This is a genomic window from Nostoc sp. UHCC 0252 (assembly GCF_034931145.1).
In the GTDB taxonomy this organism is placed as follows: domain Bacteria; phylum Cyanobacteriota; class Cyanobacteriia; order Cyanobacteriales; family Nostocaceae; genus Nostoc.
This window is the reverse complement of the sequence record NZ_JAYGHE010000014.1, coordinates 68,102-125,772: the sequence shown is the minus strand read 5'-3', so window position 1 is coordinate 125,772 and position 57,671 is coordinate 68,102. Positions and strand designations below refer to the sequence as shown.

The 57,671-nt window shown below is 40.1% G+C and carries 50 protein-coding genes and 1 pseudogene (1 of these 51 cut by a window edge); 32 read left to right on the top strand and 19 right to left on the bottom strand.

The genetic code is table 11. The annotated features are described in order from the left end of the window. Window positions 1-983, bottom strand: the 5' portion of a protein-coding gene (locus VB732_RS11785; RefSeq protein ID WP_323231015.1) for a sensor histidine kinase. 280 nt of this gene lie to the left of the window's left edge; 983 of the gene's 1,263 nt are visible here — the first part of the coding sequence; the start codon lies at window positions 981-983; its stop codon lies off the left edge, out of view. A 30-nt stretch (window positions 984-1,013) separates the two neighbouring features. Continuing rightward, the gene (locus tag VB732_RS11780) at window positions 1,014-2,900 is read right to left on the bottom strand and encodes an ATP-binding protein (protein ID WP_323231025.1); all 1,887 of its coding nucleotides are present in this window, start codon (window positions 2,898-2,900) and stop codon (window positions 1,014-1,016) included. 326 nt (window positions 2,901-3,226) lie between these two features. Between VB732_RS11780 and petN the strand changes: the two genes are divergently transcribed. The 3 genes from petN to VB732_RS11765 all read left to right on the top strand — a co-directional run bounded on the left by petN (window position 3,227) and on the right by VB732_RS11765 (window position 6,769). Further along, window positions 3,227-3,316, top strand: coding sequence for a cytochrome b6-f complex subunit PetN (gene petN / locus VB732_RS11775; RefSeq protein ID WP_012408302.1), 90 nt, complete (start codon window positions 3,227-3,229; stop codon window positions 3,314-3,316). Between the two features lie 22 nt (window positions 3,317-3,338). Next, window positions 3,339-3,485: a hypothetical protein gene (locus tag VB732_RS11770; protein ID WP_322734397.1), complete on the top strand. Its 147-nt coding sequence runs from the start codon at window positions 3,339-3,341 to the stop codon at window positions 3,483-3,485. 152 nt (window positions 3,486-3,637) lie between these two features. Next, entirely contained in the window at window positions 3,638-6,769 is a 3,132-nt protein-coding gene (locus VB732_RS11765) for a GAF domain-containing protein (protein WP_323231014.1), read from the top strand. Window positions 6,770-6,864: 95 nt separating this feature from the next. On the opposite strand, the gene VB732_RS11760 is transcribed toward VB732_RS11765, so the two are convergent. Together VB732_RS11760 and VB732_RS11755 are read right to left on the bottom strand one after the other, a co-directional pair. Next, window positions 6,865-7,164 (bottom strand): type II toxin-antitoxin system RelE/ParE family toxin, encoded by a 300-nt coding sequence (locus tag VB732_RS11760; protein WP_323231013.1) that lies wholly within the window; start codon window positions 7,162-7,164, stop codon window positions 6,865-6,867. Next, entirely contained in the window at window positions 7,161-7,415 is a 255-nt protein-coding gene (locus VB732_RS11755) for a type II toxin-antitoxin system ParD family antitoxin (RefSeq protein WP_323231012.1), read from the bottom strand. Before VB732_RS11755 ends, VB732_RS11760 begins: the two co-directional genes overlap by 4 nt. Window positions 7,416-7,587: 172 nt before the next feature. Between VB732_RS11755 and VB732_RS11750 the strand changes: the two genes are divergently transcribed. Together VB732_RS11750 and VB732_RS11745 are read left to right on the top strand one after the other, a co-directional pair. After that, window positions 7,588-7,851: a hypothetical protein gene (locus VB732_RS11750; RefSeq protein WP_323231011.1), complete on the top strand. Its 264-nt coding sequence runs from the start codon at window positions 7,588-7,590 to the stop codon at window positions 7,849-7,851. 41 nt (window positions 7,852-7,892) lie between these two features. Further along, window positions 7,893-8,096: a hypothetical protein gene (locus tag VB732_RS11745; RefSeq protein ID WP_323231010.1), complete on the top strand. Its 204-nt coding sequence runs from the start codon at window positions 7,893-7,895 to the stop codon at window positions 8,094-8,096. Between the two features lie 354 nt (window positions 8,097-8,450). On the opposite strand, the gene VB732_RS11740 is transcribed toward VB732_RS11745, so the two are convergent. From VB732_RS11740 to VB732_RS11725, 4 genes are all read right to left on the bottom strand, one after another. Further along, the gene (locus VB732_RS11740; RefSeq protein ID WP_323231009.1) at window positions 8,451-10,487 is read right to left on the bottom strand and encodes a DUF262 domain-containing HNH endonuclease family protein; all 2,037 of its coding nucleotides are present in this window, start codon (window positions 10,485-10,487) and stop codon (window positions 8,451-8,453) included. Between the two features lie 325 nt (window positions 10,488-10,812). Next, entirely contained in the window at window positions 10,813-12,219 is a 1,407-nt protein-coding gene (locus VB732_RS11735) for an NAD(P)(+) transhydrogenase (Re/Si-specific) subunit beta (protein WP_323231008.1), read from the bottom strand. Continuing rightward, window positions 12,216-12,509, bottom strand: coding sequence for an NAD(P) transhydrogenase subunit alpha (locus VB732_RS11730; protein ID WP_069071329.1), 294 nt, complete (start codon window positions 12,507-12,509; stop codon window positions 12,216-12,218). Before VB732_RS11730 ends, VB732_RS11735 begins: the two co-directional genes overlap by 4 nt. Window positions 12,510-12,540: 31 nt before the next feature. Continuing rightward, the gene (locus tag VB732_RS11725; RefSeq protein ID WP_323231007.1) at window positions 12,541-13,707 is read right to left on the bottom strand and encodes a Re/Si-specific NAD(P)(+) transhydrogenase subunit alpha; all 1,167 of its coding nucleotides are present in this window, start codon (window positions 13,705-13,707) and stop codon (window positions 12,541-12,543) included. Between the two features lie 360 nt (window positions 13,708-14,067). Here VB732_RS11725 and VB732_RS11720 point away from each other — a divergent pair, with 360 nt between their 5' ends. From VB732_RS11720 to VB732_RS11685, 8 genes are all read left to right on the top strand, one after another. Beyond that, on the top strand, window positions 14,068-14,232 hold the full coding sequence (locus VB732_RS11720) for a hypothetical protein (RefSeq protein WP_323231006.1): 165 nt from the start codon (window positions 14,068-14,070) through the stop codon (window positions 14,230-14,232). A 241-nt stretch (window positions 14,233-14,473) separates the two neighbouring features. Next, window positions 14,474-14,986 (top strand): DUF2808 domain-containing protein, encoded by a 513-nt coding sequence (locus VB732_RS11715; protein ID WP_323231005.1) that lies wholly within the window; start codon window positions 14,474-14,476, stop codon window positions 14,984-14,986. Window positions 14,987-15,083: 97 nt separating this feature from the next. Next, window positions 15,084-15,218, top strand: coding sequence for a 50S ribosomal protein L34 (gene rpmH, locus VB732_RS11710; RefSeq protein WP_099102484.1), 135 nt, complete (start codon window positions 15,084-15,086; stop codon window positions 15,216-15,218). Between the two features lie 26 nt (window positions 15,219-15,244). Next, window positions 15,245-15,664: a ribonuclease P protein component gene (gene rnpA / locus VB732_RS11705; protein ID WP_323231004.1), complete on the top strand. Its 420-nt coding sequence runs from the start codon at window positions 15,245-15,247 to the stop codon at window positions 15,662-15,664. Further along, window positions 15,651-16,043 carry a PH domain-containing protein gene (locus tag VB732_RS11700; protein ID WP_174711260.1) on the top strand — a complete coding sequence of 131 codons (393 nt, stop codon included), beginning with the start codon at window positions 15,651-15,653 and terminating at the stop codon, window positions 16,041-16,043. Before rnpA ends, VB732_RS11700 begins: the two co-directional genes overlap by 14 nt. A 208-nt stretch (window positions 16,044-16,251) precedes the next feature. After that, entirely contained in the window at window positions 16,252-17,403 is a 1,152-nt protein-coding gene (gene yidC / locus VB732_RS11695; RefSeq protein ID WP_323231003.1) for a membrane protein insertase YidC, read from the top strand. Next, on the top strand, window positions 17,400-17,930 hold the full coding sequence (locus VB732_RS11690) for a protein jag (RefSeq protein WP_323231002.1): 531 nt from the start codon (window positions 17,400-17,402) through the stop codon (window positions 17,928-17,930). Before yidC ends, VB732_RS11690 begins: the two co-directional genes overlap by 4 nt. Window positions 17,931-18,077: 147 nt before the next feature. Beyond that, window positions 18,078-18,596, top strand: coding sequence for a DUF177 domain-containing protein (locus tag VB732_RS11685; RefSeq protein WP_323231000.1), 519 nt, complete (start codon window positions 18,078-18,080; stop codon window positions 18,594-18,596). Between the two features lie 268 nt (window positions 18,597-18,864). Here the strand turns inward: VB732_RS11685 and VB732_RS11680 are convergent, their stop codons facing one another. Further along, window positions 18,865-19,293: a putative toxin-antitoxin system toxin component, PIN family gene (locus VB732_RS11680; protein WP_323230999.1), complete on the bottom strand. Its 429-nt coding sequence runs from the start codon at window positions 19,291-19,293 to the stop codon at window positions 18,865-18,867. Beyond that, entirely contained in the window at window positions 19,293-19,514 is a 222-nt protein-coding gene (locus VB732_RS11675) for an AbrB/MazE/SpoVT family DNA-binding domain-containing protein (protein ID WP_094327679.1), read from the bottom strand. The genes VB732_RS11680 and VB732_RS11675 overlap by 1 nt, the downstream gene beginning before the upstream one ends. Before the next feature lie 163 nt (window positions 19,515-19,677). On the opposite strand from VB732_RS11675, the pseudogene VB732_RS11670 reads away from it, so the two are divergent. From VB732_RS11670 to VB732_RS11650, 5 genes and pseudogenes are all read left to right on the top strand, one after another. Further along, window positions 19,678-19,794 (top strand): annotated as a pseudogene (locus tag VB732_RS11670) (DUF177 domain-containing protein); the annotation flags it as partial. Between the two features lie 244 nt (window positions 19,795-20,038). Next, the gene (locus tag VB732_RS11665) at window positions 20,039-21,961 is read left to right on the top strand and encodes an AAA family ATPase (protein WP_416235737.1); all 1,923 of its coding nucleotides are present in this window, start codon (window positions 20,039-20,041) and stop codon (window positions 21,959-21,961) included. A 148-nt stretch (window positions 21,962-22,109) separates the two neighbouring features. Further along, complete coding sequence (locus VB732_RS11660; RefSeq protein ID WP_323230995.1) at window positions 22,110-23,621, top strand: AAA family ATPase; 1,512 nt, start codon at window positions 22,110-22,112, stop codon at window positions 23,619-23,621. Between the two features lie 120 nt (window positions 23,622-23,741). Continuing rightward, window positions 23,742-24,263: an SH3 domain-containing protein gene (locus VB732_RS11655; RefSeq protein ID WP_323231024.1), complete on the top strand. Its 522-nt coding sequence runs from the start codon at window positions 23,742-23,744 to the stop codon at window positions 24,261-24,263. 206 nt (window positions 24,264-24,469) lie between these two features. Continuing rightward, on the top strand, window positions 24,470-25,927 hold the full coding sequence (locus VB732_RS11650; RefSeq protein ID WP_323230994.1) for a peptidoglycan-binding protein: 1,458 nt from the start codon (window positions 24,470-24,472) through the stop codon (window positions 25,925-25,927). Window positions 25,928-26,028: 101 nt separating this feature from the next. Here the strand turns inward: VB732_RS11650 and VB732_RS11645 are convergent, their stop codons facing one another. Further along, entirely contained in the window at window positions 26,029-29,055 is a 3,027-nt protein-coding gene (locus VB732_RS11645) for an SMC family ATPase (RefSeq protein WP_323230993.1), read from the bottom strand. A gap of 422 nt (window positions 29,056-29,477) precedes the next feature. On the opposite strand from VB732_RS11645, the gene VB732_RS11640 reads away from it, so the two are divergent. After that, the gene (locus tag VB732_RS11640; protein WP_323230992.1) at window positions 29,478-30,446 is read left to right on the top strand and encodes a DUF4351 domain-containing protein; all 969 of its coding nucleotides are present in this window, start codon (window positions 29,478-29,480) and stop codon (window positions 30,444-30,446) included. Window positions 30,447-30,508: 62 nt separating this feature from the next. Here the strand turns inward: VB732_RS11640 and VB732_RS11635 are convergent, their stop codons facing one another. After that, a complete protein-coding gene (locus VB732_RS11635; RefSeq protein WP_323230991.1) occupies window positions 30,509-32,590 on the bottom strand; it encodes a cation:proton antiporter in 2,082 nt (693 codons plus the stop codon). A gap of 378 nt (window positions 32,591-32,968) precedes the next feature. Here VB732_RS11635 and bchM point away from each other — a divergent pair, with 378 nt between their 5' ends. The 3 genes from bchM (at window position 32,969) to VB732_RS11620 (ending at window position 34,847) form a co-directional block, all read left to right on the top strand. Further along, a complete protein-coding gene (bchM, locus tag VB732_RS11630) occupies window positions 32,969-33,655 on the top strand; it encodes a magnesium protoporphyrin IX methyltransferase (RefSeq protein ID WP_323230989.1) in 687 nt (228 codons plus the stop codon). A gap of 232 nt (window positions 33,656-33,887) precedes the next feature. Then, the gene (locus VB732_RS11625; RefSeq protein ID WP_323230988.1) at window positions 33,888-34,373 is read left to right on the top strand and encodes a hypothetical protein; all 486 of its coding nucleotides are present in this window, start codon (window positions 33,888-33,890) and stop codon (window positions 34,371-34,373) included. A 93-nt stretch (window positions 34,374-34,466) separates the two neighbouring features. Then, window positions 34,467-34,847, top strand: coding sequence for a DUF423 domain-containing protein (locus VB732_RS11620; protein WP_323230987.1), 381 nt, complete (start codon window positions 34,467-34,469; stop codon window positions 34,845-34,847). Between the two features lie 195 nt (window positions 34,848-35,042). On the opposite strand, the gene VB732_RS11615 is transcribed toward VB732_RS11620, so the two are convergent. After that, window positions 35,043-35,357, bottom strand: a complete 315-nt coding sequence (locus VB732_RS11615; RefSeq protein WP_323230986.1) for a hypothetical protein — start codon at window positions 35,355-35,357, stop codon at window positions 35,043-35,045. Between the two features lie 1,877 nt (window positions 35,358-37,234). On the opposite strand from VB732_RS11615, the gene VB732_RS11610 reads away from it, so the two are divergent. The 3 genes from VB732_RS11610 to argC all read left to right on the top strand — a co-directional run bounded on the left by VB732_RS11610 (window position 37,235) and on the right by argC (window position 41,221). Next, window positions 37,235-38,404: a PAS domain S-box protein gene (locus tag VB732_RS11610; RefSeq protein ID WP_323230985.1), complete on the top strand. Its 1,170-nt coding sequence runs from the start codon at window positions 37,235-37,237 to the stop codon at window positions 38,402-38,404. A gap of 147 nt (window positions 38,405-38,551) precedes the next feature. Further along, window positions 38,552-40,063, top strand: coding sequence for a glycerol kinase GlpK (gene glpK, locus VB732_RS11605; protein WP_323230984.1), 1,512 nt, complete (start codon window positions 38,552-38,554; stop codon window positions 40,061-40,063). 186 nt (window positions 40,064-40,249) lie between these two features. Continuing rightward, window positions 40,250-41,221, top strand: coding sequence for an N-acetyl-gamma-glutamyl-phosphate reductase (gene argC, locus VB732_RS11600; RefSeq protein ID WP_323231023.1), 972 nt, complete (start codon window positions 40,250-40,252; stop codon window positions 41,219-41,221). Window positions 41,222-41,352: 131 nt separating this feature from the next. Here the strand turns inward: argC and VB732_RS11595 are convergent, their stop codons facing one another. Beyond that, window positions 41,353-42,342 (bottom strand): DUF1350 family protein, encoded by a 990-nt coding sequence (locus tag VB732_RS11595; protein WP_323230983.1) that lies wholly within the window; start codon window positions 42,340-42,342, stop codon window positions 41,353-41,355. Between the two features lie 327 nt (window positions 42,343-42,669). Here VB732_RS11595 and VB732_RS11590 point away from each other — a divergent pair, with 327 nt between their 5' ends. The 4 genes from VB732_RS11590 (at window position 42,670) to VB732_RS11575 (ending at window position 47,961) form a co-directional block, all read left to right on the top strand. After that, window positions 42,670-43,311, top strand: a complete 642-nt coding sequence (locus VB732_RS11590) for a hypothetical protein (protein WP_323230982.1) — start codon at window positions 42,670-42,672, stop codon at window positions 43,309-43,311. 10 nt (window positions 43,312-43,321) lie between these two features. Further along, window positions 43,322-44,128, top strand: a complete 807-nt coding sequence (locus VB732_RS11585; RefSeq protein WP_323230981.1) for a pentapeptide repeat-containing protein — start codon at window positions 43,322-43,324, stop codon at window positions 44,126-44,128. 881 nt (window positions 44,129-45,009) lie between these two features. Continuing rightward, a complete protein-coding gene (locus VB732_RS11580) occupies window positions 45,010-46,356 on the top strand; it encodes a DVUA0089 family protein (RefSeq protein WP_323230980.1) in 1,347 nt (448 codons plus the stop codon). A 156-nt stretch (window positions 46,357-46,512) separates the two neighbouring features. Then, a complete protein-coding gene (locus VB732_RS11575; protein ID WP_323230979.1) occupies window positions 46,513-47,961 on the top strand; it encodes a PQQ-dependent sugar dehydrogenase in 1,449 nt (482 codons plus the stop codon). Between the two features lie 137 nt (window positions 47,962-48,098). On the opposite strand, the gene VB732_RS11570 is transcribed toward VB732_RS11575, so the two are convergent. The 3 genes from VB732_RS11570 to VB732_RS11560 all read right to left on the bottom strand — a co-directional run bounded on the left by VB732_RS11570 (window position 48,099) and on the right by VB732_RS11560 (window position 51,397). Beyond that, window positions 48,099-48,563, bottom strand: a complete 465-nt coding sequence (locus VB732_RS11570; protein WP_323231021.1) for a CYTH domain-containing protein — start codon at window positions 48,561-48,563, stop codon at window positions 48,099-48,101. A 66-nt stretch (window positions 48,564-48,629) separates the two neighbouring features. Further along, window positions 48,630-50,276: an alpha/beta hydrolase gene (locus tag VB732_RS11565; RefSeq protein WP_323230978.1), complete on the bottom strand. Its 1,647-nt coding sequence runs from the start codon at window positions 50,274-50,276 to the stop codon at window positions 48,630-48,632. A gap of 488 nt (window positions 50,277-50,764) precedes the next feature. Then, window positions 50,765-51,397, bottom strand: a complete 633-nt coding sequence (locus VB732_RS11560; RefSeq protein WP_323230977.1) for a hypothetical protein — start codon at window positions 51,395-51,397, stop codon at window positions 50,765-50,767. Between the two features lie 927 nt (window positions 51,398-52,324). Between VB732_RS11560 and VB732_RS11555 the strand changes: the two genes are divergently transcribed. Next, window positions 52,325-52,777, top strand: a complete 453-nt coding sequence (locus tag VB732_RS11555) for a hypothetical protein (RefSeq protein WP_323230976.1) — start codon at window positions 52,325-52,327, stop codon at window positions 52,775-52,777. 61 nt (window positions 52,778-52,838) lie between these two features. Here VB732_RS11555 and VB732_RS11550 read toward each other — a convergent pair whose 3' ends face one another. Further along, window positions 52,839-53,165, bottom strand: coding sequence for a YbjQ family protein (locus VB732_RS11550; RefSeq protein ID WP_100900674.1), 327 nt, complete (start codon window positions 53,163-53,165; stop codon window positions 52,839-52,841). A gap of 500 nt (window positions 53,166-53,665) precedes the next feature. Between VB732_RS11550 and VB732_RS11545 the strand changes: the two genes are divergently transcribed. Continuing rightward, on the top strand, window positions 53,666-54,346 hold the full coding sequence (locus tag VB732_RS11545; RefSeq protein ID WP_323230975.1) for a tetratricopeptide repeat protein: 681 nt from the start codon (window positions 53,666-53,668) through the stop codon (window positions 54,344-54,346). A gap of 2 nt (window positions 54,347-54,348) precedes the next feature. Here the strand turns inward: VB732_RS11545 and VB732_RS11540 are convergent, their stop codons facing one another. Beyond that, on the bottom strand, window positions 54,349-55,251 hold the full coding sequence (locus VB732_RS11540; RefSeq protein ID WP_323230974.1) for an ABC transporter ATP-binding protein: 903 nt from the start codon (window positions 55,249-55,251) through the stop codon (window positions 54,349-54,351). 813 nt (window positions 55,252-56,064) lie between these two features. Between VB732_RS11540 and VB732_RS11535 the strand changes: the two genes are divergently transcribed. After that, on the top strand, window positions 56,065-57,624 hold the full coding sequence (locus VB732_RS11535) for an NAD(P)/FAD-dependent oxidoreductase (RefSeq protein ID WP_323230973.1): 1,560 nt from the start codon (window positions 56,065-56,067) through the stop codon (window positions 57,622-57,624). Window positions 57,625-57,671 lie beyond the last annotated feature (47 nt).

Sequence of the window (57,671 nt, the reverse complement as noted above, 5' to 3'; positions counted from 1 at the left end):
TCCAATATCGCTTCATCAAGGGCATCAATCGCATTTGCTAGAATGTTCATAAATACTTGATTCATCTGCCCTAGATAACAGTTTATCTCTGGTAATATTCCATAATTTTTAATAACTTCAACGCCCGGACGTTCGCCATTAGGCTTGAGGCGATGTTGCAAAATCATTAGTGTACTATCTAGCCCTTGGTGCAAGTCAGCAGGTATTTTTGTATCACTATCCGAACGGCAAAAGCTGCGGAGTGAATTAGAAAGGTTCTGAATTCGTTCACTTCCTAGCTGGAGTGAGTCCAAAATTTTTACCATATCTTCGAGAACAAAGTTCAGATCCAATTTTTCTATAAAGGTAGTAATTTTGGCTGTTGGGTTGGGATACTCTTGCTCATACAGTAGAAGCAACTCGGTTACTCCTGCAATATATTCTTCCAAGGGGGGAATATTGCTGGAAATAAAGTTGATGGGGTTGTTGATTTCATGCCCAATACCAGCGATTAACTCTCCGAGTGTTGACAGTTTCTCTTGCTGTACCAGTTTAACCTGGGCTTGTTGCAAAGCCTTGGTGCGATCGCTAACTTGCTGTTCCAAAGATTCAGTTAATTGTTTGAGTTGTAGATGCACGCGCACTCTAGCAATTACTTCCTCTTGTGCAAACGGTTTAGGGATATAATCTACTGCACCTAGTGAAAATCCCTTCGTTTTACTTTCGGTATCTGCTAAGGCAGTGGTGAAAATAATTGGAATATTTTGGGTAACGGGATTGGCTTTGAGACGACGACAAGTTTCAAATCCGTCAATCCCAGGCATTTGCACATCCAGCAAAATCAACTCTGGTTGATTGCGTTCAGCCTGGGCGATCGCAGTTTCTCCATCCACTGCAACACGGAAGCGAAAACCCTCACTATTAAGCGCTGCACACAAGACAGATAAATTTGTCGGATTATCATCCACAATTAAAATAAATCCGTTATTTAGGGGTTTGATCATGATGAATTAAAAATTTGAATTTAACTAAAATTAATTGATGTATTTTTCAATAAAAGTTTCCAAACGTTTGAGTTGGAAATTACTAGCAAGCTGCATGAGTTGCTGAGAAAAAATGTTTAGCTTCTCATCAGATGCAGAAAGTTTTTCAGCCAGTTCTAAAATATTTTGAATGTCGCCGTCTTGTGATAGTTCGAGTAACTCTTGCAAAACATCTTTGCTAGGATGAATCATTTCATTTTGCTGATTAGAAGCATCTTTAGAGATTTTTTTGATAGCGTCTACCTTAGCGTCAAAAATCCATTCTAGTTGCAAAAACTGTCGTAGCATTTCCAGCAGATTTTCAGCTTCTACAGGCTTTGGTAAAAAGGCATCTGCACCTACATCAATACTCTTGTGCTGGTCAACTGCAAATACACTTGCTGAGGACGCGATGACAGGAATCTCTTTAAATGGCCCAGACTGACGCAAACGCCTAATTAACTCAAATCCATCCAATATCGGCATTACTAAATCAGTGATAATTATATCTGGTTCGTGGGCTAGAGACTGTACCCATGCTTCCTGACCATTACCAGCTTCTACAACAGTAAACCCAACTGGCTCTAGTAAATTTACAATTACTGATCGATTTTCCCATTTATCATCCGCAATCAAAATGGTGCGCCTTTGTCCTTGATAACCAATAATAGTTCCCTGCTCAACTACTCTAGAAACCTTTGCCCAGTCTTTAGATTCTGACAATTTTGCCTCAAACCAGAAAGTGCTACCTTTGCCAAATTCACTTTGCACCTGAATTTGTCCACCCATCAACAAAACAATTTTTTGGCTGATTGCTAATCCTAAGCCTGTACCTTCAGATTGTCGTTTCTGGCTCCCTACTTGTTCAAAGGGCTGGAAGATTTTTTCGGCTTGTTCAGGGGTTATGCCAGTGCCAGTATCTACTACCTCAAAGCGAATTTTGTAGTTAGTTTTTCCATTAGCATTTGATTCTTTATTGATGACCTGAGCTTTGAAAGTGACACTGCCTTGATGAGTAAATTTCATGGCATTACTAAGCAAGTTAATCAGTACTTGCCGCAAGCGTTTTTCATCACCATGAATACCCGTTGGTAAATTAGGATCGATTTCAATGTGAAATGCGATGACTTTTTGTTCTGCCCTGATGCGGCAAATTTCAGTCACACTATCTATAAAGGCAGGCAAGTAGAAATCAACAGGATATAATTCCAACTTCCGGGCTTCGATTTTAGAGAGATCCAGAACATCATTAATTAAGGTTAAAAGATGAGAACCACATTGATAAATAACGCTGAGTCCTTTGCGTCCTTTTTCACTTAAAGATTCTGTGCGTTGGAGAATTTGTGTATAGCCCAGGATGCCGTTAAGAGGTGTGCGTAGTTCATGACTCATGTTGGCCAGAAATTCACTCTTAGCTTGGCTGGAGTTTTGAGCAACTTCTTCTGCTTGACGTAGTTCTTTCTCAATACGCTTGCGCTCGACAATTTCTGTTGAAAGAACTTGATTAATAGCCTCTAACTGGGCTGGGCTGGGTAGTGCTAGAGCTTGAGGCATAAGGTAAAATAACGCAAATGCCGTGTATATAGAAATAATGGCAGTTAAAGCTTTTAAACCACCTGCAATCCAATAGTTTGGATGCCAAAGCGTCCAAATATCCATTAGGTGTCCAGTACCGCAGGCAATGATAAAAGCACCAAATAACAAAAAGACTCCATTGAAAGGAACGTCTTTACGTTTGGAAATAAAGTAAATCAGTAGGAAGGGAATAGAATAATAAGCCAGAGCGATCGTGGCATCAGAAATAATGTGGAGCCAAACTAATCCAGTTTGCCAGAGATAACAATGTCCGTGGGGAATAAAACCGTTTGATTGGAAAGGATAGTTGAAAAATGTCTGCATCATACTAGGGGTTGTTGGATTTGAAATATATACCTATAACCCTAGTATTCCCAAACCATCAAGCTAGAAAGCGCGATCGCTATTTTTTTACATTAGTCTTTATTAATGCTTGAAGTACTAGCTTAACCAGAAAGATAGTATGTTATTTGCGTAGGTATAGCCCGCACTTCTCTACGAGACGTTCCGCGTAGCTTGACTTGGCTCAGTGACCATCGTAGACATCGCCCGCCAAAGCTACAATGTCATTTATAAAAAAAATCTCAGCCTGCCCAATCCCTGTATGATAAATATTAGAAACCTTTTGTAATTATTTGAAAAGCGGGACTATGGAGATTTTGACACTAGGTTGGGTATCGCTGTTAGTTGTGTTCACTTGGTCAATTGCAATGGTAGTTTGGGGACGTAACGGACTGTAGAGGCATCGTGGAAAGTCCATTTTTGAGTATTTTAACAATAGTAGCCATAGTGCTGCTTGTAGTAGTTACTGGTGGTATTGGTTATTTAACTGTGGCAGATTGGCGCGATCGCCGTCGCCGAGATGAAGACAAACGCACCAGCCGCAGCGCCACTCCCAAGCGGCGATAATTTTCTCGTGGTTGAAAAATTTTCTTGTAGGGACACGATAATATCGTGTCCCTACATTGTTTTTTGGCATTCCCAGGAAATAACTGTTAACTTTGCGATCGCAACGGGAATTATGAAATAGAAGACTTTCAATATTTAAAGTCCCACTGGGAATGGAAAACTCCTCTACCACTCAACCCATACAACCAAATTCAGAACAGGAAGAATCTCATTCACGTCAGAATGAGCAACAAAAAGCCTTATCTGGAGTTATTGCCCGTATCCGCGAGTCTTTAGATATAGACGTAATCTTTAAAATTACAGTCACTGAAGTCCGCCAACTTCTACAAACCGATCGGGTTGGCGTGTTTCGTTTTTATCCTGATTTGGCATGGGAAGGGGAATTTATCTATGAAGATGTGGCCACAGAATGGGATTCGGCACTAGCAGCCAAACTGCGCGACCACTGCTTTAGTGAAGAGTTCGCAGGACTCTATCAGCAAGGTCGCATTAGAGCAATAGCTGATATTTACCAAGTTAATGCTAGTGATTGCTACATCCAGATTTTAGAAAGATTCCAAGTACGTGCCAATATAACTGCCCCCTTGATCAAAGGTAAAAATTTATGGGGATTGTTGTGTATTCATCAGTGTAGTAGTTCTCGGCAATGGGAAGCATCAGAAATTGAGTTTGTACAATTAATCGCCGAACATCTAGGAGTTGCTTTACAGCAAGCAGACTACCTAGAACAAGTAAAACTCCAATCGGCACAACTAGCACAAGCAACAGCCAGAGAAAAAGCAGCCCAATGGCAGAAAACCATAGCTATAACCATTGAGAAAATTCGTCAGTCTCTAGACTTAAAAAGCATTTTCCATACAACCACCGCAGAACTTAGGCAGTTGCTAAGTGCTGATCGTGTGGCTATTTATCGCTTCAATCCCGATTGGAGTGGTGAATTTGTATTTGAATCAGTAGCAGAAGGTTGGATTTCCCTAATCGATGAACAATGGCAGCGGCCTGAATTGAGTGAAAATGTCAGTGAATGTAGCGCCAAAGATTTAGCTAAACCCCCAGTTGCTGACACCTACTTACAAGATACCGAAGGTGGTAGCTTTAGCAGTTGTGAAGTATACCGAATTTGTAATGATATTTACAATTCAGGCTTTAGCGACTGCTACATTAAAATTTTAGAAATTTATCAGGCAAGAGCTTATGCGATCGTAGCCATTTACCACGGTCAGAAACTCTGGGGCTTGCTAGCAGTTTACCAGAACGCCGAAACCCGCAATTGGCAAAAAGATGAGGTTTACTTGCTTACCCAAGTGGGCACACAACTAGGTGTTGCTTTGCAGCAAGCGGAATTTATTCAACAATTGCAAATCCAAGCCGCAGAGATCAGCAAAGCTGCTGAAAGACAAAGGGCGTTGGCAAACACCGTAGAAAAAATTCGTCAGTCTCTGGAAATTGAAGCCATCTTTAAAACCACAACTCAAGAAGTCCGTCGCTTATTAGAAGTGGAACGAGTCGCAATTTACCGCTTCTATCCTGATTGGAGTGGCGAATTTGTAGCTGATTCTATTGTTGATGGCTGGACACCAGTGGTTAAGCCGCAGCCAGTGACAGAAGGTATTCTTGTGCAAGGAAAGCAAGCGGGTAAGTATGCACGGAATGAAACTTTTGTCCCAATTTCTCAGGGCGAGAAGTTGTGGGGATTGCTAGTAGCTTATCAAAACTCTCAACCCCGTTATTGGCAAGATGAGGAAATCAACTTATTGGCGCAGGTTGGCGTTCAATTGGGAGTAGCATTACAGCAAGCTGAGTCATTGAAACAGATGCAGGTGCAAACTCAAAAACTGGCTAAAGCTGCCGAACGAGAACGGAAAGCGGCCCAAAGGGAAAAGGCGTTAGCCGCAACCGTAGAAAAAATTCGCCAGTCTCTTGATATTGACACCATCTTTGCTACCAGTACAGAAGAAGTCCGGCGGTTATTGGAAGTTGATCGAGTCACAATCTATCGATTCCACGCTGATTGGAGTGGCGAATTTGTTGCTGAGTCATTAGCCAAAGGTTGGACACCAGTAAGGGAAATTGTATCTGCGATATCTACGACGGGCTACGTCTACACAGATGATTATTTACAAGCAACCCAAGGCGGAAGCTTTGCTAATGGTAAAAGTATTGTCATTCAAGATATTTACAGCGCCAATTACTCTATATATCATATTGCCCTACTCGAACTAATGGAGGCTAGGGGATATATGATTGTGCCGATTTTTCAAGGTAAAAAACTTTGGGGATTAATAGCAGCTTATCAAAATATCAAACCCCGTGATTGGCAAGAAGATGAGATAGATTTGCTGATGCAGATTGGTACTCAGTTAGGAGTAGGACTTCAGCAAGCGGAATTACTCGCACAAACTCAACGTCAGAAAGAAGAAATTACCCAGACTCTGAAAGAATTGCAGCACACCCAGAGCCAGTTAATTCAAAGTGAAAAAATGGCAGGCTTAGGGCAGTTAGTTGCTGGTATAGCACATGAAATTAACAACCCGATTAGTTTCATTTACGGCAACATCACTTATGTTACTGAACATACCGAAAATTTACTAAAATTACTGCGCCTATATCAGAAACAGTATCCTAAGACAACAGAGGAAATTAAAAAGCAAGTAGCAGCACTGGATTTAGATTTTATTAGTGATGACTTGCCCAAAATTTTAACTTCAATGAAGATGGGGGCAGAGCGAATCTCTCAACTCGTCTTGTCGTTACGAATTTTTTCTCGACTTGATGAAGCAGGAATAAAGCCCGTTGACATTCATGAAGGCATCGATAGTGCTTTGCTAATTTTACAACATCGACTGCAACCACAGACTAATTATTTTGCGATTGAGGTAGTTAAACAATATGGTGAATTGCCTCCAGTAGTCTGCTATGCAGCCCAGATAAATCAAGTGTTTATGAATATTCTCAACAATGCAATTGATGCACTGGAAAACTCACAAAAAAGTGGAAAAATAATTGACAATCCTAAAATTTTGATTCGCACAGAAGTCCTCGAAGGGAATACTATTCTGATTTGCATTGCTGACAATGGTTGTGGGATTCCAGAGACGATGCGATCGCGCATTTTTGAACCTTTCTTTACCACCAAACAACCTGGACAAGGCACTGGTTTGGGATTATCTATTAGCTACCAAATTATTGTGGAAAAACACGGCGGTAATATCAAGTGTGTTTCTGAACCTGGCAAAGGCTGTGAGTTCTGGATAGAAATCCCGATAAAACGGACAGTTACCTAAGAAAAAGCAATGCCTTCTCTACGAGACGCTACGCAAATAGTGAGATTCGCCTAAGCTCGCCTTTGCTGTGAAAGTGCAATTAGACTATGGCTATTTCACTCTAATTCTAAAAATAGTGATTCCAAATCTCTATATCCACTGATGACACGGGTAATATCGATTCCATCTTCTCTGGGGTAGTAGAAGACGATATATTCCTCAATATTAAATCCCCGTAGATTCGCAGATAATTGCTCATAACTCTTCCCCATGTTAGGAAATCCAGCAACTAATTTGCATTTTTGACGAATGGCATCAAAAAGTTTATTAGCAGCACTGGGACTATTCTGGGCAATATACTTACAAATAGTATTTAAATCTTTGACTGCTTCATCAGAAAAGGAGTAGTTACTCATTTTTGAGACTCAGCAATTTGATTGATTTTTTCTTGTAGTTGAGCAAATACTATCTCACCATCTGTAAGCTCTCCTCTAGCAATTTGTTCTTTTCCAATCGCTATTTTTTGTCGAAGTTCTTCCAAACGTTGTTCTCGTGCTTGTAGCAATTTGAATGCTTCGTTCATCACTTCTTCTGCATTAGCATATCTCCCAGCTTGAATTTGGGATTGAATAAACTGCTCATGCTCAGGTTTGAGGGAAATATTCATTCTAAATAACTTTACTAACTTGACTATATTCAAATTTTATCGCTAATTGACTTGACGAACGAATACGGCTCAGTTTTCAACTGAAAGATTAATGCGTTCAGCAAGTGAATCCGCAGGAGTATCGCGTTTGTTGTGAAGATAAAATTAGGCGATCGCATTTTAAGAAAAAACTGTGATGCCTTCTCTACCAGAGGCTTCTCTTTCAGAGATGCTAACGCCAACGGCGGGCTTTTCTATGAGACGCTACGCGAACGCCTACGCACTGTGGAGATTTTTTAGGCGATCGCTTTTTTTAACGAACCACAGAGGCGCGGAGAACACAGAGGATGAAGAGAGCGATCGCACTTTGGGAGTTTTCGATATCGCTTTTTTCTTTCGCCCAAAGTCGCAGCGAAGCGATCGCCTACTCCAAATCTTCTATACTTGTACTATATAAAGGTAATCAAATTCTCTATGATTACAAACACTAATACCCAAATGAAAACCAATCAATACCCATTTGCTCAAGAATTAATCACAGATGCTCAAGGTAATATTCGTAAAGTAATTATAGATTTTCAAGACTATTTACGCTTATTAGAAGCGATTGAAGATGAAGGATTGATATTAGCAATCAAGGAAGTACAACAAGAAATACCATTAAATATTAATGAAGCATTAGCCAAATTAAAAATAGAGTGAATACCCAGTATCTATCCAGCTTTATTAAAGATTTAAAAGCGCTCAAAAGTACACCTTACTATGAGACGATTAAAGTACTTGCTTTTGAAGAAATACTTACTATATTCAAATTTTATCGCTAATTGACTTGATGAACGAATACGGCTCAGTTTTCAACTGAAAGATTAATGCGATCGCACTGTGGACATTTTGCAGACGATCGCTCTTTTTAACGAACCTTATTAGGCGCAGAGAACGAAGAGGGACGATCGCTTGGTATAATACATATTTTATTGCTGATGTTGCAACAAAGCCACTAAATCAGCTTGCATTGATAAATCTAGTTTTGTATCACGCAAAGGAACGCATATTTGCTTAATTAGATAACCCTTCTTTTTTTAAGACAAATCCTATACCCAAAAATTCTATTTTTTCTTGTTCGTTTCCTATACTAAATTTCCATCTTTCTTCCATAAAATTTAGTAAATCAATACCTCTTTTAAGTATCTCTTTAGCTGTCCAATTTTCATAAGTCGCTACTTCATTTTCAGAAAAAGACCCATATCTATATCCAATAGTATTTATTTCATTACCTTTTTTTGCAAGAAAAGATTTATTGCTAAAGCTAGAGTTTTTAGCTGATGAAAGAGGTAATAAGTTACCAAGAGAATTTTTTAATATGTTTTTTTCCTTAATTGTATACTTTTCAAAAGCATCACGCCAATATTTGTCTTTGGCTGTTTGTGGATATATATGTTCAACAGTCCTGTAATCTTCTGTAAAATCATTCTTAATAAATTCATACCAATTTATCTTTATTTGGCTATGTTTTGATGATGATTGTAGATATAAATCATATTCATAAAGAAAATATTTTATTCCACGCCACCTGTAAAAGCCTCGTGTCTTAAACTCAGATTTGATTCGTTTTAATGCTTCCTTATCACAACAGACTTCATGAAACATTTCTTCCAACTCTTTTATTAATTTTTCTGCTGTAACTTTACTTTTACTTAGGTTTATTGCTTTTTCTAAAGGATTGAATCGTGTGATAGAAAATATTGCGTGAGACGGAAAACCATTTAATAAACTAAAAAACATTAGTAATTCTAAAGCCTTTAAAAATCTGACTCTCTTCTCTGTGTTACTTTCTTTCTTGAAAAAAACCATTATCAAAGAAGGAACAGCAGATATCGATCCAATATTTCCTAATCTGTTTAGTTTATCTAGCCAAATTTTCTCATTCTCTGAAAAATCACTAAAATAAGGATTAGAAATTTTATGCCATAACACAACTGATTGTTGCAAATCTCTGACATAATTATTTATGAATTTAGTGTTTAACTTAATTGCATTATTGCTGCTCTCACCATTATTTTCTTGAACAATATTTTTAGATATAAATATTTTTTCTAACAGAACTTTATAGTATTCAGCACGAATAATATAACGACTTGTATTTATATTGACACCAAAAGTTTCATCAGCAGATATTTCATCCTCAGTGTTTGTATCTTTTCCAAAATACAAAATAAAATGATTAAATAGAAATTTGTCATCATCTAATGGATTATCTTTATTTTTACCTAAATTATGATATACAGTTTTCCATGCTTCATTTATACTATGCCTCAAATCTATTTTTTCATAATCTTCAACATTAAGCTTTATAGAAAGATATATTAATCTATTTTTCAATAATTCAAGCACGGAAAGAGGTTTTCCTCTATTGTTCATCGTCTCAAAAGCAATACAAACGTCTATATCATTAGAAATCGTAAATAAATTAAACAATAAATGCTGTGTTAATTTTTGAAATATATTTTCTCTTTCGGTATGAGACAATTTTTCTAATGCATCTCTAAAAAATATTTTAGCTATTTCGAGGTTATGAGTATAAATCGTCTCTTGCTTGTCAGAAATATTAAAAGAATGCTCGTCAAAAACCTTTGTCTTTAAAAATTCATAACTTGGATTATCTTTTTCATAACCAAAAATATACGATCTAGAAATGCCGCCGTCGTCATCTTTTGAATCAAAAATGTATTTTTTGCGGATCTCCTCAACGGTATTATAATTTAATTTAGTATTCTTATCGGTACACTCAATCAATCCTTGAATGAGAATTATTGAAGTTGTTAATCTCTGTTGACCATCAACAATATAGTAAGCATCATAACCTTTGGACTGTATGATCCATGAATCATTTTGCCACTGATTGATAACCTCGCTAGAAACTTCTTCTAAAGTTAAAACTCCTACATAATGATTTTTTTTATCTCCCAGTTGTTCTAAATCATTCCAAAAATCTTTAAGTTGCTTCAGATTCCAAGCATATCCTCTCTGGTAGTCTGGTATTCTATATAGTTTTTCTGTAAAAATTTTAGATAGTGAATATAATTCTTTGTCCATAAATTATTTATCCTGCACCAAAATAGGTAGTTAAATTAAGTAGCGGTTGTTTTGTGTAACTTTATACATCTAAACTTAGAATTACTATTTTGTCAAAGCCTAAGAGCTAATTTTGACTATAAAATTTTGTAAAATTATACTCAATACATGAATTAGCCTTTGATTAGTACAAAATTAGTACGTTTTTATTAAAGTCTTCTTTTCGTATTTGCGCGAAATAATCTCCAAAAAAACTTGCCTCAGAAGCATCACACTCCCAAAGCAAGCAAACTCTCTACATTCTTTCTTTACTTCGCGCCCTTCGCGCCTTTGCGGTTCGTTTCTCTTAAAGCTGCTTCACTTCCGAAACCAACTTCGCCACCATGTCCTTCGCACTACCAAAAAGCATCGTAGTTTTATCCTTGTAGAACAACTCATTATCTACACCGGCAAAACCCGTACTCATCCCGCGCTTAATCACAATCGTCTGCTTCGCCCGATCTACTTCCAAAATCGGCATACCATAAATCGGGCTATTTGTATCACTCCGCGCCGCCGGATTTACCACATCATTTGCGCCAATTACTAAAGCCACATCCGCTTGATCGAACTGGGGATTAATATCATCCATGTCATACAACTGCGTATAAGGCACATTTGCCTCTGCCAGCAACACATTCATGTGCCCCGGCATTCTCCCAGCAACGGGGTGAATGGCATACTTGACATCAACGCCCATTTTTTCTAACTGATCTGACAATTCCCGGACGCTATGTTGCGCTTGGGCAACTGCCATACCATAACCAGGCACAATTACCACAGAACGGGCATAACCCAACATCATCGCCCCTTCTTCAGGATCGATGCTGCGGACGCTTTGATCGGTTGCACCACCACTAGCAGCACCACCACCCGAACTAGAACCTGTACCAAAAGCGCTGAACAGCACACTAAATAAGGAGCGGTTCATCGCCTTACACATAATCTCGGTGAGGATTAAGCCAGATGCTCCTACCAAAGCACCAGCGATGATTAACATATTGTTCATCACCACGAACCCAGCCGCCGCCGCCGCCACACCTGACAACGAGTTCAACAGCGAAATTACTACTGGCATATCGCCGCCACCAATGGGGATGACGAACATCACACCCAGCACCAATGAAACGCCAACCACTCCCAAGAATATGGGTAAGCTATCGGGTGTGATGATTAAGTAAGCACTACCTACTATATAAGCACCCAAAAGCAAGAGGTTAAATGGTTGCTGGAATGGAAATGTAATCGGGGAACCGCTAATTAAACCTTGCAATTTGGCAAAGGCGAGAAAACTACCGGTGAAGGTAACACCACCGATTAACACGTCCAACAGCATGGAAATGTTCACATCTAGGGGTATCGCCTGAGAACTATCTAATAACCGCCAGAATTCGGCAACGGCTACTAATGCCGAAGCCGCGCCGCCCAAACCGTTGAGTAAACCCACCATTTGGGGCATTTCGGTCATTTGGACTTTGTAGGCAACGATCGCACCAATTCCCGATCCAATCGCCAAGCCTAACAATATCATCTGATAGTTCAACACATGCTGATCGAGCATTGTCGCTGCGATCGCCAGCAGCATCCCCACAGCCGCTACAATATTACCGTTTCTCGCTGTAGCAGGTGATCCCAGCTTTTTTAAGCCCAGAATGAATAACGATGCAGCGACTAAATACGTCAGCTGAATGCCAGTTGGTAAAAAGTCGCTCACGCCTTAATCTCCTTCTTCTTGAACATTTGCAACATTCTGTCTGTCACTAAAAAACCACCCACAACGTTGATTGTCGCCAGTATTACAGCAATCAAACCGAGAATTACTGACACACTTGTGTCTTTTGCACCAGCAGCTACTATTGCTCCCAGTACCGCAATCCCCGAAATCGCGTTTGAGCCTGACATTAACGGCGTGTGTAGAGTCGGTGGGATTTTGTTGATGACTTCAAAGCCGATAAAAGATGCCAACACAAATACAAACAAAGCAGCAAGTAATGCCTCTGTCATGAAATCAAAACTCCTTATAGTAATTTGGCTATTAACCTGCTCCAACGCCGCTCAAAGCTTGTAGTGCATCTCGCACTCGTTGATTGCGAATTTCACCAGCATGGGTAACGCAAGCTGCATCAACGATGTCGTCGCTAAAGTCCACCTGCAAAGCTTTGTCTTTAATTAGCAGTTGCATCAACGAAGTTACGTTCTTGGCATACAATTGGCTGGCGTGAATTGGCATCGATGAGGGGAGATTGATGGGGCCGATAATTGTCACGCCATTCCAGACAATATCTTTACCGGGTTCGGTGCAGGCGCAGTTACCACCCTGTTCAGCAGCCAAATCTACAATCACTGAACCTGGTTTCATCTGTGCCACCATTTCTTCTGTGACGAGCCGTGGTGCTTGTCTTCCAGGAACTTGAGCAGTGGTAATCACCACATCAGAATTTTTGACGTGTTCGGCGACAACTTCTTGGGTGCGTTGTTTGCTAGCCTCAGAAATTTCCTTGGCGTAACCACCTGCGGCGACGGTTTCTTCCTCTAATTTGACTTCAACAAATTTTGCCCCTAAACTTTGCACTTCTTCTTTGACGGCAGGACGGATATCAAAGGCTTCTACCACTGCTCCCAAACGTCTAGCGGTGGCGATCGCTTGCAATCCGGCTACACCAGCGCCCATAATAAATACTTTCGCTGGAGCGATAGTCCCTGCGGCTGTGGTTAACATTGGGAAATATTTCGGTAATGCAGCTGCGGCAATTAATACTGCTTTGTAACCTGCTAATGAAGCTTGTGAGGACAAAGCATCCATACTTTGCGCCCTGGTAGTACGAGGAATCATTTCCATACTCAAGGCTGTGACTTTCCGATTTGCTAGTTGCTGTGCGACAACAGGATTTCCCAAGGGATTGAGGAAACTGAGTAAAACAGCCCCTTCCTTTAACAAATCAACTTCTGAGCGTCCGTCTTCTCGTTCTTGAGGTGGACTGACTTTCAGCAGAATATCTGTTTCGCCCCATAATTTGGCAGTATCGCTGATTATTGCGGCTCCTGCCGCTTCATAATCAGAATCGCTGAAAAATGATCGCTCTCCTGCACCTGTTTCTACCCAAACTTCCAAACCTTGTTTTACCAATCGGGCAACGGTGTCAGGAATTAATGCCACACGACGTTCACAAACTTCAATTTCTTTAGCAACTGCTATTCTCATGAAATCTCCTGAAGATAAATACTTAATCTCTGCCAAGTAAGCGATTGTCTAGATAAGGGATATCCCGTATTCATAGTACTTAGGCAGGAACATCAGCCATGACTTTTACTTGTAGATTGATCCTTGAAACTTTCCTCTCCCACTCTTAACTGTCTAGGCAAAGCCTGACTTTGCCGTTTGCAGATGTCATATTTTCAGATAGTTGCAAACAGGGTTACGTATTGCACATCCTAAATTGATTCCCAAATTTTGCATCTTTATCTTTAACTTGTTTTCGGGATTGAAAATTTTGGTATTCCTTTCTTATAGAGTAATATTGACCCAATTTTGAAGGCTTTATAATTTCCAAATCAAATTTTAATGATTACGACTTTGATTCCAATTCAACTTATTTTAATCAATTTAGCCCAACTTAACTGGCGATCGCTGATGCCACACCTCAATTTTTATCACGAAATTCTCAAATTTAGATACACTTATACATATTTAGAAACACAATCCAATCCCAACTGTGTTTATATTTAGTTCAAAATTTGACCAAACCTAGTCATCGAATCAGCACTCTGTAAGGGCAATCAAGTGAATCGAGTATATGGTAAATTTATAACTAAGTAACTTTGCTGCCACCCATACCTCAGTGAGGATGGCACTTATTTTTGTTATTGAACGTCAATTGTCAGGAAGTCAGTAGTAAAGTTTAGTAACGAATACTAACACACAGTTATTTTAGATAACAGATTTATATTTTGGTAGAGGAAGCCTGATTATGCGACGTTTACTTTCTGCTTTAGCCGTGACTAGCTTTGTGGTTACTGGATTACCAGCCTTGACTTGGGCACAAAGTTTACCTGGATTTACGCTGTTTAGCGGTGTCAAAGCCGAAAATCAACTACCTTTCCGGTTAGATTTTGGTGGACAAGCTAATGGTTGGGATCGATATATATTAAGAATTCCAGCCAAAAGAATGAAATTGGCAGTTGGTCAATTTGCCATTAACTACCCTGAATATTACAAAGGAACTTTTGACCAGAACAAAATTGAAGTCCGAGTCAAAGGTAAAGCAGTTCCACTTTCTGAGGTGAAGTGGGACAAAGAAGGAAAACTGATTAATATTTTTCCTCAAGAGCCGGTGCCAGCAGGTAGCCCAGTTGAGGTAGTCTTATCTAACGTGAAAAATCCATCCTTCGGCGGAGTTTACTATTTTAACTGTCAAGTGCTTTCCCCTGGCGATGTGCCACTATTGCGCTACATGGGAACATGGATTTTGAGCATCAATTAAGAGTGCTAAGTGGGTGTAATCAATTCCCAATTAACCAAATAAGTAATACAATTAGAGATTGTGAGTTTTTATAAAAATCACCTAAGAGGAGAAGAGGATGAAAAGAACGCTAGGCGGTACTAGCCGTAAGAGAAAAAGAACCTCTGGTTTTCGCGCCAGGATGCGGACACCAGATGGCAGAAACGTGATTAGCGCTAGAAGAAAAAAAGGCCGTCACCGTTTGAGCGTTTAGGGCTTATCTAAGCTAAAAGAGCATCTGTGGCTTTGCCTAAAGCAAATCGGCTAAAATCCCGCAAGGATTTTCAGGCAGTTTTCCGGGAAGGAATTCGGCGTAATGGCTCTTACTTAACATTGAGAGCCTTAAAGCCGCTATTGACAAAATCTTCTTTGGGCGCTGCCATTCAGACTACACAAGCAAGCGACTCAGTATATATTGCCAGCACGCGGATTGGTATTTCCATAAGCACAAAAGTTAGCAAAAGGGCAGTGGTTCGCAACCGAATCAAACGGCAAATTACTTCTGCTTTATATAATATACTGCCCAAATTATCACCAGGATGGCGGTTAGTGTTCATTGTCAAACCCACAGCAGCAGAATCTAAGTGCGTAAGCCCACAATTTCTGCAAGAATTAGAGCAGTTGTTGGCACAAGCTGAGGTGTTCGATGGGAATTCGTGAAGATGTTTATTATGAAGGTGGCCCCCATATTGGGGATTTGATTGTCAACCTGCTAATTGGGCTAACCATTGTCGGGATACCATTAACAGTCGGGGCAATTGTTAGAGCATTGTGGCTGCGTTTTCGCATCACCGATCGCCGAGTTACCGTGAGCGGAGGTTGGCAGGGGCGCGATCGCACTGACATAATTTACTCAGAAATTGTAAAAGTTGTCACAATCCCCCGTGGCATTGGCTTGTGGGGAGATATGGTACTAACCCTAAAAAACGGCAGTCGTCTCGAATTGCGTGCAATTCCCAAGTTTCGGGAAGTCTATGACTACATCAACGAAAGAATTGCTGCGAAAAACCCCGAATATAGCGCCACTGCGAACAAGTGATGAGCAGGGGAAGCAGGGGGCAGGGAGCAGGGAGCAGGGGAAGAAAAACGATTGGTTATTTCCCAATACCCAATACCCAATTCGCAATTCCCAATTCCCAATGCCCCATTTGATTGTGCGGCTATCCGTAGCGAAGGGTAGTCGCACATAATTTATGATTTAGACTAGATTCAGTCAGTTTACAGTACCTCAGGTTGAATTCAGAATAATGGATTTTGGTATCGGCTTTCTCTCGAACAACGTGATGCTGCCAATCATAGATTTCTTCTATGGTATATTTCCGAGCTACGGATTAGCGATCGTTGCTTTGACATTGATAGTCCGCTTCGCGCTCTATCCCCTGAGTGCTGGCTCAATTCGCAACATGCGGAAGATGCGAATTGTACAACCTCTGATGCAGAAGCGGATGGCAGAAATTAAAGAGCGCTATAAGGATGAACCGCAAAAGCAGCAGGAGGAAATGGTCAATGTTCAAAAAGAATTTGGCAACCCCTTAGCAGGCTGTTTTCCATTACTAGTGCAAATGCCGGTTTTATTAGCGCTGTTTGCCACTTTGCGAGGTTCGCCTTTTGCAAGTGCGAACTACAGCGTTAACCTGCAAATTCTTCCCGCAGAACAAATCGAACAAATTCAACCGCAAGCCTTTGCCACTGCTCCTCAAAATATTTATATTGCTGATGGAGAACACGTTAAAGTAGCTGCCATCCTTCCCAGTGGTAACAAACTAGCGGTGGGAGAACAAACTAAGATCCAATATCAGACTGTTCAGGGCAAACCATTTCAGGTACTCTTAGCAGAACACCCAGAAAATGAGCTAGTTCCTGAGTGGAAAGTCACCAAAGGGGAAGATCGGATAAAAATTGATGCAGATGGCAATGTAGAAGCCTTGCAACCTGGAGAAGTTAGTATTCAAGGAACAATTCCTGGACTAGCAGCAGAAAAAGGTTTTTTATTCATTGATGCTTTAGGAAGGGTTGGCGCACAAGATCCAGATGGCACAATCCACTGGGATATTGTCGCTATGATCGTCTTCTTTGGAATCAGCCTTTATGTTAGCCAACTGCTTTCTGGGCAAAATTCCAGTGGTGGCAATCCGCAGCAGGATACAGTTAACAAAATCACTCCAGTTATCTTTTCTGGGATGTTTTTGTTCTTCCCCCTACCTGCTGGGGTGCTGATGTATATGGTGATTGGTAACATTTTCCAAACTGCACAAACTTATCTTCTCTCCCGTGAACCTCTACCAGAAGAACTACAAAAAATTGTAGAAACCCAGGAGAAAGAAACAATAGTCACCGAACAAAAAGCATTGCCATTTGAACCGAAAAGCGCCAAAAAGAAGGCTACAGGGGGATCATGAGCAACATTTCGATGCAGCGAGGTCAGCAGTGGTTAAAAACCCTGCTGGAACTCACTGGAGTACCTGCTGAGATTCAGGGTCATTTAGAAACTGCCCAATCTCAAGACAGCGATTCCCCAGAACCAGATAATTACTGGTTGACAATCGATCAAACTAATTTGACGACAGAACAAATCCAGATATTAATTGGTACTGATGGTTCTGTCCTAGATGCGATTCAGTATCTAGCAAATTCGGTTTTAAACCTGAGCCAACCCCCAGAGGAACAAGCCTCTTACACTATTGAGTTGAATGGCTACCGGGTCAAAAGAGAAGCCGAAATTCGCGCATTAGCAGAAGCAGCAGCCGATGAAGTGCGCTTTTCTGGTAGAGAAGTAGAAATTAAATCTCTCAGTTCTGCTGAAAGGCGACAAATCCATACCTTCTTGAAGGAATTTGGAGATTTGGAAACCTTTAGTCGTGGTAAAGAACCGCATCGTCATCTGGTTGTGCGACCAGCTTCGTTGGAAGAAGAGAGACGCGATTAATCGCGTCTGTACAAGAGTTAGGAGTTAATTGAAAGCTCAATATAATTTCAAAATTTCTCTTGTTCCTAAAAGCTAAAATAAAGATGTAGTATCAGTATTATTGCTGGTAATGACCATTAATTTTCGTGAGGATGTCTCACAAATCCTATGGACGCAATTTATATTCCGCAGCTAACCAAAGCCCCGGAGCGGACAGAGGAAGTTCAGGTTAAGGAATTTCTGCCTGGTCTGGAAACGTTGACACCAGTTCGCGGTCATGTGCGCGTACAGCATCATGGCACTTACCTGGAAGTATCCGCTCAGGCAGAAACAATTATTACTTGTACCTGCAATCGCTGCTTGCAGCAATACAATCGCCGCTTAGGGCTTGATACCAAAGAAATCATCTGGTTAGATGAAGCTGCAAATCAAGTCAATGACTTGCCCCTAGAAAGGGAAGTGATTATGGAAGAGTTGCTTGAAACCCTGCCACCCGATGGTCATTTTTATCCCAACGAATGGCTGTATGAGCAAATGTGTTTGGCAGTACCTCTGCGCCAATTGTGCGATCGCAATTGTCCAGGTATTCCTGTAAGTAGTACTGTTGATACTACTGATAGTCCTGAAACTCCAGTTGATAACCGTTGGGCTTCTCTGGAAGCACTGAAAAAGCAACTTCCGGGCTAATAGCTTATTGCTGATGGCTCAAATTCTGTGATTTCCCGCCCGTGCGTAGTTTACCGCCGTAGGCATCGCTTTTGAGAATATTAACTCGATAGAGACAGCATGGGTGGCAAATATATATGAGCCTTGTAAGATGCGATCAGAAAGTTTATGTCTACTATTGTATCTCGGCTCGACATTACACAAATATTCTGTGATGTAGATGACTTCTGTAAGCAGTGGGAAAACTTATGGCAACAAATACCACTTTTATAAGGCATTACCGGAAAAATTAGGGTGACTGACCATCAATAACATTTAGAAAATCTTCAGCCGTGATAATCGGGCAAGAAAAATTATCTTTTAGACTGAGTAAATCGCGATCGCCGGTCACGAGATAATCAGCCTCACTGACCACAGCCAAAAGTAAAAAAGGCACATCAAACGGATCACGACATTCAGGAATTACAGGCAAGCGGTCGGGCATCGCTACAGCTTCACAAAAGAGTATGTAATCCGATAGTAAATCTTCTTGCTCAGTTGGCGTGAGCTTAAACTTTGGATAAGCCAGCACTCGGATTAACTCAGTTGTTGTCGCTTTAGAAACCAGTGGAGTGAAGAGATCGTCCTGCCATGCCAAACGAAGCCTAGATACTCTGCCCCCAAATATCAGCGCCGAGATGATGATATTAGTATCAATTACCACCCGTGGACAAACCATTACGATTGACGCGCCCAAGCCACTGCATCAGCCACATCCTGCTCACTCAGTCCTAAATCCGCCAGCTTAGATCGAACCGCATCAGCCCGATGAATTTTTACAGGAGTCAGAATAATTTGCCCTCCCTCCACCTTTACCTCAAAATACTCAGCCTCACCGATTTCACGAGTAATACTTTTAGGCAGCGTTAGTTGATTTTTAGAAGTTAACTTGGCGAGCATGACTTGCCTCCTAGTCTTTGCTATCAAATGTAAGGATTCCTTACTTTAGTATATACATACTACCTTACTAAATCTAAAACCTTCCCAGGTTTGGTAACAGAACATTAAGAGCATCTTAACCAAGGTGATTTCCCGCCCGTGCGTAGTTTACCGCCGTAGGCATCGCAATTGTCCAGGTATTCCTGTAAGTAGTACTGTTGATACTACTGATAGTCCTGAAACTCCAGTTGATAACCGTTGGGCTTCTCTGGAAGCACTGAAAAAGCAACTTCCAGGATAATAAGACGCATTACAGTGCATCACTTTTCAGTTTAAGTTTTACAACTTATGCAGTAATTTACTAAGCTAATCTATGACATTTCCATAGAAACCCGGTTTTTCTAAAAGACCGGGTTTTTTCGGTTTTACTTGGCAAAATATGTGAAATTGCCAATAATAGAATTAACTTAGTCAATAAATAATACAAAATGTTTATCAAGAAGCTGCAAGTATTTAACTATAAGTCATATCTCGACTCTGGCCTAATGGAATTTTCACCAGGTATTAATATTATTGTTGGGCGAAATAATGCAGGAAAAACATCTTTACTTGAAGTACTATCACTTAATTTTGATAATTATCCTCATCAAAGCATAAAAACATTACCAAAAAAGGTTTCTATCTTAAAGGAAAACAAATCTAGAGTAGAAATTATTTGGCAGATTCAGACGGAAGAAGTGCGAAGTTTTATAAAACATTGGTCTCCTAATATTGGAATACCTGAACCCAAAAAGGTGTCCTTTGTTGGTTTTGAAAATCATCAAGAAGATGTTCCAAATCCACAACAAATAGTTGATGAAGAAGACTATTATTATACATTGATGGTATATCTAAATGAAGCATTAGGTAACTTTAAAAATAAATTAGAAAATCAGAAGTTATTGGAAATAAGAATATCTTTATACTCTAATAGAGTAATAGATGATAATAGTTTAAAAAAATTACTTAATTTTGAGTCATTTGAAGCAAAATTTAATAGTAAAGTTTTCTATAGAATTGAATCTGATGAATTAGGAGAGATTTCGCTCTCATTAGATATTCAAACGCAAGAAGATGATGCTGATATAGTAAAACCTCGTAAGTATGAAGCAGAAATCTATAAAAGCATAGGTTGTAAGATATTCAAAACATTTTTAAGTTGTATTTATAGATTTCAGGCTGAACGTTTAAATATTGGAATTTGCAAATATGAGAGTAAAGCTGATACAAACCTAAAATCAAACGCTTCTAATCTTGCGGAAATACTCTTTATCTTGCAGGGTAAAATTCCAGGAATGTTTGCTCAGTTCAATAAATTAGTTTCAGATATTTTACCGGAAATAAAATGGATATCTGTTGTAATGAGAGATGATACAAATGTTGAAATCCTGGTTTGGAATACAGATAATCTTCACAGAAATGATTTATCACTTCCTCTTTCATCCTGTGGAAGTGGAGTTAGTCAAGTACTAGCCATTTTATATATTCTAGTTTCTTCTGAAGAACATAGAACATTGATTATTGATGAACCACAATCTTTTTTACATCCAGGTGCAGCTAAAAAGCTTATAGAAACTCTTAAAAAATTCCCACAACACCAATATTTTATTGCTACTCATTCACCAGAAATTATCGCATCGGCAAATCCTTCAAATATTATAAAGCTTCAATATCAAGATTGTGAAACAACAGCATCGGTAGTAAATTCAAAAGAGATAGAGTCACAAAACGAAATTTTATCTGAACTTGGAGTTAGGTTATCCGATGTTTTCGGTGCTGATAGTATTCTCTGGGTAGAAGGACAAACTGAGGAAAAATGTTTTCCACTGATATTTGAAAAAGTTACAAGAACAACATTAATGGGGATTAAAATTTTATCTGTCAATAGCACTGATGCTCTTTTGGATGGAAAACGGTCTGACCTTGTTTTTGATATTTACAAAAAACTTACAACAGGAGCAACCCTGTTTGCGCCAGCCATTGCATTTATATTCGATAGAGAAAGTAAGACAGAAACAAAAATTCAAGAACTAGAGAAGAGAGGTGTAAGCTTTTTACGCCTACCCATGTATGAAAATTATCTACTTTATCCTGAAGCTATATCAGTGGTAATTAATGAAGAATGTACATGGCTAGAAACACCTATTAGCATTACTCAGATTCAGAAATATATTGACAAAATTAAACAGGAAAAATCCTATCTGCTTCAAGGCGTAAAAAGAGAAGAAGTTTCAAATGAAAATTGGTTATCTAAAATTCACGGTGCAAATATAATTGAAAGTATATTTCAAAAATTATGTGACAATAAATTGGAATTTAGAAAGACTAAACACTCTTATAAGCTTACAGAATGGCTAGTTGAAAATAAACCTGATTTATTGTCTGAACTTGCTGAAGAATTAGGAAATATCTTACATAAAAGTCAGTAGTGATTTTTATACTGATTATCTAATCGTGATTAGCACAAAAGCGCGATCGCACTTGCAACCGCAATGAACTGTTATATGTTGGTTTTTTAGTTGTTAGAGGCGATACAAACCTGAACAATGAGAGAATAACAAATAACCACAGCTAAATATGAACTTCCGTGAAGAGTTTAAACTGCTGCTACGCGCCCGTTACCCTTTGATTTATATTCCCACTTATGAAGAAGAACGGGTAGAAGCAGCTATCCGGGAAGAAGCAACTAACCAGGGTAATCGCCCAGTGTATACTTGGGATTTTGTTGATGGCTACCAGGGAAACCCCAATGATGTTGGGTTTGGGCGACGTAACCCGTTGCAAGCTTTAGAATTTATCGAAAAATTACCAGCTTCCGCACCTGCGGTATTGATTTTACGAGATTATCATCGCTTTTTAGATGATGTAGCGATCGCACGGAAACTCCGCAATCTGTCCCGACTCCTCAAGTCGCAACCAAAAAATATTGTCCTATTGTCGCCGCGCATCGCCATCCCTGACGATTTAACCGAAGTTTTGACAGTCGTTGAGTTTCCTTTACCCGCCGCCCCAGAAATTAAAACTGAGATAGATCGTTTGTTACAAAGTACTGGTAACTCACTTTCTGGCCAAGTTTTAGATGACTTGGTGCGTTCTTGTCAAGGGCTTTCGATGGAAAGGATTCGCCGAGTTTTGGCAAAAGCGATCGCTACCCACGGCGAATTGCAACCAGAAGACGTGGATCTCGTTTTGGAAGAAAAACGCCAAACTATCCGCCAAACCCAAATCTTGGACTTCTACCCCGCCACTGAGCAAATTTCTGATATCGGCGGACTCGATAACTTGAAAGACTGGCTGATTCGGCGGGGAGGTTCATTTACTGATAAGGCCCGACAGTACGGATTACCGCACCCCCGTGGTTTAATGTTGGTGGGTATTCAGGGAACTGGTAAATCGTTAACGGCAAAAGCGATCGCTCATCACTGGCATTTACCCTTGCTACGTCTGGATGTGGGAAGGTTATTTGGTGGTTTGGTGGGTGAATCAGAATCTCGGACTCGGCAAATGATCCAAGTAGCCGAAGCCCTTGCTCCTTGTATTTTGTGGATTGATGAAATAGATAAAGCCTTTGCCGGACTTGGTAGCAAAGGTGATGCCGGAACAGCCAGCCGTGTGTTTGGTACTTTTATCACTTGGCTAGCCGAAAAAAGCTCACCCGTGTTTGTCGTCGCCACTGCCAACGATATTCAAGCTTTACCGCCAGAAATGCTGCGTAAAGGTCGATTTGATGAAATTTTCTTTGTGGGATTACCCACCCAAGAAGAGAGAAAAGCAATTTATGACGTTCATTTATCCCGATTGCGCCCCCATAATTTGAAAAGTTATGACATCGAAAGGTTAGCTTATGAAACGCCTGATTTTTCTGGGGCAGAAATTGAGCAAACTTTAATTGAAGCGATGCATATTGGATTTAGCCAGAACCGCGATTTTGCCACTGACGATATTTTAGAAGCCGCGAGTCAGATCATCCCCTTGGCGCGAACTGCTGTAGAGCAAATTCAGCAACTCCAAGAATGGGCGGCGGCTGGGAGAGCGCGTTTAGCATCGAAACACAATCCTTTAAGCGAACGCCTCCGGCGCACTACGTGAACGCTTTAACAGTAGCTACAATAATGAGTTAGTTAATAATTGCTGAGTCAATAGTCAACAGTTAATCATGAATTACTATTGACTATTGACTATTTACCAACTGGCGATCGGGTTTTAACTATGTTGTCTGGCTTAACAAAATTTATACTTGGGATCTTCTTAGCGATCGCTGTGCTAATAGGCGGTGGCGCTGCAATTGCACTCTATTTTATGAATCGCACCGGCATACCCCCTGCCAAACCTGTTTATTCTAACGATAGTCCCTCGGTGAAAGCTCAAGCTCCAAAAGGAACTGAGCCTGGAGGAGTTAAACCCAGCCTGACACCTGGGACATCTACTAAATCGTCTCCAAAATCAAGTCCTACTCCCACAGAATCACCAAAGGCTACAAAACCATTACCATCGGGAGCTTACCGAGGGCGTGTTAATTGGGCTGAAGGCTTGAGTTTGCGATCGCAACCAAATCAAGAAGCTGAAAAAATTGGTGGGGTTGCTTTTAATCAAAAAATTATTATTTTGCAACAAAGCGAGGATAATGCTTGGCAAAAGATCCGTTTGGAAGGTAGCGAACAAGAAGGGTGGGTGAAAGCAGGTAATACTGAAAAAGTTGATGAACAACAGCCTGAAAAACCAGAGCAATAACAATTCCATAAATTTTGTTGCTCTTAAACTGTGATGCTCTTTTAATTCTTTTTCCCTTTTTTATCCCTTGTTCAGAGCATTTCCCCTACCTCCTGCTTCTTCTGGAATATTACTTGTAAAGAATCATACAAATAACAAACATGACACAGAGAAATTAGTATAATCTTGTATGGTCATAACTTGAAAAAAAGCAAGTGAAAACAGGGGTGAATAGCTATTTAACCAGGCTTGCCTCATTCTATGAGGCATCTGAAAGCATCAAGGTTGTTCCTACCGTAGCTAATTTCAAATTTTTGAATTGGAAAAAGTTATCTAGCGGTGCAGCGATGCGTCTTTTGTCTGTGGCAATAATTACGGCGCTTGTGAGTATTGCAGGGCAAGCTTTAGCACTTCAAAAAATCGGAAGTAATGGGCCGGAAGTGAGCAGTAGCCAGAGGTGTTTAAAAAAGTTAGGCTACTTCAACGGCCCAGTCAGTGGCAAGTTTGCTAGTCTGACTCAAAATGCTGTAATCAAATTCCAGCAAGCTAATAGAATAACTCCTGATGGAGTTATAGGTATTAATACGCAACAAGCATTACAAAGAGCGTGTCAAAGTAGAACTACTAGTGCATCGCAATCAAGTGGTCAATATCCTGTTCTCTCTCAAGGCAAAACTGGTGCAGCCGTCACAAGGTTACAACAGCGTCTGCGGCAGTTAGGCTACTTGAATGCTACTCCCAACGGTAATTTCGGCCCAATGACTAGAAATGCCGTGATCAAATTGCAGCGAAATTATCGTATAGCTGCTAACGGGATTGTGAATCGACAAACTTGGAATGCACTGTTAGGTTCCTCTCCAACTCAAGCTAGATCGTCTAGATCGTCGAGTCTTTCTACTCAACAAGTGAGAGAACTACAAGTGCGTTTGCAGCAGTTAGGTTATTTTAATACTAATCCTACTGGGACTATTGGCCCAATAACTAGAAATGCTGTGATCCAATTCCAGCAAAATTATCGCCTACCTGTTGATGGCATCGCCAATGCTCAAGTTTTGGAAGCAGTGCGTAGAGTCTCCACAGGTGGATCTATTACTCAACAACCGAGCAGAGATTATCTGACTGTAGGCGATCGCGGAGATAATGTCGTATTAGTACAACAGCGTTTATCGCAGTTGGGTTTCTCTAATACCAATTCTGATGGCTTTTTCAGCGATTACACCAGAGAATCTGTGATTGCATTCCAGCAATATTCTCGAATTAATCCTACTGGAAATGTAGATTGGCCAACTTGGCAAGCATTAGGGTTGGATAGCTCAACTGAGGGCAATTATACTGAGGCTAATGGTTATGTATTACCTGAGACTAATCGCTATCTAGTACCTGTTAATACTGGCTATGCTACACCTGAGAATAATCGCTATGTATTACCTCCTGCCAATGGCTATGCCGTACCTGGGACTAATGGCAACACGTTAGCTGCTAGTAATCCTTACAGAGTAATAATACCAATTTCCAGTAATGATACTCTGAGTAAAGTGCAACAACATATACCCAATGCTGTCACAGAGCAATCCCATCTAGGGGATTATGTGAGTGCTGGAGCATTTAGCGATCGCGCCCAAGCAGAAACGTTATCGAAAAAGCTCCGCTCATTAGGTTTGGATGCACGGGTGAAATTCAATTAAAGAAGAATTCTGAATTAATTAGGCGGGAACTCAGCCCATTTATCCGCCAGTCAAACAGACTTCATTCTGAATTCTGGCTCCTGACTCCTGAATTCTTCCTGTTAAATTGACAAGCTCAACTGCGAACCTTCCTGAGTTTTATTTACTTCAATCCTGGCTTGGAAAGCTTCTTTGAGGTGAGGCATGTGGGTGACAGTCAGGATGCAAGCGAAATCGGAAGCGATCGCATTAATCGCTGCAATCAAGCGATCGCATCCTTCGGCATCTTGTGTACCAAAACCTTCATCCACAATCAACAACTGCAACGCCGCTCCTGCCCGTTGCGCTAATAATTTCGCTAGGGCTAAACGGATGGCAAAGTTAATTCTAAAAGCTTCTCCACCAGAGTAAGTTTCATAAGATCGCGTTCCTCTAGAATCGGCGATTAAAATATCTAAGGTGTCTATCAGCTTGGCATTTTTCTTGGTTGATTTAGCACTGCGCCCAGCTTTTTGGGTAATAAATTGGACATGAAACTGATTACCACTCAGCCGCGAAAGTAGTTGATTTGTCTCGGCTTCCAGTTGCGGTAACACATTCTCAATCATCAGTGCTTGGATACCATTTTTACCAAAAGCCTGCGCTAATTCCTGATAAACACGATATTCCTGCTTGCAAGATTGTAATTGCTGCTGCTGTTGTTCATACTGAATTTGCAGCGTTTCCAGTTGAAGCGCCAGTTGTTCTAAACGCCCCAACTTTGCTATCTGCTCATCCAGTTGCCGTCTGCGTATTGCTAACTGTTGCTCTAGGGCTTGAATTTGGGCAGATGGGTTAGCTGTTGCTTGTAATTGCTGGATAATGCTTTCGATTTGTCCGCCGAGTTTTTGCCGCTCGGTTACTCTGGCGCTTCTGGAATCCTCCAGCTCTTGCAATCTCGTCTGGAGTTGGGGATACTGCTGTTGGGCTGAGAGCAGTTGTTGATACCGCAAATGCCAAGATTGAGCTTGGCGAACAGCTATACGCAGATTGTTGTGCTGCTCGGAACTGTAGCCAATTTCAGTAATGTGACGCTCAAGAGCCGCGATTTGTTTAGCACATTCCGAATCAATCTGATCTTGCTGGATTCTGGCTTGTAATTGAGCAATTTGGGATTGTAATTCTGGTTTTCGGGCTAATAGTTGCGCTTGTCGCTTAGTAGCATCTTTAATTTGCCCTTGTTTAATTTCTGCCCATCGCCACCGCTCAACTTCACTCCGGGCGAGGGCGTGGTCTTGTTCATTATAATTAGCTTGTTGCAGATATTGGTCTAGCTGCCGGAGTTCAGCTTGTTTATCGGGAGCGTAATCACCAGCTTGGAGCGATCGCTCTAAATGTTGTTTTTCAGCAGCAATTTGTTGTAACTGTTGTTGGACATCAGTTGTAGCTTCTAACTGGGCTGCTAACTGTCCCCGTTGTTCACGTAAACCATCGTAACTCGCTAATTGTTGAGAAATTTCCCGATATTCCTGCCTAAGTACCTGAATCTCTCTGTCAGACACAGCCATTTGTTCCCGCACTACCCAAAACTGCCCTTGGGTATCCTCTAACTCAGCCTGGGTTTTTTCTACTACCCGGCTCCAGTGATGTTCGTCTAAAGGGCGTTCGCACAATGGACAAAGTGCTTCAGGATTTTGGAGCATAAGCAATTTTTGCTCTAATTCGCCCATCAGTTTTTCATAGTCCCGTTGATGAGCTTGCAGACGTTCAATAAAGTGTCGTCTTTCATGCCCTTTTTCTTGGACTCGTTGCAGATAAACCCGCTTTTTCTCCAGTTCCTCAATCTGAATTGCTACATCCATCACTGCTTGTTGAAGTTGCGGTTGGCGGCGGTGCTGGCGTTGCAATTGGTTCTCAGTACTTTGCAATTGTTCGAGCCGCGCTACTAAACCAGCATGAGTGCGATCAAGTTGGCTTTGTAAAGTTGCTCGTTGTTGCAACAACGGAGTAACTTGCATTTGCAGTTGATCTAGACGAGCAACATGGTGACGGGCTGCGGTTAGCTGTGACAAAGCAGCTTCTACTTCACCTGATTTAGTCAGAGTTTGCTGAATATCTCGCTCTTGTTGCTGCAAAGCTTCGATTTGAGCTTGAGCTTGTTGCAGTTGCCGTTCGATTTCGTGAATTTGTTTGGTAAGCTGTTGTTGCTTTTGTTGGCGAGTCTGTTGAGCGCGGGTATATTCTTCAAATTTGGCAGCAAAGGCTTCTTCTTGAGATTGGAGACTTTGATATTGGGCGTATCCAGCTTTAATTTCAGCTTCTTGATGTAATATTTTTTCTAAATCTGATAACTGAGAGCCAATAGCTGATTGTTCTTGTTGGAGGCGATCGCAGTCTTGGGTAAGATTTTGGTATTGCTGCTTGATAAAGCTAAGTTGTTGTTCCCAGTTTTGGCGCTGGTGCTGGACAACTTGCAAACTTTGTAATTGAATATTATCAAAAGCTTGTACCTGTTGCAGTTGGTTGAGTTCAGCTTCTAACTCGACTCTTTGCGCTTCGGTTGTCTGGCGTTGTTGCAGCTGAGTTTTAATCGACTCCAAAGAACGTTCTAGCTCTATTGCTTGTGCTTTGAACTGACGAGAAGATTCCTTTGCCCGTTCTTCCAAATCATCATACTGATTAAGTTTCAACAACTCCGCTAAAATTTCTTTGCGTTCCGTCGGGCGTTTGAGCATGAACTCATCTGCACGCCCTTGACGTAAGTAAGCAGAATTAATAAATGTATCGTAATCGAGCTTGATGTGTTCTAAAATCAAATCTTGGGTTGCTCTTACCCCTTTGCCAGTGAGTGAGCGAAACCCAGATGGTATTTCTATTTGAAATTCAAGAACGCTAGTACCTCCCCGAATTCGGGTACGAATCACGCGATATTTTTGCTGGTTACTTTGGAAAGTAAAATCAACCCGAACTTCTTTCGCGCCAGAATAGATCACATCATCTTCAGCAGTGGCGCGGCTTTCACCCCAAATTGCCCAAGTGATTGCTTCCAAAAGTGAAGATTTACCCGCACCATTGGAACCCGAAATACAAGCCGTATGCAAACCACGAAAATCTAAAGTTGCATCACGGTAACTAAGAAAGTTTTTGAGGATAAGTTGTACTGGGATCATTCAGGCTATAGCGCCACATCTACTTTTAATAATTAACAGTACAGATGCACTGTTTGTTAGTTTAGCTATCTAGATATCAGGTTTCTAGTCTTGAAGACATCAATTTTACAAAAATTAACAATAGGATGAGTAAATTTTTCTTGTTGAATGAAAAATTTTTGCTATTTTCGGAGAAAAATGAAACTCCCGTGGAGAGCGATTGTTATTTCTCCCTGTCGTTTGAGGTGAAAATATTATAATGACTGTGGCGAATTGTTGGAAGACGATGAGCGATCGCACCAAAAACAACCTTAAGCATCAAGTCTCATTTTGACTTATTTACAAGCTAAAGGGAATGTTTGCGAAAGAGGAACTTCTAACCTGCTGAAAAATATTGGCTGCTCACACCCTACTATTAAGAACATAAACTTACCAATCAACTGATGATCGAGGAACGAGAAAGAGCCGATAACGATTCGCCGTGGAAAGAAATATTAGAAGCTTACTTTCCCCAAGCAATGAAGTTTTTCTTCCCCCAAACCGCAGCATTAATTAATTGGGAACGTCCCCACGAGTTTCTCGATAAGGAATTTCAACAAATAGCACGGGACGCTGAACTTGGTAGAAGATATGCAGATAAGTTAGTCAAAGTCTGGCAAATTCAAGGGGAGGAAATTTGGCTGTTGATTCATGTCGAAGTTCAGGCTAAATCGGAAGATGTCTTTGCTCAAAGGATGTTTTCTTACAACCTGCGAATTTTTGACAAATTTGCTCAACCAGCCATTAGCCTAGCAATTTTGTGTGATGCTGACTCTACTTGGAGGCCAAATCAATACAGTTACAATTATCCTGATTGTGGTCTGAATTTTAGATTTGGAACTGTTAAACTGCTGGATTATCAAGAACAATGGACAGAGTTAGAAAATAGCGATAATCCCTTTGCAACGGTGGTAATGGCACATTTGAAAACCCAGCAAACCAGTAAACAGCCAGGAGAACGGAAAAATTGGAAATTTAGCTTAATTCGACGATTATATGAACAAGGACTGCAAGAAAGGGATATTCGCAACCTCTATCGTTTTATCGATTGGGTTATGATTTTACCAAAAGCGTTAGAAGCAGAATTTTGGCAAGAATTTAAGTTATTCGAGCAGGAGCGTACCATGAGTTACATCACTACAGGCGAGCGCATTGGCTACGAGCGAGGAAAGGAAGAAGGAAAACAGGAAGGAAAACAGGAAGGTGAGCAAGCACTCGTCCTACGACAGCTACAAAAACGGGTAGGAGAGTTACCCGACGAAGTTCGGGAACGAATTCAAAGTCTTTCTCTAGAACAGTTGGAAGCACTGGGTGAGGCTTTGTTAGATTTTAGTGCGATCGCTGATTTGCTTAATTGGCTACAAGCTCATTAAACAGTTTAGTGCGATCGCACCTTTCATTGATTTATGAAGAGTAGCCCACACTACTCCCCAGATCATGAGTGAGGTTCTCCAAGCAACACAATTGAACACTTCAATTCTCGAAGTAACTGCGTTGTTACTTCGCTGACGGCTAATCCGCCGGCTGTGCGATAACGAACGGAACGTAACACCGCTAAATCAAATGACTGAGCTTCCCGAATTATGGTTTTAGCAATATCATCACTCCTGATTGTTTGGATATTCGTATTCACCTGTAACTGGCCTTTAGAAGTAATATCAGACAATTGAGATACAAAGTTTTCCACTCGATTAGGCGGTGTTTTGCGATTGGATACGTGTAACAGCACTACTTCTGCCTGATTAACATCAGCCAAAATCTGAGCAAACCTCAAAGCACCGATAGTTTGGCGCGTTAAATCTCCAACTGGTACAAGAATTCTTTGAATCGTTTTAGGGCTACTTAAGAGGCGTGTTACTGCGACTGGACAGTGAGAAGACCAGAAAACACTATCAATTACATTACCAAATAAGCGGGCACGCAAACCTGTTGTCCGCGACCAACCCATCACTACTAAACTAGCGTTTTGTTCTCGACTGGTGCGGCTAATCCCCAAAGCTGCATCATCATCAATCCGAATTGTTGGTGATACTTCCACCTCAAATTCTTGACTGATTTCTTTAGCTAAATTCAATCTTTCTCGACTTTGGTCAAGTGCAGTTACTAATTGCGGATCATCCATCTGAATATGTGCTTTAGTAATAGCCAATGGCACAATCTTTCCAGATTCATGACTAGCCAGTAGTGCTGCCATTTCTATTAAATAGCGCTGGGTTTGGGGGTTGTATATTGGCACTACCACAGTAAATGGATACTGATTTTTTTCTACTTGCTCATCTTCATTACCTTGCCACCAAGTTGTCAAACTATCTGTTTCAAAATCTGTCTGAGAAAGCTGTAGTGAAGGAGCAAATCGTGCTGTTATTATGGGGCCCAGAACAGCTGTCACCAGCATAAGCACAATCACACTGTTCAAGACGGCTTCACTGATTAAGCGCTCACCCGCAGGATTTACCGTTTCATAAGCAACCAATGTTGCTGCTAGTGTAGCTGCTACCTGTGGTAGCGACAATGACCACATCGTTAGCAATTCCGCCGTGTTGTAGCGATACAGTAATTTGGCTAAGAATGCTGCTATAAATTTGCTGCCAATCAAAGCTACTACAATTACCAGAGTCAGCCAAATTGAACTGAGGGTTTTAATAAATGCAGGAATATTAATCAATAATCCCATGTCTACAAAGAAACAAGGGATAAATAAAACACTACCAATAAATTCGATTTTTTCTCTGACTGGGCTACGTCCCAGAACATCGTTGACAGCTAAACCTGCTAAAAAAGCACCAACAATTTTTTCAACTCCAATGACCTGCGCCCCGACAGATGCCAGAAATAATGCTAGTAAGATAAACAAAAACTGGTTACTTTGTTCATCCCCAGAGCGGCGAAAAAACTCTTTTCCTGCCCAGTCAAAGCCAAACAGGACAACAGCAGTGTAAATTGCTAATCCACCTAATAAAATCGCTAAACTTAAAGCGGAGAATTCCCCCCCGTGAATCCCAACACAAATCGCTAATACTAGCAAAGCAGCTGTGTCAGTAAAAATTGTAGCACCAATTGTAACGGTTACAGCTTCATTTGTTACCACTCCTAAACGACTCACAATTGGATATGCCAAGAGGGTATGAGAGGCCAGTAAAGAGCCAATTAGGACGGAAGAATTCCAACTAAAATTAAATAATCTTCCTGTTGCAATGCCGGCGATGAGTGGAACTATAAAGGTTAAAGTGCCAAACCCAATCGAGCGATTTTTCGTTTTACGGAATTGCTGTAAGTCAATTTCTAAACCTGCTACGAACATTAAATAAAGTTTGCCTATTTCCGAGAGCAGATTAATAGTTTCAGACTTATGATTTAATAACTGTAACCCATTTTGCCCTAGTAATATCCCTGCCACCAACAACCCCACTAATCCAGGTAGCCGTAGCCGCTCAAATATAGGGGGTACGGTAAAGATTACTGTTAGGAGAATTGTAAATGCAACGATAGGACTGTCTGTTAGCGAGTTCAGTGCCATGTTTAATAATTAAGCCTAAATAGGAAAATTACCATTAATATCAGAAATTATACTTAAAATTTCTGTTACTTCAGTCTTATTGGTTACAAATAATAAAGCTTTTAACAGCGTAAATGTTGCGATCGCAATTATGATATCACCTTAATAAGGTGTTTTCTACATCTACAGGTTGAAAGAAGAATAGAATTTATAGTAGAAAAAAATAAATGAATAAATAGTAGAAAATAGCTCATAGCACTTTTAGTTTGAATGATTTGAGGCGCACATATTTGCGCCCCTACCTCTATCCACCATATCTAGAAAAATCTGGAAGACCGCTCTTATGGGTTCCTATCAATGATAATTTTAAGCATTGGGAACCCCTAAAAATCAGAGTTTATGAACGCAGCCGACGATAAAACGATTGTTCGTGAGTATTTCAATTCCACAGGGTTTGACCGTTGGAAGCGAATTTACGGCGATGGCGAAGTCAACAAAGTCCAACTAGACATTCGCAATGGACACCAGCAAACCGTAGATACAGTTATCGGCTGGTTGAAGGCTGATAACAATTTACCAGAGCTATCAATCTGCGATGCTGGGTGTGGTGTTGGTAGTCTCAGCATTCCCTTAGCGGTAGATGGTGCTAAAGTCTATGCCACTGATATTTCTGAGAAAATGGTGGAAGAAGGTAAGGATAGAGCAAAGCTTACCTTGTCAAATGCTGAAAATCCTACTTTTGCCGTGCAGGATTTAGAATCGTTGAGTGGGAGTTACCATACCGTTATTTGCTTGGATGTTCTCATCCACTATCCTCAAGAAAAAGCGGATGAGATGATATCTCACCTCTGTTCTTTAGCACAGTCGCGGATAATTCTCAGTTTTGCGCCGAAGACCTGCGCCTTGAGTATACTGAAGAAAATTGGCAGTTTCTTTCCTGGGCCAAGTAAAGCTACTCGTGCATATTTGCACCGTGAGGCTGATGTGGTGAAAATTTTAGAAAGTAATGGCTTTTCATTGCAACGAAAAGCGATGACGAAGACTCGCTTCTATTTTTCCCGTTTACTGGAAGCTACACGCAACTAAGATAAATATTATTAGCCTGTCAAATTCAATTTGATAGATTCGTAGTTTGCACTGTCTTCGCTAAAGTGCAAACTACGTATAATTCGCATCTCTTGGTTATCTACTCACTAGCAAGGTAAGCAAAATTTCGGTACAAAAGCTAAAAACCATCGCTAGGAGTAGATTGATATAGTAGAACCTTTGCAAAAGTCAGGTTAAAATCGCTAGCAAAGTGTAAATCTGAAGTGGAACTATGAAAACTGCTGAAAAATTGGCCACAGCTTGGCTACTGACAATGGGATTCATGTTTGTAACTCTATCAGCAGCAGAGGTATTTAATAAAACGACTATGGAAAAATCAATCACACTACCCGTAGCTTGGGATGGTTCGATTGAGTTCTCACAAACAAATACCCCTGTAATTGATGATACTACAGTAGAACGTTTAATTTTTGGCATTCCTAGCCTCACACTGGGCACTTGGCTAGCATTAGGATTATACCGTCAAAGTCGACAGGAGAAAAAGGCGCTCAACCAGCAAGTTAGCGATCGCCTGCAATCTCTTTTTTATGAGATGCTACAAGACAATCATGGGCGCGTAACTGTTTTAGGCTTTGCAATGCAATCAAAACTACCCGCAGCCCACGCCAGACAATATTTAGACGAAAAAGCTAAAGAATTCAATGCAAACTTTAAGGTGAACGAAGAAGGGGCTGTATCATATCATTTTGATGTCTAATTGTCATTAGTCCTTTGTCCTTTGTTATTAACTGATGACCAATGACCAATGACTAATGACCAATGACTAATAATCAACTTACAGCTAAGTCTAATGACGCAGATTTTTTTAAGCGTGGCTGCCATTTTAGGCGGTTTGTCAGTTGCTGCTGGCGCTTTTGCTTCTCATGCCTTGCGGGAAAAAATTAGTGAGCGATCGCTAGAAATTTTTGAAACTGGCGCTCGTTACCAAATGTATCATGCTCTAGCACTTTTTCTAGTAGCAATACTAATTAGTCGTACCGAGTCACCTCAACCTACTCTCGTAGCCAGTGGATGGCTGTTTCTCGCTGGCATTGCTATTTTCTCAGGTAGCTTGTATGCCCTTAGCTTAACCGGCATTAAGTCATTGGGAGCGATCGCGCCACTAGGCGGTGCAGCTTTTCTCGCTGGTTGGGGTACTTTAGCTTTTGCTGCTTGGAATTTGAAGTTGTAAAAAATTAATTATCCGATATTTGTAGGGTGCATTAATATAGGGCTTACGTAAAACCACAAGCGGTAGGGGCAATTCATGAATTACCCCTACCTGAGAATAAACCGCTATGGGTGATATTTTTCTCACCCCAGCAAAAGAGAATAATTAAAATTTCTTTTGCTGGAGTGATATTTTCACTAAAATATTAGCCTTTGGTTATTGCTGCATCGAAGGTGTAGGAAAAATTCTACTGAATATAGGAAGCCGTGGCTTTGGCTTAGTTGCAGTTATATTGCCATTGGCAGTAGAAGAGTTATTAGTTACCTCAGAAAGGATAGTTGGTTTGTTATTAGTAGAATTTGCAGAATCACTCAATGGGACAGATGAAGGTGAATTTGAAGATAGGGAACTAACATTATCAGAATTTTGACTGTTGGGCTTTACCGGAGTTTGACCTTGACATGGAGTAATCATGAAAGTCGAACTTGTTCCTAATGCCAGTATCAGAAAACGACAAAAGTATTGTTGCATGGAAATTTGCACAATGGGTTGATAAATATTTAAACTTTCAAAAAGTTGTGCTTATTCTTAGTTATAAATAAAACCGCAGGCTTACAATAGAGGTCATCATTCTATAAAACCAAAACATTAGGTTTTATACTTAAGTAAGTACTAGCAATTACTAGTACATTGATTATCGGAAAAAGCCTAAGCGTACCAAATCAAATTCCCTGAGTTAAGGGAAATGGAAAATTCTCTTTAATAAAAAGAGTTGTTATTTCAAGACTGCTGAATCACTCTGATAGAAAATTAGCAAATAGATACACCTGAAATAGCTGACGTTTTTGTTTATCAACTAAGCCAGCACAACCATTTACACTTTAGTTGTATTTAGCTTGTTATTAAAAGAGAAATACTACTGATTTTTTGATAAAGCTACTTTATAGGAAATTAACTCTTAACTAGCGTATTTCAGTAACCAAAGCAGCAAATATATGAATTTTTAATAAAACCTGAGCTTTATGAAGTACCTTTTGTAAATAAATACCTGTATACCAGGTTGGAGCGGACAACTACAGGCAAATAGCATTTACTATCACTATATATAGCAATCCTAAATGAGTCGTGAAAAATATAGATAAGGAAACGAACCGCCAAGAACGCCAAGGACACAAAGGGAAGAAAGAAGAAAGAGGTATAGGATTTTCACAAATGATTTAGGACTGCTATATTAGATGCATCGGGTCATCCGATCGATGCAATTCTAAGGTTATATAGTCCCAAAGCATTTTTGCGTCAGCTACAGCGCTATTCATAATGATGGCATCCGTTAAGCTAATACAGACAGCAGTTTTCAGGTATTTAGATCATGAGTGAGACGGGGAATGCGGAGTAGGTCAGTGTAGTTCAATTACTTGAAAAACGCTGTAAATTGAAGTAAATAAAAGGAGTGACGAGATTTTATCGTATTGACACCTTACTCATCACTCCTTATGATTTGCGCGTTGATTAGCTGTTACGCATTGTTAAATTACACCAGCTTACTACTTCATTTATCCTCTAACTAAAGAGGCGGATAATTCTTAAGTTGTCATGTAATGCTCTATACAAATGCTCTTAACTTATTAATATCGATTAGTCTTACTCTTGCTTGCGCTAAATTATTTTTTAATGAATTTGGGAAAATTGAAAAGCTCAGTTTACCGACTTTTCTAATAATCCAGGAATCTTTTTGTTAAAAAAACGTATTTATAGGCACAAATAAACTTAACCTAGATTATATGTCTTTGGTGGTAGTAGCTTGATGCCTGTGATGGACGTTAGGGAAAAGATTATCAGTTATTCTGGGTGATTATGAAGACAATGATTATTAGCACTAAATCATTCGATTATTAGCACTAAATCATTCGTTGGGGGAATGACAATGTGGGTTAAAAAAGAAAAAGGGCTTAAGGCTTAGATCCAGAGCTTTCTGATTGTGCTGTTTTATCTAATTTCTCTGCTAGTCATAATTGTCACTGGCTGATAAATTTAATCACAAATTAGCATAATCTTATGGGTTGTTTAAAAAGTGTTTCACTATGACTTTAGGCGCTTTTAGCTCTCCCTTAACCCACGCCGCTTGAGCCACTTCGGGAGTAAATAGCACGGATTTAGAAGAATACAAAACTTTTGATATCGACAATAAGACTTTTCATATACCCTGTTAGATCAGCACATTTAGCGGTCATATAGCTGAGTTTACCGAATTATCTTACCAAAGGTAGAAGTAATACTTAGCAAAATGCCGTAAGTTCTATTGCAAAACAGTATCTGAGTAGTTAAATGTACGAATAAACACTCTGGTATTTCCTACTAATAGTAGATTTTTTTGCTCAATCTCTGCAAACAAGTAGCGGCTATTTAAGGTGAACATAGAAAAATTTATCCAACGCACAGAAACATTGCACAAGCGTTTAACAGATTTATACGAAACTGCTAGCGTATTACCTTGGATTTCACCGGATCTGCTGCCACAAGCTTTTAAGGAACTTTATAACACGTCAAAGGTAGTGCAGTTAGCAGCAGAAGAACTCCATCAGCAAAATGAAGAACTAATACAAACACGGAATTGGTTAGAAACAGAACGCCAATATTATCAAGAATTATTCGAATTTGCACCTGATGCTTATTTAGTGACTAATACAGAAGGAATCATTCAAGAAGCTAACTTCACCGCAGCTAAATTGCTCAATGTTTCAAAGCAATTTTTAGTGGGTAAACCAATGACTAACTTTGTCCCTCTAGAAGAACGTCAGCACCTTCGTAGTGAACTTATTCAGCTATCGCAATCAGATAGAGTTAAAGAGCTATTGATAGGCTTGCAACAACGTCATGGCGATTTATTTGATGCAGCTTTGACAGTGGCAGTTGCCCGTAATTCGCAGGGTAAGGCAACCTCTCTGCGCTGGATAGTACGTAATATTAGTGAACGAAAACAAAGAGGATTAGCTGTTGTCAAAAATGATAGTGACTTCTTCCACGATCGTCCTGTACATAAATATTCTAAAGGAGAAACTATTTCCCTGAACCCATTAGTAATTTTCTATGTTTCTCAGGGTTTAGTTAAACTTAATACCTACTGTGAAACGGGTGAAGAAGTTTTAATAGGATTGGCAAGAGCAGGAATGGTTTTTGGCTCTAGTTTAACATCTCTCAGTATCTACCAAGCAACGGCTCTTTCGGATGTTGATCTGGTATCAATTTACTCGGCAGAAATAGAAACTTCCCCAACTATGAGCCATATCCTTTTACCAAAAATTAATCAGAGGTTACAGCAAACAGAATCTTTTCTAGCTATTTCTGGAAGGCGAAGAGTACAAGAACGCTTACAGCATCTATTACAACTTTTGAAACAGGAAGTTGGTGAAACTGTGCCGGAGGGAACTCGCCTAAGTGTTCGCTTCACTCACGAGGATTTTGCTAGCGCCTGCTGCACTACCAGGGTAACAATTACACGATTGATCGGCAAATTACAAGAAGAAGGGATAATCAGTTTTGACTTAAAAAAACACATGATATTGAAAGATTTTGATTAATTACTTATGGGTAATTTGTTTTGGTAATCTACGTCTTATCATGTAAAGACGCAAGGTGATCGCAGAATTTAAAAATGTACCCAAAATAATGTATATCTAATTCCACATGCATTGCTAAAACCGCCAGCGCAATATGTCAAATCAGTTATGCATATATTTGGCAACACAACTCCATCATTGGGCTACATCTTAGCACTGGACTTAGGTACAACAGGCAACCGCGCCTTTGTGTTTAACAGAGACGGCGAGATTATTGGGCAGGCATACAAAGAACTAACTCAGTATTATCCCCAACCTGGATGGTTAGAACACGATGCTCAACAAATTTGGGAAGATACGTGTTGGGTGACGCAAACCGCAATTGAGAATGCCCAGATTGTTCCATCAACGATCGCAGCTTTGGGACTAACTGTACAGCGCGAAACCTGCTTAATTTGGGACAAAACCACTGGTAAACCACTCCATAAAGCCATCGTTTGGCAAGATCGCCGCACTGCTCCCCTTTGTCACCAGTTACAACAAGGTTACGCTCAAGAAATTTACGATCGCACCGGATTAATCATTGATGCCTATTTTTCTGCTACTAAGCTCAGGTGGCTATTAGACAAGTTTACAGATGTTGACCTAAACAATGTGTTAGCAGGCACTATTGATACTTGGGTGTTGTGGAAGCTCACAGGTGGGAAAGTCCATGCTACTGACCACAGCAACGCCAGTCGGACAATGCTGATGAATCTCAAAACCTGTGAGTGGGATGAGAAATTACTGGAAATATTTCAGATTCCGGCGCATATTCTGCCCCAGATTCAGCCTAGTCTAGGAGAATTTGGAGTTACTGATGCTACTTTGTTGGGCGCTGAAATTCCCATTACTGCCATCTTGGGGGATCAACAGGCGGCTTTATTTGGTCATGGCTGCGATCGCCCTGGTTTGATGAAATGTACTTATGGAACTGGTAGTTTTTTGGTTGCTCACACAGGTGATCAAATTGTGCGATCACACCATCAACTTATTTCTACAGTGGCATGGACACAAAGAAATCTAAGTGGGACTTTAGATGTAGGCTATGCCTTAGAAGGCAGTATGTTTACTAGTGGAGCTTGTATTCAATGGTTGCGCGATCGCTTGAAGCTGATTAAAACTGCTCCTGAAAGTGAAGCGATGGCAAATCAGGTAAAAGATAATGGCGGAGTCTACTTTGTGCCTGCATTTAGTGGGCTGGGCGCACCTTATTGGGATATGAGTGCTAGGGGAGCTTTTTTTGGCATTACCGCCAGTGTACAACCAGAGCATCTAGTTCGGGCGGTGTTGGAAGCGATCGCTTACCAAGTTCTGGAGGTAGTGCAGGCGATTAATGCATCTAGCAGTACTCCTGTTAAGCGATTAACCGTAGATGGTGGTGCTTGCGAGAATAATTTTTTGATGCAGTTCCAGGCTGATGTATTAGGTATTCCAGTTGAACGGCCGATGATACTCGATACGACAGTTCAGGGTGCAGCATTTGCAGCAGGTTTAGCCGTCGGATTTTGGGAAAGCTATGAAGCATTAGTTCAGCAACGGCAAATTGAGCGTGTGTTTGAGCCGAGGAGCGATAATCCATTGTCCAATTTTGCAATCTGGCAAAAGGCAGTGAAACGCACTCTTGCTTGGGAGGAGTAAATTCTTACTGTTTTTAGAGGGAATTGGGAATGGGGAAAACCCACAGCTTTAAAGCCTCTGTGAAGATCCTTCAGAAGTTGGATAGTAAACACTTGTGAGTCGGAGTTTCCCAGAACTATTGCGTGCTAAGTTGGATTTGGGGCGTGAACTACTACTGACATCTAAGGATGGGATGCTCGGCGCATGATTACTAAACCTAAGATTTTCATTGATGGCGAATCAGGAACCACAGGCTTACAAATTTACTCACGTCTTAGTCAACGGGATGACATTGAGTTAGTTAGCATTGAGGCATCGAAACGTAAAGATGCAAGTGAGCGAGCTAAACTAATCAATGCCGTTGACGTTGTTATTCTCTGCCTACCTGATGATGCAGCCCGCGAAGCTGTTAGCTTAGTAACTAGTACTACGGTTAAGATCCTTGATGCTAGTAGTGCCTATCGTACAGCTAACGGCTGGGTATATGGCTTCCCTGAACTCAACCCAGGGCAAAGAGAGAAAATCGCCAGCGCCCAGTTTGTCAGCAATCCAGGCTGTTATCCCACAGGATTTTTAGCTTGTATCCGTCCATTGACAGCTAAGGGAATTTTAAAAAGTAATTTTCCCATCACCGTTAACGCAGTATCAGGTTACTCTGGTGGCGGAAAGAATCTCATCAATCAATACCATACTTTCCATGAACAGCAAGCCGGGGGAGAGTCACTGCATCCATTCGGCATTTACGGTTTGCGGTTTGGGCATAAGCACGTCAAGGAAATGCATTATTATTCAGAGTTAGCATCGCCGCCATTGTTTGTACCGTCAGTAGGGGATTTTGAGCAAGGGATGCTAGTTCAAGTACCTTTGCCACTAGGAATTTTGGATAATCCACCATCAGGTGAGGTAATCTATGAAGCGATCGCTAACTACTACCAGAGTGAAAAATTTGTGCAGGTTGCTCCATACCAGGATTCTACTCTGCTACGAGACGGAATATTTTTAGATGCGATCGCCATGAACGGCACTAATATTGTTCAGGTTTTTGTATTCGCCAATGACACCACCAAAGAAGCGTTGCTAGTTGCTCGTCTCGACAACTTAGGCAAAGGCGCATCAGGAGCCGCAATCCAAAACCTAAATATTATGTTGGGTTTTCCAGAAGAGTTGGGATTGTTATAAAAAAATTGGGGAATGGGGAATGGGGAAGAAGTAAGGGAGCAGGGAGCAGGGAGCAGGGGGCAGGGGGCAGAGGGACAAGAGGTGAGAACTTGAAACAAGTCTTTCCCCTTGTCCCCAATTCCCAATTCCCATTATTTTTTCAGTTCATTCAGTAATTGGATTACATGATTTTCAAAGCCTTTATTTCGGTTTTGAACTGATTCAATCATAGGTTTATCAAAAACATTGATAACATATTTACCTAATTGAATACCTAAAGATTTTAAATGTCCACCTTCAAGTGTTTCCAGAAATTTTTGAGGTGGTTTTTTAAGAATATTGGTAAACCATTCACAGGTGAGTTTAGCAATATTATCAGACCGAAAACAGACTAAACCCATGATATTAAATAGCTGACTATCCTTGATTAAATTCTTGGTTTCTTCTGGTGTTGGTTTTACACCCCAACCAAGATTATCAATGATATTCGCTAAAAATCGAGGACGAATTGCACTGGCTGTATCACTAATATCAGGCGCTAAGAGAATAGAAACTTGCCCTTTAATAAACACACTGTTAATTTTAACTTTCCGATTTACGTAAGTACAAATTAATTTCTGATCTTCTTCAATTTTCCGTTGAAGTTCTTCGAAGAGAATGTTTATATCTGCAATAGCAGTTTCTACCTGTGACTCATTTGAAGTATAAGATAGCAGCTTCCGAATAAACTTTTCCCTAGCTTGAGGTTCTGGAGGTAAAGCAGTAAATCCTTCTAACAGTGAGATATATTTACAGCCAAGGCTATGTCCGATCCAAGAAAAGTTTTTATCATCTAGATAGGCTTCATAATCATATCCTTCCACACTTGCCATCCTCACAAGCTCTGGCAAAATTTCATACTGCTCTCTCATGAGAAAACCCGCTTCTACGTAGTGGTCAAACGTAAAATTAAACGGTAGAAGAATAATGGTATATCCCTGCTCAAATAGAGATTGAAGCAGATGGCGATAAAAAAGCATGGGCGCAAATGTACCAAAGAAAGCTCCTGCAACAAATTGAATTACTCCTTTAGGCTGTGGATGCAGAGCAACCCAACTGTGAGAAACAGGTTTAAATCTTAGTTTTAAATTTGTATTGACCATGATTTAGCAATGAGTATATCTGATTTTGGTAAGTCTACACTTAATCTCCAAACTGATATTGCTACTTTTCGGATTCTCTAAAAGATATTTTTCCAAAACTGGTCTGCTCGTCTTAAGCAATAAACTTTACTTATATGGCGTAATAAAGCTTGTACAATTATCAAGGCGGTTTTTACTGTCTGAATACTTCTCAGGTGTAAAATTTATCGACAGCAAAATTTTTATACTTTGTATTTTCCATCCTTGACTTTTAGCAAAAATGACCCAAGTTAAGCACTCATATATTGCAATAGATAACTTTTACCCTTATGACTGGAGAGCAAAATCTTGGGAATAGAACTACGCAGTTTCGTATTTCTCGACAGCCTGCAACCTCAACATGCAGCATATATGGGAACAGTAGCCCAAGGCTTCTTACCATTACCAGGGGATACATCACTGTGGATTGAAATCTCTCCTGGTATCGAAATTAATAAGATTACGGATGTAGCCCTGAAAGCTGCCTCTGTCCGTCCGGGAGTACAGGTAGTTGAGCGACTGTACGGACTATTAGAAGTTCATTCTAGCTCCCAAGGCGAAACGCGGGCTGCTGGTCAGGCTATTTTAGCCACATTAGGAGTCCGAAAAGACGAATGTCTCAAGCCGCGTGTTGTTTCTAGCCAGATTATCCGCAATATAGATGCTTACCAAACACAACTTATTAACCGCACGCGACGGGGACAGCTACTACTAGCAGGGCAAACGCTGTATGTATTAGAAGTGGAGCCTGCTGCTTATGCGGCACTCGCTGCCAATGAAGCTGAAAAAGCGGCATCGATTAATATCCTTGAGATTCAAGCTGTAGGAAGTTTTGGACGGCTTTACTTAGGTGGACATGAACGAGATATTTTAGCAGGTGCGGCGGGAGCATTAACGGCCATTGAAAGTGTAGCTGGTCGGGTAAATCCTGTAGGTGGTCGTCAAGAGTAAAGGAGAGAAAATGGCAAATCGAGAGCATCTAGCTTTACTCAAAGCAGGTGCAGTTACATGGATTGAGTGGAGAAAGAGAAATCCTGAGATTGAACCAGACCTCAGCGCCGCAAATCTGCAAGGGGATAACTTCAGAGGTGCAAACCTCCAGGGAGTAAATCTGAGAAAGGTAGATTTGGGTGATGCTTTACTTGTGCGAGCAAACCTTAGTGGTGCTGACCTCAGTAGTGCCAACCTCTGCAAAGCCTTGCTCGTTGAAGCTAACTTGAGTGATGCTAACTTCAGTGTTGCTAACTTGAGCGGTGCTATGCTTACGCAGGCAGATTTGAGTCATGCTAATTTGATTGGAGCCGACTTGAGTGAGGCAAATCTAAGAGGTGCTGCGATCGCTCATGCTAATCTAATTGGAACTGACTTCAGAGGCGCTAACTTAAGAGATGCCGATTTAGGCGCTGCGAAACTAATCCGGGCTAATCTCTCTTTTGCCAACCTGATTGAAGCTAACTTGATTGAAGCTGACCTCAGCGAGGCAATTTTATATGAGGCGGAAGTATTGGGGGCTTATCTTTATAAAACTCACCTTTACAAAGCTAATTTAAATAAGGCTCGCTTCAGTGGTGCTTACCTGTTGCAGGCTAACTTAAGTGAAGCTGACTTGAGTCAAGCTGACTTGAGTTGGACTAACCTGAGAGGAGCAAATTTAGCAGGAGCAAATCTCAGAGGAGCTAATCTCAGAGGAGCCGACCTGAGAGGAGCTAACCTCATCGGTGCAAATCTTCAGGAGGCAATTATGCCTGACGCTTCAAGGCACAATTAATTAGCATTTAGATTCATTTTCTGGAGTTTAATCATAGCGGTTCCCATTCAGATGCGATATGGCATCATGCGTTTTGGCGCATTCTTCGCCAGAACAAGCTTTAGTAGTTAAAGAAACCATATAAAATTTATGTAAAGTTTAAGTGTTATTAAGCTCAAAAACAGTCTGAATAATTTATAAATTCAACTTATACATTTAAAATGCATTTCTTTAATATAAAAGTATTTTTTTCACAAAAAGAAATTGATATTGAAATCTAATTTAACAAAAATACCCTATTAACTTGAGAAAGATTGTAATTTTTACTAAAAAAACAGTATCTTTGATAAAATACTTGCATTAAAATTTATATTCTTTTTGCAATATTAGAAGTTAAAAATTTTACACTTTTAAGATTTAGTAAAGAAATTGACGTAACCTTTCAATTCATGATCATAATTAAGTAATTATTAGGTAAGTTAAAAAAACATAGGACTCATATTTGCTTTTTAAAATATAGATAGGGGAGCCATTACGTTGCGGAGGTTCCCTCCGTTGTAGTAACTGGCGTTAGGCATAACGCACATTACAAGGCTATAATGCCGTACTCTCGACCAATAACACACTCTATACATAACTAGATTTTTTCAAAAATCAGATTGGATTCCTATAGTAAACAATAATTAAAATAAATAAATGTGAACAAATGATTTTTTGACCCAATTACTTAGCCTTTCCATAATCAATATTAACCAAATCAATAATTAATATTTTTAAAGAATATTGGTATTAATTAGGTTAACAGAAGCATTTGTATTTAATAATTAATCTACATTGAACTTAGGAAAATTCTGTGACTGAGGCCAAACTTAGGCATTGGTTAGAAATTCAGGAAAAAGAATATGGCAGTTATTTTCGGCAGTACAAATCCTGACACCATAAATGGTACTTCAGGAGACGATACGATATATGGTTGGGCTAATGGTAGTAATGCCAATAGTTTATCTAATAAGGACACCCTGAATGGTGCAGATGGTAATGATAATCTATTTGGCGGGACAGAAAACGACAGTTTAATCGGTGGTCTTGGCAATGACACACTTGATGGCGGGTTAGGTATCGACAACTTAAATGGGGGAGTAGGCGATGACACTTACATCATTGATAGTACTACCGACACCATTACAGAGGGTACTAATTCAGGCACAGATACTGTCCGGTCTTCTGTCGCCTACACATTGGGTAACAATCTGGAAAACCTGAGACTGAGCGGAACTAGCGCCATCAACGGAACAGGTAACAGTCTTAATAATATAGTCTTTGGTAATACTGTTAACAACACTCTGAATGGCAGAGTAGGCAATGACACACTAGATGGTAATTTGGGCAATGATACCCTCAATGGTGACGACGGTAATGATAGTTTACAGGGTGGCCCCGGCAATGACAGACTCAATGGGGGGTCTGGAAACGATATCCTCATCGGTGTTTGGCCCGGTGGTAGTCCACTCTCACCTGGATTAGGGGAGACTGATACCTTAACTGGCGGTGTTGGGCTAGATAGATTTATCCTTGGAGACGCTATAAATGTCTACTATGACGATAAAAACACTACCAATGCTGGTTTTGGGGACTTGGCTACTATTACTGACTTTAATCCTAGTGAAGATCGAATAGAACTCAAAGGCTCCCCAAAAAACTATCGCTTACAATCTGCTGGAGCCAATACACAAATATTTTTAGACAAACCTGGAGCAGAACCAGATGAGATCATAGGTATTGTGCAGGGGGTAGTAAATCTCAGACTTGATAGTGACGATTTCCTTTTCTATGAGCGGGAAAATGCTGGACAAGCTACAAACAATACACTAGCCAGCGCTGAAGGATTGGGTTCTTTATCATCAGGCTCAGACCTTAATATCTCAGGTAAGTTAATAACAGTTCAACCGGGGGACAATCCCGATTTCGACTTTTTTACATTTTCTTTAGCAAATCCAGGAACTGTCACTATTAATACGGTGACAACCGATGATACAGTTAACGGACTATTTAACAATGCTGGGATTTTACTGCAAACTGATGATGATAGTGGCCCCGATTTTGGGTCATTAATCACCGCTTCATTGGGCGCTGGAACCTACTCAATTTCAGTGAGTAAATATGCTTTTTTCCCCCAAGATGGCGGAACTTTTTCTGGTTCTAGTGATAGCAACCCTGCTCCTTATACGCTAGAAGTAAGTTTCGTATAAGAACATTGTCAACTTAAAAAAGTACTGCATTATAAGGCTGATTGAGGCATACTTTTACCGCTAGTTGGAGGGGCATGAATATGTGTCCCCTAAAATTGTTTACTTCCTCAAGAATATTTAGCAACAAAACCATCTAACTCTTTTATAAACAAAATAATGAATAGCATTAACTCATCCAACCAAAAACAACGCAGATTTCTTGATAATTTCGCTTTCAAAAGCTACTTTGTTGCGGCTAAAACTTTGTTGTTTACAATAATTTTATTAAATTATGGCGCTACTGGAGCGAATGCTGAACCTAAAGCCCTGCGTCCTGATATTCAGATTCGTAATATTATGAATACTGTATTAGTCTCTCCGTCTGTTCGGATTGTAAAAGATCCACGAAACAATACCCTCTATTACCTCAAAAGAAATGGTGATATTTATCAAGTCAATTTAAGCTTATCTAATAGTACGCTTGTGTACACCTCTAGTAATCATAATCTAGGTGAGACTGAAGGTATGGCCATTGGCCCTAACGGTACAATTTATTTGGTTGGCAATGCAGACCTTGTGAATGACCAAACCAAAGGAATTATTGTTAAAGGCGAAATTAAGTCGGGTACACAACAGCGCGTCTGGTCTATCTTAGCTAAGAGTGCAGCCTATCCCAAAAGCAAAACAGCTTATGACCATCGCTTCAACGGCATAGTTGTTAGCCCGGATGGTAACTTTATTTATGTGAATAGCGGTTCTCGTACAGATCACGGTGAAATTCAGTCTGTTAATGGGTTATATCCTAATACTCGTGAAGTAGGATTAACCGCCTGTATACTCCGTCTTCCTACTTACGGCAAAAATCTTTTTCTTGCAAATGATCGAGCAGCTTTAAAGACAGCTGGCTATATTTTTGCAGAAGGAATACGCAATACTTTCGATATGGCATTTGCGCCCAATGGTGATTTATTTGGCACAGAAAATGGCCCCGATCGCGACATGTCAGAAGAATTAAATTGGCTCCGTCAAGGTGGTAATTATGGCTTTCCCTGGCGGATTGGTGGGACAGATAACCCACAACAATTTTACAATTATGATCCTGCCAAAGACCTTTTGTTAGACCTCAAATTTAACGCCGTCCAAAGGGGCTACTTTCGTAACGATCCAACCTTTCCTGTTCGGCCTACTGAAAACTTAATTGAACCAATTCCTAATTTTGGGCCGGACGCAGACAAATTCCGCGATCCTCAAGATGGAAAAGTTAAAGATGCCAGCGTTCTTGGGCAAAGTTTGAGCAGTTTTACAGCACACCGTTCTCCTTTGGGTTTAGTTTTTGATACACAAGGAGTAATGAGTCTAGAATTCAACAGAGATGGATTCATGCTGAGTTTTACAACAGGCGACCCCACTGGCGAAACACTACCAGGCCCTTTTAAAGATTCCGGCCAAGACCTACTCCATTTAAACTTAACTAAAGTAGGAAATACCAACTATAGATTTAACGCTACCCGCATTGTTGAAGGTTTCAGTAATCCCGTTGATTCTGAGATTATCGGTAATAAAATTTATGTTCTAGAATATGGTGGAAATCAAGGAATTTGGGAAATCACTATGCCGACTAAATAAGGCAGACTAGGTATTTTTTTGCATTGTTTAAGAATGTGGATTAATATTTATTCCTTCTCTTGCTGTTTATTTCTACCGCGATCCACTAGAAGCCTGATTAAGACTGTTCGTTAGGAATTTTTGCAATGTTTTAACCATTACCATTGTGAAAAAGGGTGTTTAACTAAATTGCTGTTGAAATATCTGGAGTCATCAGAAACTTCTTGTCCAATCCAGTTTGGTAGTTCGATTTGTTGATTTTCATCATTAAGTTCAACTTCTGCTAATATTAATCCTTTGTTAACACCATCAAACTCATCGATTTCCCAAATCAAACCACCTGACTCGATTTTATATCTGATTTTTTCTATAAATGGGCGTTCACATAATGTCTCAAGTATTTCTTGAGCATCTTTTACAGGAATAGGATACTCAAACTCTGATCTCGTATATTTTATATTGGGGCCTTTAATGGTCAAATAACTTTTTTCCCCTACTACACGTATACGTACAGTCGCTTTGTTTTGTGTGGCAATGTATCCTTGACGATATACATTACCCTCAGCTAATGCTCTCCAGCTATCTCCGATAACTAAATATTTTCTCTCTATTTCTTTCGCCATTTTTACAATACCTTTTTTCAAAAAAACATTTTTACAAGATTAGATATTTCTTTAATTGACAGTTCCTTATTTATCAACAAATTCTTTTACCACTGTCATCGCATCAGGAGGAATGTCTGTAATTAGACGAAATGGAAATGCCGTAGTCGAGGCAAACTGGGCATAATCTGATGTCAGAAAGATAGCGTAGTTTTTAGCTTCTGGAGTCATTTGTGCAGCAAAAGCCAAAGCTATCGCCTTGAGGTATTTACGAACATCTGCTGCTTGTTCACCTACAACTTCACCGCCACTAATTGGTGTATTTGGTTTTCCTATTTGATCTAAAGTGGTACTGGGGTCTTTTACGCTTAGATGAGTACCTCCAACTATACCAACTAGCCATTTTGGGGATGGGATTTTGTCAAATCCCACAATCTGTTCAGTTAAAGCTGGGGTAGTTTTATCTGCGGAACCTGTTAACACGAGAGTAGGAATTTGTACTTTAGTTAATCCAGTTTCGCCAAACATCAGAGAAGTTGTAGGATTGAGAGCGATCGCCTGTTTGATTCTAGTATCCCGTAGTTGATAGGTATTTTCTGGTAATTCTTGAGCAATGCATTGCATAGCTTCTCCCAGGCTCAAGACAGCCAAATTCTTTTTGCAGCGTTGTTTGAGCCGTTCTAATTGTAATTCGGCTCCAGCAAGTGCTAAAGCTGTACCACCACCAAAAGAATAACCAACAACCATCGCGTTCGTGGTTGCAAGTTTCCCTTGCAGGGGATGATTAGGTGTTTGGTTAAATTTTTCTAATTCATCGAGAACAAAACTAATATCTTGAGGGCGATTTAAAAACTCTTGAGGCTGCACAACTCTGGTTTTTCCTTGTAATGCTAAGTCAGTATTTGCCGCATTACTACCAGGATGCTCTAAAGCTGCAACTACATAACCGTGGGATGCTAAATGTTCTGCCAAGTAACGCAAGTCTGTGCGGACTGATGCGAAACCGTGAGAAAAGACAATTACAGGTTTATTGGGGGTTGCAGCAGTTGACCAGTAAATATCAACTGGAATTTTGCGTAGGCGCTTTTGATCATTTAGACTTAAGTTGAGTGTTTTTACTTGAGCATTTCCTAACTGGCTAGGATCAAAAGGAAATGCAATCTTCGGTGTTCTAGGATCGAGTTGGGGAGCAATACTCAGCATAAATTGCTGGGTACGCCAAAAAGCTGTATTCAAATTCCCGGCAACTATAAAAGCCTGTGGCAAATCAATCTCTAAACGCTTACTCGGATAAGCAGCGATAAAACTTAGTATAGAAAGACCCTGCGGTGCAGTAGAGCCTAATACTAATCCCGCTCTGAGTGCTTGTACCCCAGCTTTATCCTCTCTGGCTAAGGCAGTAGCGAAGTCATTGAGAATAGTTGTACCAATCTGGGTATTAACTAACCGATTAATGGTGACAACGTTCATTGGTATATTCATGCCCAGCGCTCCTAAGAAGAAGCGGCGTTGTTGCTCAGATAATCTTTTGGCATAAGGCTGCAAACTTTCAGGCAATTCCCCTGTTTTTGCAGCCTTTTGCAACTCGGCCAGAGAAATGGATTCTGTAAATAAGCCTAAACGGATAACAACGGTATCAGCCGCAATTGCCGAACTATTCACTCCAAACTGTGTAAGTGCGATCGCGCCCACGAAACCTGCTACTGTCTTAAGGCTTCCCCAACTTATTCTCATAAATATTGACACCAATCATTACTTAGGGGAATATAACTAATATTTGTGTATTTGACTACCCCATTCATTGCTGAGAAATAAAAATAGATTTTTTCCTGAACTTGGTAAAATTCAACGTGAGCAGAAAATTCCAGCTTCATACCTGAAATGGTGAACTGTGGTAGAAAACTTCCCATTTCATTGTATTTGAAAAAATCACTATGCAAAATATCCCACTTTTAAAAAACATTTCTGTTGCTTAAAAGCGGGATATTAACAAATAAGATATGTTGGCAATTTTTCCTAACATCCAATATCAAAGCGGGAACCTTTTAAATACCGGACAATGAGTCTATTTATTGATTTTTGCGGCTCTGCCGCAAGGTATTTAAACCAATTCAACTATCTATTTTTTCGTTCAAAGTTTGATTTTTACTTAGTAATGAATAAACAAAAGCACCTAAAAAAAGGTGCTGTTAAAAAAAGTATTTGATTTTCTAGACAAATTTTTAAGTATTGTAAGTGTTAGCGCGAGGACTGCGAGTACCAGTTACAGCTCCAATCATTGATGCTACTAAACCCAACAAAGAACCAAACACAAACCACCATAATCCCGAACGTAAATTAGCTGCCGCTTCCCGAGCTTGTTGGGCAGTTACGTTTGCTTGTGGTACATTAACACTACCTTGCTGTTGTACCTGATTTATAACTTCTCCGGCGTTAGAAGCAGCAACACCAAAAGCACCAGATACTCCACTTGCTAACAGCCATGAGCTAACCGCCAAAGTTGTTGCCCAAAGAATTGCGCCATTAAGGAGAGCAGTATTACGGTTCATTGGGCCACAAGCACGAGCAGTAACCCAGCCACCAGTAAACAGAGAAATTAGTAAAGCGATAGTTGACCAAAGTCCAGCATTACCCGCAGCGTTAGGGGCAATTGTTCTAGGTGCGCCTGAACCTTCAACAGTCCCTGCCGCAACAGCGCCAATAATAGCGCTTAAGATTAATTGAGTGGCTAAAGAAACCAACAAACCAGAAATAATCGGCCCCCAGCGAACAAGATCGTGATATTCGGCTACTCGGCCCGCTACTACAGGCTCGTTAGGAATAACGTCATTACCTGTGCGATTTACGTATGACATCGTTTATGTTCTCCAGTGCTATTTCAGCAAAATTTATCTCAAATATATTCATGTTTCTGTTTAAAATTAAATAACTAAATTGTCTCTTTTAATATCTATCAATAGAAATAGTTAATCAATCTATCTTTAGTAAGAAAGAAGATATTTTCTCAACAACTTTTAATAAATTTTAGCGTTTATTAATATTTGAATAATTCTTTAGAAAAGATAAATATAAAACTTTTGTTTTTTTCGGGAATATTTCAGGTATATTTGTGTATTTGACTACTCAATTCATTGCCGATAAATAAAAGCATATTTTTTCTTATACTCTATAGCGATCGCTCTATTTTAGTAATATCGCTTTTATCAAACAGAATTCAGGAGTCAGGAGTCAGAATGAATTCTGTATGACTGGCGGATGAATAACCGGGTTTAAGACCCCCACCAAATCTATGATTTGGTGGTTTTTAATCCTGCGTCGGTCTGAATCCCCGACTGATTTATTCTGACTCCTGAATTCTGACTTCTGAATTCTTCTTCAATATAAGATACCTTGATAAAACTTAGGTAAATCTACAGTTTTGAAGGGTAATTTATGAATTGTACCTGCCTAATTTAGTCACACAGAATACCCAACTGAATTCTGTTCGATAAAATAAATAAATTGTAGAATTAATCACAATAAAAGAATTGAGCATTAATCAGTGTTAATAGCCACAAAAAACTCATTGCTTTTCAGATAGATTTAATTTTGTAACTAAGCTCTAAACAGAGTAAGCGATCGCATATATAGTCTACGATTTTTTTGATAAAAATTTAATCGTCTGCTTAATGTTTTATCTTTGCGATTTGGAAAATGTTGCAGGTGAATAGTATTCCTGCTGTAGCTGCACTATCATCACTCACCCAATTCTACCAACCGCATCAACAATTTTCCTGGGATTTATGCGTCGCAGACTCCGCTATATTTTAATCTTGCTATTCTCTGTGATTATTATCACAGTGTGGTGGCCTGTGAATGATTCTGATTGTAATTCCAAAGCTTTATTGGCATCAAAAACTACAAAATTCCAAGTAAATGCAACTAAGGTTATTGTTCAACCGTGGCGTGGTCGTCACCATGTATATGGAATCTTTATGATTCCTGATAAATACAAACAAGCTGAATTTTTTGTGGTAAAAGTTCAAGGTGCTGGTAGTTATTGTTCAAAACAATTTGGTTATCCCAAAAACTCTAACGATATCTTGGCTGAACCAGGAACTTATCTAGTGAAAAAGTTTATTAGAACTCGAACCGCTCTCAGGCTCATTTTCCAAGGCTTGTATTTTCAGATCAACGATAAGAATAATTGGACTTTGACTTTTCCTGAATCAAAAGCTAGTCAATACAATGAATAGAGGTGAAAGTCATCAATGATAATTGTTTATAACGATCGTCAAAATTAAAGATAATTAAAAATTAACGCATTCTCACCGCAGTACCTGTGGCAGTAATCAGCAAAAGAACTCCTGACTGGTCAAGATTGATTGTGCCAGTATCAATTTCAATCCCAATCACCGCATTAGCTCCTAAACGTTGCGCTCGCTGTTCTAATTCTTCTAGCGCCTTGCGTTGCCCTTGCTCAAATAGACGCTCATAGCTACCTGTGCGTCCACCAATAATATCCCGAATACCAGCCAAAAAGTCTCGCAAGAAATTGCTACCATAGACTACTTCTGCTGTCACAATGCCTAAATATGACTCAATTACGGCTCCTTGAATTACATCAGTTGTAGTTATTATCATAAATCAGTGTTATTGTACATAATTTTAGATTTTTATCGCTAGGTTTATCTTACCGCGTAATGGCCAAAAAAGGATCTAAATATCTGGATAGCAGTTTTCTAAAAGATGAAATAAATGAATAAAAATTAAATGCAGAGTTAGCGAATTATTAAATTGAAATAACAAATAAGAATAAATCTTAAAGCCTCTGAGATTGGCGGCTCACCTTTTGAGAATTAAGTTAGATATCTCTATAGTTATCTGAGTTGCACGTATAACTACTGACTTAAAAAGTGTAATTTTGTTGTTGTACTGGTTTATATGTAGATTAACTTCATCTGAACTTGATATCTTACACTTCATTGTTCAGTAGAAACTCTGTAATATAGCGCTGATTGTAAAGGAAAGACTAGATGAACTATTCACATCTTAATCAATACGAAGAAATACAGTTTTCAAAAGTCCAAATTTTTGTTTTAATGTACAAGAAAAAAGTCCTCCAAAATTTCAGGAAATTTACTGTGTACAAGCCTACATCATTTGTGTTTAGCGTGTTGTTACTAGGATGTTTTACCTTTACTATACCTTCAGTAGCTCAAGCTCAGGTATTAGTGGCGCAAGCTAAAAACCCGCAATTAAAGCAATTACTAGAAGAAGGACGGAGGTTAGTGGATGCTGGCGATTATGGTGGTGCGATCGCAGTTTATCAGCAAGCAGCTAGCATAGCTCCCAAAAATGCTAAAATTCATTCAGGTATTGGCTACTTATACGCTCAACAAGGAAATTACCAGGCAGCACTAACTTCTTATCGTCGTGCGATCGCCATCAACCCTAACAATAGTGATTTTTACTACGCTGTAGGTTACATCAAAGCGAATTTGGGAGACACCCCTGGAGCAAAAGAAGGCTACCGTCGTGCTATACAATTGAACCGTAACAACGTCAATGCCTACTTAGGATTGGCTGTAACACAATCTCGCATGGGAGACTATACAGCTGCTACCTGGGCATACCAACAAGCAATCGACTTAGATAAGAACAATGCTCAAACCTATGAGTTGATGGGTTCCATGTATAAACAGCGACGACAAGCTAAACAAGCCAACAGCTTGCTGCAAAAAGCCCGCGACTTGTACAAGCGTCGCAACGACTCGCAAGGAGTGGACAGAGTAGAAGCCATGCTGCGACAGTTAGGAGGATGAGGTTAATCTAACTTGCGTCCCGTTAATTCCACAAAAATATCTTCCAGGTTAGAGGGACGCACCATCATTCCGGTTTTATCAGACTGTTCATTCAAGTAGATATTCGCGGATTCTAATGATGGGAAAAATAAATATTCCCAACTACGCGCACTCTCATTCCCCACTTCAGACACACCCAATTGTTTCATCACCAAACCTTCACCGTGAACAGAACGGAGTTGTTGTAAAGTTCCTAAAGAAATTAGCTTACCGCCATCCATAATACCGATGCGTCCTGGCTTCGTAGAACCAAAAGCACCGCACAAAAATTCGACTTCATCCATATAATGGGTTGTCAGTAATATCGTCATCCCTTGTTTATTTAAATCTCGAATAATTTCCCAAAGTCGCCGCCTGGTTTGGGGGTCTAGTCCTACGGTTGGTTCATCCAAAAACAGAATTTGTGGTTGATGCAATAAAGCTCTCGCAATCTGCAACCGTCGTTTCATACCCCCAGACAGGGTTTTTACCAAATCATTACGTTTTTCTGCTAGCTCAACATACTCTAGCCATTGATTAATCAGTTTTTGTCGCTGCGGGTTACTAATGTGATGTAGTCTCCCATGCAGTTCCATATTTTCCCAAACACTTAAATCATTATCCACACTGGTTTGCTGCAAAACTACACCAATACTTTGTTTTGCTAGCATTGCTTCCTTTATCACATCATATCCACCTACTTCTATCCGTCCTTGGGAGGGTTTGGTGAGTGTAGTCAGCATCCGAATTGTGGTTGATTTACCTGCACCGTTCGGGCCAAGTAGAGCAAATATTTCCCCTGCTTCAATTTTGAATGACAGGTCATTGACTACAGGTACATTGTTATAAAACTTGTGGACGTTTTCTAGAAAGACAGCAGCAGTCATAATAATATTGCTCCAATTAAAAATTTAAAATCACTTTATTTGAAAAATAATTGCGATAGGTAAAATCATAATGTATCATTAAGAACATCAGACTACAACAATCGTAAATAAGTTGTGAAAATCGAGAGACTTAGATCCCCGACTTCTCAAAGAAGTCGGGGATCTTATTGTTCACGACTGATTTATGACTGCTATAGATGTTTTTAGATTACATCTTATACATCTCGTCAGTAAACACTTTACGTAGATATTTTTTTGTTAATATCAAATGTGCTAAAGAGTACAGTAGATTGTAACTTGGCAAGTACATATTATCGTAAGGACACAATAATTTTGTGACCTTACCCGTGTACCTTATTACCTGAAATACGCCCTATGCTAAAGGTAGAAGCAATAATTGTTGAATATAGTTCATGTTCGTTTAGAAAGAAAAATAACGGTTTTGAATTTTGATTACCTAGCCGATTTAATCTGTGATTTGAGCCGGATCACTCTTTTGGCGTATTTCTTTTAGTTAATCAAAGTAGCATTTTATATCCTTAGTTGAGGTTAATTTAATTTTCGGATAGGTAGAATATTGCTCATATAGGTGGGCATTTTATTTCTTAGATTTCCTTTAGTAGTTGTAAAACCTTCCTTCCTTACGGACATTTTATTTTTTGGATTTCCCTTAGTTGTATAACTTTACTTTTTACCCAGCATTTCAGTCTCTACTTTGACCGCAACTAAAGCTCTGACACCATAGGAAATCCTTAAGATTCATGCCTACTAGTATGCTGCAAACGGCCCTTCAGTTGGACAGGCTTATATCCTATGAAACCGGATTACCTGATTGTCGGCAGTGGTTTATCAGTATTGGTCTTTGGCGCTTTGATGGCAAACTCTGGCAAGACCGTGCAAATACTCGAAGCTCATGAACATCCAGGCGGCTTTGGTCATACGTTTACACTAGCTAAAAAATACACGTTTAATGCCCAATTCCATTATGTTTGGGATTGTGGTGAAGGACAAACGGTTAATCGCGTACTCAAGAAGCTGGGTTTAGATGGGGAAGTGACTTTTGAGCGATATGACCCGGATGGTTTTGACCACATGCGAATGCCGGGATATGCATTAGATATTCCTTCGGAACCGGAGGAACTGATTCAGCGATTATCAACGCTGTTTCCTAATGATAGCGTTGGCGGAGCCTCTCGATCAGAGAATCGCATTCGCCAATTTATCAACGATGTCGAAAAAACGAGCGTTGGTTTGAAAAGACTTGCTCCCCCAGTTAAGCCAATTGAACTGCTCAACCATGCAGGTGAAGTATTTTGCGCTGTCCAATATCTCAACAGCACACTTCAGGATGTATTCGACAAGTTTCAGCTACCCCAAGCCGCCCAAACCCTATTAGCTCTGCAATGGCCTGATTTTTTGCTGCCTCCGAATCAACTCTCGTTTTATGCCTGGGTCGCTTTATTCAAAGGCTATCAAGGCGGTGCATTTTATCCAACCCAGCATTTTGAGCATGTGATCAATTCGTTAGTCAAAGTGATTGAATCACACGGAGGGCAGGTACTACTCAACTATGAAGTCACGAATTTTAGACTCACAGACCGAACAGTTACGGGAGTTGAGGCGATGGATTTAACTACCCATCAAACTCACGAATTTACAGGCAACACTGTGATTTGTAATATTGACCCCAAAAAAGCTGCCAAAATGATTGGTGAGTCAAACTTTTCCAAAACCGTGCGCCGAAAACTCAACTATGAGTATTCTGCATCTAACTACATGGTTTATTGCGTCGTCAAAGACCTCGACCTCCGAGATTATGGATTTGGCAAATGGAATCTCTTCCACACAGGTCATGAGGATTTGAATGAAGCCTTTGCTCAGATGTATGAACATAATGACTTTTCCAATCCCAGCTTTGCGATAACAACACCCAGTTTATTGACAGAAGCGAGTCGGGATTGCCCAGAGGATTGCCAGATTGTCGAATTCCTTACCGTTGCCAATTACAACTATTTTAAGGAATTGCGCCGCGATCGCAAAGTCTACAACCAGAAAAAGCAAGAGATATTCGATTCCATTCTGGATGTTGTAGAAAAACAATATGTACCGAATTTCAGAAAACATATAGTCTTCCATGTCACGGGTAGCCCCACCACCAATGAACGTTTTTGCTGGTGTCCCAATGGTAATTCCTACGGTTCTAATCTCACGCCGCGCAACATGGGTTTGGGACGGTTGAATCACGAAACTTCACTCAACCATTTCTATTTCTGCAATGCCTCATCGGGCTATCCAGGTTTTGCTCCCACATTCTGGACTGGAGCATTGCTGTATCAAAGATTATCTGGTGATGTGCTTTTAGGCAATAGCTAAGAAGAGGAAAGGGGGCAGGGGGCAGGGGGCAGGGGGCAGGGGGCAGG

Excerpts from the sequence above, each read along its gene's own strand:
- VB732_RS11780 (WP_323231025.1), bottom strand. The coding sequence starts at position 2,900 with ATGCAGACATTTTTCAACTATCCTTTCCAATCAAACGGTTTTATTCCC.
- petN (WP_012408302.1), top strand. The coding sequence starts at position 3,227 with ATGGAGATTTTGACACTAGGTTGGGTATCGCTGTTAGTTGTGTTCACT.
- VB732_RS11765 (WP_323231014.1), top strand. The coding sequence starts at position 3,638 with ATGGAAAACTCCTCTACCACTCAACCCATACAACCAAATTCAGAACAG.
- VB732_RS11760 (WP_323231013.1), bottom strand. The coding sequence starts at position 7,164 with ATGAGTAACTACTCCTTTTCTGATGAAGCAGTCAAAGATTTAAATACT.
- VB732_RS11755 (WP_323231012.1), bottom strand. The coding sequence starts at position 7,415 with ATGAATATTTCCCTCAAACCTGAGCATGAGCAGTTTATTCAATCCCAA.
- VB732_RS11745 (WP_323231010.1), top strand. The coding sequence starts at position 7,893 with ATGAAAACCAATCAATACCCATTTGCTCAAGAATTAATCACAGATGCT.
- VB732_RS11740 (WP_323231009.1), bottom strand. The coding sequence starts at position 10,487 with ATGGACAAAGAATTATATTCACTATCTAAAATTTTTACAGAAAAACTA.
- VB732_RS11730 (WP_069071329.1), bottom strand. The coding sequence starts at position 12,509 with ATGACAGAGGCATTACTTGCTGCTTTGTTTGTATTTGTGTTGGCATCT.
- VB732_RS11725 (WP_323231007.1), bottom strand. The coding sequence starts at position 13,707 with ATGAGAATAGCAGTTGCTAAAGAAATTGAAGTTTGTGAACGTCGTGTG.
- VB732_RS11720 (WP_323231006.1), top strand. The coding sequence starts at position 14,068 with ATGATTACGACTTTGATTCCAATTCAACTTATTTTAATCAATTTAGCC.
- VB732_RS11715 (WP_323231005.1), top strand. The coding sequence starts at position 14,474 with ATGCGACGTTTACTTTCTGCTTTAGCCGTGACTAGCTTTGTGGTTACT.
- rpmH (WP_099102484.1), top strand. The coding sequence starts at position 15,084 with ATGAAAAGAACGCTAGGCGGTACTAGCCGTAAGAGAAAAAGAACCTCT.
- VB732_RS11700 (WP_174711260.1), top strand. The coding sequence starts at position 15,651 with ATGGGAATTCGTGAAGATGTTTATTATGAAGGTGGCCCCCATATTGGG.
- yidC (WP_323231003.1), top strand. The coding sequence starts at position 16,252 with ATGGATTTTGGTATCGGCTTTCTCTCGAACAACGTGATGCTGCCAATC.
- VB732_RS11690 (WP_323231002.1), top strand. The coding sequence starts at position 17,400 with ATGAGCAACATTTCGATGCAGCGAGGTCAGCAGTGGTTAAAAACCCTG.
- VB732_RS11685 (WP_323231000.1), top strand. The coding sequence starts at position 18,078 with ATGGACGCAATTTATATTCCGCAGCTAACCAAAGCCCCGGAGCGGACA.
- VB732_RS11680 (WP_323230999.1), bottom strand. The coding sequence starts at position 19,293 with ATGGTTTGTCCACGGGTGGTAATTGATACTAATATCATCATCTCGGCG.
- VB732_RS11675 (WP_094327679.1), bottom strand. The coding sequence starts at position 19,514 with ATGCTCGCCAAGTTAACTTCTAAAAATCAACTAACGCTGCCTAAAAGT.
- VB732_RS11665 (WP_416235737.1), top strand. The coding sequence starts at position 20,039 with ATGGAATTTTCACCAGGTATTAATATTATTGTTGGGCGAAATAATGCA.
- VB732_RS11660 (WP_323230995.1), top strand. The coding sequence starts at position 22,110 with ATGAACTTCCGTGAAGAGTTTAAACTGCTGCTACGCGCCCGTTACCCT.
- VB732_RS11655 (WP_323231024.1), top strand. The coding sequence starts at position 23,742 with ATGTTGTCTGGCTTAACAAAATTTATACTTGGGATCTTCTTAGCGATC.
- VB732_RS11645 (WP_323230993.1), bottom strand. The coding sequence starts at position 29,055 with ATGATCCCAGTACAACTTATCCTCAAAAACTTTCTTAGTTACCGTGAT.
- VB732_RS11640 (WP_323230992.1), top strand. The coding sequence starts at position 29,478 with ATGATCGAGGAACGAGAAAGAGCCGATAACGATTCGCCGTGGAAAGAA.
- VB732_RS11635 (WP_323230991.1), bottom strand. The coding sequence starts at position 32,590 with ATGGCACTGAACTCGCTAACAGACAGTCCTATCGTTGCATTTACAATT.
- bchM (WP_323230989.1), top strand. The coding sequence starts at position 32,969 with ATGAACGCAGCCGACGATAAAACGATTGTTCGTGAGTATTTCAATTCC.
- VB732_RS11625 (WP_323230988.1), top strand. The coding sequence starts at position 33,888 with ATGAAAACTGCTGAAAAATTGGCCACAGCTTGGCTACTGACAATGGGA.
- VB732_RS11620 (WP_323230987.1), top strand. The coding sequence starts at position 34,467 with ATGACGCAGATTTTTTTAAGCGTGGCTGCCATTTTAGGCGGTTTGTCA.
- VB732_RS11615 (WP_323230986.1), bottom strand. The coding sequence starts at position 35,357 with ATGCAACAATACTTTTGTCGTTTTCTGATACTGGCATTAGGAACAAGT.
- glpK (WP_323230984.1), top strand. The coding sequence starts at position 38,552 with ATGCATATATTTGGCAACACAACTCCATCATTGGGCTACATCTTAGCA.
- VB732_RS11595 (WP_323230983.1), bottom strand. The coding sequence starts at position 42,342 with ATGGTCAATACAAATTTAAAACTAAGATTTAAACCTGTTTCTCACAGT.
- VB732_RS11585 (WP_323230981.1), top strand. The coding sequence starts at position 43,322 with ATGGCAAATCGAGAGCATCTAGCTTTACTCAAAGCAGGTGCAGTTACA.
- VB732_RS11580 (WP_323230980.1), top strand. The coding sequence starts at position 45,010 with ATGGCAGTTATTTTCGGCAGTACAAATCCTGACACCATAAATGGTACT.
- VB732_RS11575 (WP_323230979.1), top strand. The coding sequence starts at position 46,513 with ATGAATAGCATTAACTCATCCAACCAAAAACAACGCAGATTTCTTGAT.
- VB732_RS11570 (WP_323231021.1), bottom strand. The coding sequence starts at position 48,563 with ATGGCGAAAGAAATAGAGAGAAAATATTTAGTTATCGGAGATAGCTGG.
- VB732_RS11565 (WP_323230978.1), bottom strand. The coding sequence starts at position 50,276 with ATGAGAATAAGTTGGGGAAGCCTTAAGACAGTAGCAGGTTTCGTGGGC.
- VB732_RS11560 (WP_323230977.1), bottom strand. The coding sequence starts at position 51,397 with ATGTCATACGTAAATCGCACAGGTAATGACGTTATTCCTAACGAGCCT.
- VB732_RS11555 (WP_323230976.1), top strand. The coding sequence starts at position 52,325 with ATGCGTCGCAGACTCCGCTATATTTTAATCTTGCTATTCTCTGTGATT.
- VB732_RS11550 (WP_100900674.1), bottom strand. The coding sequence starts at position 53,165 with ATGATAATAACTACAACTGATGTAATTCAAGGAGCCGTAATTGAGTCA.
- VB732_RS11540 (WP_323230974.1), bottom strand. The coding sequence starts at position 55,251 with ATGACTGCTGCTGTCTTTCTAGAAAACGTCCACAAGTTTTATAACAAT.
- VB732_RS11535 (WP_323230973.1), top strand. The coding sequence starts at position 56,065 with ATGAAACCGGATTACCTGATTGTCGGCAGTGGTTTATCAGTATTGGTC.